Here is a 57,671-nt window from a genome sequence, read left to right on the forward strand (position 1 = left end):
GTCGACAACGCAGGCGATGTCGTCAGTGAAACCAATGCTGTTACCAGCACCGGTGGCAGCGATACCGTTTACAGCTACCTCGGGGCCTACACCCTTGGCAGCAACGTAGAGAACCTGCGCCTGCTGGCAACCGGAGCGGCCAACGGCACCGGTAACAACCTCAATAACGTCATCTATGCAGGCGCCGGCAATAACGTCATCAATGGTGGCGCCGGTATCGATACCGTGTCCTATGCCTTTGCCACTGCGGCAGTGACCGCCAATCTGGGGCTGACCACCGCGCAAGCCACCGCTGGTTCTGGCTCAGACACCCTGCTGAACTTCGAAAACCTCACAGGCAGTAACTATCACGACAAGCTGACCGGCAATGCGCTTGCAAACACCCTCAACGGTGGCCTGGGTAACGACATCCTCAACGGCGCTGCCGGTGCCGACCGCCTGAACGGTGGCGACGGATCCGACAGCTATTATGTCGACAACGCAGGCGATGTCGTCAGTGAAACCAATGCTGTTACCAGCACCGGTGGCAGCGATACCGTTTACAGCTACCTCGGGGCCTACACCCTTGGCAGCAACGTAGAGAACCTGCGCCTGCTGGCGACCGGAGCGGCCAACGGCACCGGTAACAGCCTCAATAACGTCATCTATGCAGGCGCCGGCAATAACGTCATCAATGGTGGCGCCGGTATCGATACCCTGTCCTATGCCTTTGCCACTGCGGCAGTGACCGCCAATCTGGGGCTGACCACCGCGCAAGCTACCGGTGGTTCTGGCTCAGACACTCTGCTGAACTTCGAAAACCTCACAGGCAGTAACTATCACGACAAGCTGACCGGCAATGCGCTTGCAAACACCCTCACCGGCGGTGCCGGCAACGACACGCTCAGCGGTGGAGCCGGTAATGACCTGCTGATCGGTGGTACGGGTCTGGACAAGCTTTATGGTGGCGCCGGGGCTGACAAATTCGACTTCAATGCCTTGACTGAAATGGGCCTGGGCGCTGCCCTTCGCGATGTCATTGGCGACTTCAAGACCAGCGAAGGCGACAAGATCGACCTGTCGACGCTGGACGCCAACCTGGCAACGGCAGCCAACGATGCGTTCAGCTTCATCGGCTCCAGCGCGTTCAGCAGCAATGCCACAGGGCAGCTACGGTTCGCCGGTGGCGTTCTCTACGGCAGCACTGACGCCGATACCGCCGCTGAGTACGAAATTCAGTTGCTGGGGGTGAGCACACTGAAAGTTACCGATCTGATTGCCTGATAGAGGGTGAGCGCATAACAAAAGGCTACCTTTGGTAGCCTTTTGTTTTTCTTTCGGTTGCAGGATCGAACGAAGTTTTTTATCGAGCTTGAATCTTTCTGCTCACGTCGATACTCACTTCCCTCCCCCGTAATAACCCGCTCATGATCAAGTACTTGCGGCCGATGAAGTAGTTGTGTGAACGGGGCTGCGCACAGTTCATTAGTTAGCAGCAAAGTGCTAGCATCAGCCGCCTTAAATGCTCTGCAAGCATTTACCAGCCTGACAATAGCGCAACTGGCATCTTCTCTAACGTGTCTCTATCTTGTGGATTTTATGCGCCTTTTTCTTGACCCCAAGCGAGATATCGATGCAGCGTTGCTGCGCTATCGCAGTCTTTTTGGTGTGCTCGCATTGTTCAGTGGGGTGATCAACCTTTTAATGTTGGTCCCCTCCATCTACATGATGCAGGTTTTCGATCGAGTCCTGACCAGCCGTAACGAAACCACGCTACTGATGCTGAGTTTAATACTGCTCGGCCTCTTTGCCCTCAGCAGTGCTCTGGAGTGGGTCCGTGGCCAGGTCATGATCAAGATGAGCGCAGGTCTTGACGCGCAGCTTGGAGAGCGTGTGTTCAACGCCGCGTTTGAGCGAAGCCTGAAGGAACACACTTCCAACCCGGCGCAAGTACTCAGTGACCTCAACAATATTCGCCAGTTCGTCACCGGCCCGGCGCTGATTGCGCTTTTCGATGCGCCGTGGCTACCAATATACGTCATCGCCACCTTTCTCTTTCACCCTTGGCTGGGGGTATTTACGGTAATAGGGGCGGTCATCCTTGGCGCGCTGGGTGTCTGCAACGAACTGGCCACCCGCAAGAGCATGAGTGAAGCCAATCGATTGTCCGTCTCCTCCTCCAGCTATGTGAACAGCACGCTGCAGAATGCTGAAGTCATTCAGGCAATGGGCATGCTTACTCCCCTGCGCCGCCGCTGGTTCAATGTGCAGCAGCGTGTCATCACTGAACAGGGTGAGGCCAGTGACCGCAGCTCGCGAATTGCGGCCATATCCCGTTTCATACGCATGACCTGGCAATCCCTGGCGCTGGGTTTGGGCGCGGTGCTGGTGATGGAAAACCAAATTTCCGCCGGGGTAATGATCGCTGTGTCGGTGCTGTTGGGTCGGGCTCTGGCACCCGCCGAAGCGCTGATAGGCTCTTGGAAACAAATGGGCAATACCAAGAGCAGCTACGAGCGCTTGAATCGCCTGTTTAGCGAGTTCCCCGATGCGTCGGCGCGCATGCCGCTGCCAGCGCCAACCGGTGCACTGAGCATCGACAAACTGGTGATTACCCCTCCGGGCATGCAGCGAGCTGCCGTAAACGGTGTAACGATAAGCTTGGCCAAAGGCGAGGTCCTGGCGATTATCGGCCCCAGCGCTTCGGGCAAGTCTTCGTTGGCCCGGGCCATTGTTGGCATCTGGCCCGCGAACCAAGGTTCTGTGCGTCTGGACAACGCCGACGTCAATCAATGGTCACGCGAAGCACTGGGCCCTTATCTGGGCTACCTGCCACAGGACATCGAGCTGTTCGACGGCACCATCGCCGAAAACATTGCACGCTTTGGTGAAGTTGACGCGGTAAAAGTCATCGAAGCGGCGCGGATGGCCGGCATTCACCAAATGATTCTGCATTTCCCCAAAGGTTACGACACGCTGCTGGGCGTTGGCGGGCTGGGCCTGTCGGGTGGTCAGAAACAGCGTATCGGCCTGGCACGCGCACTCTACGGTGCCCCGCCGCTGGTGGTGCTGGATGAACCCAACTCCAATCTGGACGAAGCCGGCGAAGCGGCTCTGGTGCAGGCCGTACATGTGTTGAAGGCAGCCGGCAGCACCGTGGTGCTGGTGACCCACCGGCCGAACATTCTCGGTGTCGTCGACAAACTGTTGTTCCTCAGGGATGGCCTACAGCATCTGTTCGGCCCTCGGGATCAGGTGCTCAAGGCTCTGCTGCCACCCCCCGTGCAGAAGTCCGCCGAACCCAGTAATCAACAAGCCTGAGGCGTCAATGCAAGCCATTCAGAACGACATGTTGCCCCCTACACCAGCACCCGATGCGGATGCCGTGGGCATTGCCCGCTTCGGCGTATGGCTGTTGATCTTGAGCCTGGGTGGCTTTTTCCTGTGGGCAGGCCTGGCCCCGCTGGATCGTGGGGTGGTGGGCAGCGGCACCGTGGTAGTTTCTGGCGAGCGCAAGACCGTCCAGTCGCGCACGGGCGGCATGATCGACCGCATCCTGGTGCGCGAAGGCGACCAAGTGCAGCAAGGTCAGGTGGTGGTGCAACTCAATATCGTCCAGACGCAATCGCAGCTGGATGTCGCATTAGGGCAATGGCTGAGCGCACGCGCCATTGAAGAGCGGCTAATGGCCGAGCGCCTGGGCCGCGATAGTATCCAGTGGTCGCCAGAGATGCAGGCCAAGGCAAGCGACCCGCGGGCTCGCGCAGCGATGGAGCTGCAAGGCTACTTATTCGCCACTCGCCGTGCCGAACTGGCCAGCCGGATGAAAATCAGTCAACACGAAGTCACCTCGCTCAACGAGCAACTGGCCGGTTACCAAGAGATCAAGCGCAGCCACGCGGCACAATTTCAATTCCAGCAGCAAGCGCTTAAAGGCCTGCGCGAACTGGCCCGGGAAGGCTATCTGCCACGCAACCGGCTGTTCGAAGCCGAGAGCAATGCCGCGCAACTCGGCGCCCAGCTGGCCTCTACAATTTCCGACATCGGTCGCACGCGCCAGTCGATCAACGAAAGCAAACTCAAGGCCTTGCGACAAGAGCAGGTTTTCCGCAGTGAAGCCGAGTCGCAACTGACTCAGGTTTCCGCACAAACCTCGAGCCTGACGGATCAGATCAAATCGTTTGAGTTCGAGGTGCAAAGCGCCTCCATTGTCGCGCCGGTCGCGGGACAGGTGATGGGCCTGAGCGTGCACACGGTCGGCGGCATCGCAGCCGCCGGGCAACGCCTGATGGACATCGTCCCGCTAGGTGCGAGCTGGATGGTCAAAGTGCAATTCCCGCCGATGATGGCCGACCGACTCAGGCCAGGGCTACCGGTTGATCTGCGCTTTGGATCGTTGCAGCGGGTTCATACTCCCGTCATTGTCGGTAAGGTCGCCACTGTGTCGGCTGACCAGTTGATCGACGAACATAGCAACTCACCGTACTTCTCGGTGGAAGTGTCCGTCAGCCCGGAAGACACCCTTCTTCTCCGCGACCTGGGCCTGGAGATCAAACCGGGTATGCAGGCCGAAGTACTGGTCAAAACCGGCGAGCGCACACTTGCCAACTACCTGATGCAACCGATTACCGAGCGCATGGCCGGTGCTTTCAAGGAAGAATGACAGTGCGCGCACATATAGCCCTGCTCTCTTTGTGCTGGTCGTGCCAGCTCCTGGCTGGCGATGATCAATTTTCGCTGGTCGCCCTTTACGACGCCTCCAGGCTGAATGACGCGACATATCAGGTTGCCGACCATGACTATGAGGCGTCACGCCAGGAGATAGCCATCGGTCGCAGCGGCTTGCTGCCACAGGTTGCCATCAACTCCCGATATGGCCACGGCGGACAGTTCGAAAAGCAGTCCCCGGCCAATGGCCAGGACGACCAGTTCGCGTCTGACAGCGTTGCCCTCTCGGTCAGCCAGCCGCTCTACAACAAAGGTCGCTGGGCCTCGTACGAACAGGCCAAGGCTCGAGCGAAATTGGGCGAAGAGCAGCACGAAGGCGCCGGACAAGGGTTATTCGATCGTGTGGTGGAAGCCTATTTCGACATCGCGCAAGTGGAAAACGAGCTGAAGCTAACGACCCAGCAAAAAGCATCCATCGAAGCCTTGGCCAAGCAGTCCAGTCGTTTGTTTGAAGCCGGTGAAGGCACAATCACGGACCTTGAAGAGGCTCAGGCCCGACTGGACTTGACTCGCGCCCAGGAAATCGAATTGCAGGCTCGGCGCCGGGCCGCGCTACGTAAACTCTCGGGCCGCTCTGGCATCACCGTGGGAAACATCCCCGAGATGCAGGAAAAACTGCCGGCAACAGTCTTATTGGCCCCCGAGGAAGATCTCGACTACTGGATGCTGAAGGCCGAGCAGGCCGGTTCAAAGCTGGGCGTCAGCCGCGCCTCGATCGACGTTGCCGAAGCCAACTGGAAACTGCAGCAATCCGGACACTATCCGACCGTGGCGCTGAGCGGCCGCTTGTCGCGTGTCGGCCAGAGCGACGTCAATGACCTTTCCCAACGCCAGTCCACTTACTACCTGGGCGTGGTGATCGACATTCCGTTGTATCAAGGCGGGGGAGTCAGTGCCTCCTCCGAAAAGGCGCGCGCAGCCCTGGAAAGCGCCCGTTCGAGTTACGACGCCCAACGCCAGCAAATGGCCGAAGATATCGAGGGCAATTACCTCGGTGTGGTGGCCGGTTTCGAGAAGAGCAAGGCGCTGGTAACCGCGGTGCGCTCAAGCCAGGTTGCCCTGACGTCAGCTGAAAAAGGCTACCAGGCGGGCGTACGCTCCACGGTGGAAATTCTCGACGCCCAGCAGCGTCTATACTCCGCCAAACGGGATCTGCTCGATACCAAACTGGCCATGCTGCAAAGCTATGTAAACCTGCAAACCCGAACCGGACAAATGACCCGCAGCCAGTTGGAAAAGATACAGGGGTTGTTATGAGCCCCTGGTATGTATGCGGTCCATGACCCACATTCAAAGCCGTCTTCTGATCCCCGATGCTGTGCTCCCGAATTCCCCTGGAGCCCGCCCGCCATGATGCGACCCGACGCCAAAGTCGAAAAGGTGTACCTCTACCCCAAGCCGGTGAACTTCCGAAAATCAATCGACGGCCTGGCCGCCCTGGTCGAGCTGGACATCAAAGTCGCGGTATTCGACCCCGTGCTTTTCATTTTCCTGAATCGCTACCGCAACCGCGTCAAAGTGTTGTACTGGGAACGCAACGGCTTCTGCTTATGGCTCAAGCGCCTCGAATCCGAGCGTTTCAAAACTTCGCCCGATGAGGTGGACGAGGCTATCGTCCTGACCGTGTAGGAACTGAACTGGTTGCTGGATGGATTTGATCTCTGGCGCAATCGCCCTCACAAGGTTTTGACTCCAAGAATCGTTGCCTGACGGGTATAATCCCCGGCATGAATTTGATGCCCGAAGACCTTCCCGATGATCCTGTTTTGCTCAAGCAAATGTTGCTTGAGGCACTCAATCGTCAGCAAGTAACAGCTGAGGCCTACCAGACTCATATCGTCGATTTGAAAGAACAGATCAAGCTGCTGCGCGACCGTTTGTTCGGACGCAAATCCGAGCAGACCGTCGAGTCCAACACGCCGCAACTGGCGTTGTTCAATGAGCCCGAAAGCGAGCCAATGCTCCCAGTCGGCGACGCTGACGAAGAGGTGGTTGCTTCTACGCCACGTCGCGGCAAACGCAAGCCACTGTCGGCTGATCTGCCGCGTATCGAAGTCATCCACGAACTGCCCGAACACGAACTGACCTGTGCCTGCGGTTGCCGCAAGCATGTCATTGGCGAAGAAACCAGCGAGCAGTTGGACATCGTGCCGATGCAGATTCGCGTGATCAAACACGTGCGCAAAGTTTACGGTTGCCGTGGTTGTGAAACGGCGTCGGTCACCGCTGACAAACCAGCTCAGTTGATCGAAAAGAGCATGGCCAGTCTGAGCGTTCTGGCGATGTTGCTGACCACCAAGTATGTCGATGGCTTGCCGCTGCATCGCTTCGAGACGGTACTGAGTCGACACGGTATCGATATCCCGCGTCAAACCCTGGCACGCTGGATTATCCAGTGCGGTGAACACTTGCAACCGTTGCTGAACCTGATGCGTGATCGGTTGCTGGAAAGCCCGGTCATCCACTGCGATCAAACCCGCGTGCAGGTACTGAAAGAACCGGATCGAGACCCGACCAGCCAATCCTGGATGTGGGTGCAGGCTAGCGGGCCGCCGGATCGCAAGGTCGTGCTCTTCGACTACACCTCCAACCGTGCGCAGGATGTGCCGCTGCGTCTGCTGGAAAGTTATCGTGGCTATGTCATGACCGACGATTATTCCGGATATAACGCTCTGGCGTTACAACCGGGCGTGGAGCGTCTGGCGTGCATGGCGCATGCGCGACGCAGGTTTGTCGAAGCGCAAAAAGTGCAGCCTAAGGGCAAGACGGGTCGGGCCGATATCGCGCTGACGGTGATCAACAAGCTGTACGGCATCGAGCGTGAACTCAAGGACGTCAGCGATGAGCAGCGATTTATCGTTCGTCAGGAAAAGAGTCTACCGGTCCTGACCCAGTTGAAAAGCTGGCTGGATAAAACACAGTCACAGGTGACGCCACAAAGCGTTCTGGGCAAGGCTGTTAATTATCTGGCCAGTAACTGGAGCCGGCTGGAGTGTTACGTGGAGGCTGGTTTTTTACCGATCGACAACAACGCCGCCGAAAGGGCGATCAAGCCGTTTGTGATCGGGCGCAAGGCCTGGCTGTTCAGCGATACGTCCAAAGGGGCGACTGCCAGTGCCCAGATATACAGCTTGGTCGAGACCGCCAAGGTCAACGGCCAAGAGCCCTATACGTGGCTGCGCCAGGTACTGGAGCGACTGCCGCATGCGCAGTCGGTCGCCGACTACGAAGCGTTGCTGCCGTGGAACTGCTCACCGGAAATGCCACGGTAAACGGGAAGTACATCTGGCGGTAGGTGTACTTCGTGGATCGCATACAGTCAAACCCAGAGGCGTGGAGGAATCATTACTAATTCGGACGAAGGCTGGGAATGTTAGATTCAAAACAGCCGGCCAATGTTGCAGTTCAGGCGATTTCTCCCATGGCGCGATTGGGATAGAATCGAATCACGATTAGACGTATGCTTGAGAGGTACGATGATCTAAGAATACGTTCATGCAGCTACAACTGCACACCAACTCCCCATGTAAAAATAACATATAAAGAAGAGCCATATATTGAAATTAATTTACATTTCACTACTTTTATTACTTACAAACATCTCAGTGCCTCATGCATTCTCTACAACTGCAGAAACTAAGATTGAAATATCTAGAATCGGCAGCGCGAGCGATGCATGGAAAAAAAACATATCGACTCTTACTGTCGAGCCTCTTTGGAATGCCCGCGATGCCTATGACGCATCAAATACTCTAATGATCCCTATGCACTTTGCATTTGTGGCAGGCGACAAGAAAGGCATAAAACAATTTGAAACATTAATGTCCCGTTTCGCATCTCAAGAGCTTCCAGGCGGACGACTTAATCAAGCTCAATGGATTTACTTTGTGTCACGTTACCTCGCGCTTCGGAGCGAGTTTGATTATCCATTGACTAGAAACAATATCTATCTCGCACAAAGAGTTTCAGCTTGGCTGCATAGCAGATGGATGTTCGAACCTGCCCTGCAATGGGGTCACCTTCCATTAATCGGTTCAAAATCCAGACTAAGACTCGCTCAAAGCAATTCTGAAGTGTGGCCTTTGAGTTACTACCCCGCGATCACAGATTATGAGCTTTTCTTATTTTCTATTGCAGGTGACATTTCATTTATCAACAAGAAAAACCCTGAAGCACTGAAAGAGCTTTCTAGTGAAATTAAGTCAAGCGTTCGCGAATTGATTGCGTCGGGCATCTCTGTGGTCCGGTCACGTGGAAAATTCAGTGAAACCGGAGGGTGGTTATTCCAACAGGGAATGTGGACGGACCATCCGGACTTTAGATTTGCTGGCCATTCGGAACTTCGTACCGACCTAGGAGAATGGCGTGTTAAAGATATAGCAGAGGACTCCTCGCATTCGCATCGCTGGCCATTGTTTTTTCGGAGCATGATTATGGGCACTGAACAGCAAGCGAATGATAGAGAATATTTGATACGAGCTTACCAAGGGTTTTCAAATCAACTTGTTGAGCACGTGATAACGATTCGTGGAACATCAGTACTTCTCAAGAACTACATGGATGGCAAGAACGGTCTATATAGGTATAGATATTCTACCGTGGGTAGCAATAGCGATCTCGGATATGGCCCATACGGCCTCAGTGGAACTCTTGGAATAAGTTGGTATCCGTTTGCCGCCAAAACAGATAGCATCTATGAACGGTATGCCAACTCTTATCCACTACCGGAAAACGTTCTTAACCTTTATGTAGGCCCCAATACAACTAGAGCACGAAACCCACTTATCGAATGGCCAGCTTTTTTTACGAATGGGTTTGCAGAGCTTATAGCCAAACATGGCCTATATCTGTCTAAAAACTACAATCTAAATGTTGAAAAAGCACATAATTCTCTCTTACATTGAGACCTCGAGAGATTTTCAGAACAGGGGAATATGGGCCAATAATTCCGATATATGGGGGTATGATGCCATCATGTCAACAATAATCCAGCCAGTTTTGCTGGCCGCTGGCCATAGGGATTGTCGCCCCCCCATTTTCTGCATGCCATCTAGGCGAACGCTTATCTTAGAAGCCTCTGACACCGATACTATGGGACGGAAGGTATCAAAATTTTCCAAGCGTTTCTTCAGAATACGCATTTTTGGAGCCCCCTCCTGGTTGAGGTGTGGAAGCTGGAAACCCGACCTCCGAGTGAAGATTTCGTGACCAAGACGTTGTCTCACCTGCTCAGCTTCAAGACATTCGCTTTCGCGCATGGCGCGCCCCTAGTGAGAGCTGATAAGCTGTCAGCGCTTCACTTATACTCTCAAGAATCCACACAACAGAACTGAAATGGAAAAATCAAATCTAGGGACATCTAAAGCCACTCTGTCTAAACTATCAATGTTATCGATGCTTGGGCTTTTTGCGGGAACTTTCTTCTACCATACCGCACTAGGGCTCGGAATTATACCACCAGTATTAGGTGGGTATGTGACTATTGCTAGCGCAGCACTAGGCCTTCCATTCCTATGCATGATATTTCTCTCAATATTATCCACACACAAAATAAAAACAAGCGACGCCGTATTTTTGACATTTATCTTAATATTTTCCACGGTAGTTTCTTACCACATCACCAAGGAAGAATATAAAGATACGGCAACCCAACACACTTATCAAATAGTAAACTTGCTAGCATGCTACCTTATCTTCAGAAACATAGACTTCACCCGAACTTACATGAAAAAAACTCTAATTATATGCATTCTCGCCATGAGCGCTATAATAATTAGCCTTTCTTCGGGCGGAAGATTTTATATTAAACTAATATCAAGCACCCCGGACATTGTAGCTAGCTATCAAACATTCGCTGTAGCCTACCTCTGTCCGGCGGTGGTACTCATATCTCAAGTCAAGCGACTTAAGTATAGAGCACTAGCGTTCTCGATCTGCCTCGTATGCTTGTACATAAACAGCTCAAGAAGCGAGTTCGTAATGTTGGGGATATTTTATGTAGCCTTCGAAATGTGCCGTTCAAGATACAGGCTTATCTCACCGCTTCTCAGCATATTGTTTGGTGTAATCGCTATTGCGGGACTCCTATATTTAGACCCCGACAGTTCCTCAAATAGGATTGCAAACCTCGTCAACCTTTCAGAGGACAACTCTTCCAGAGTCCGAAACGAATTAGCTCAAGACGGCATCTCAAAAATAATCGAAAACCCTATATTTGGTGACTATGGCAACTACGAAAAAGGTCACTATATTCACAACATCCTATCGGGCTGGCAAGAACTTGGACTTTTAGGATTTGCATTTTACTGCGCGATGCTGCTTATCCCTCTGGTACATATTTCGGCAAGAGTATTTATAGCTGGGGACAGATCAAGACAAGCCGCATTATGCTTCAGCATGCTATCGTCAACAATAATACTTTTAATATTTGGCAAATATTTTACCTATCAGTTGATAGCGGTAGCACTTGGGATATATGCAAGCGTTAACAAATCATACTTAACAGATCGTGCTGCACGCGCAGAGCTGACTAGATCATCCTCCTCGCAGAGGATATTCTTTGATGGTTAACACCAGTATTTAACTAGGCAGCTTCAGAGGCTGAATGCAACACCGTGCTATTTATTTAAGGGTAGACTCTCATGATGCTTGGCCATCATCGCCGTCATCATTTCGTATGCGATCCACGAAGTACACCTACCGCCAGATGTACTTCCCACTTATCGTGGCATTTCCGATGAGCAACTCCACGGCAACAGCGCTTCGTAGTCTTCTACCGACTTCGCTTGTGGCAGTCGCTCCAGTACGTGGCGAAGCCACGTATAGGGCTCCTGGCCGTTGGCTTTCGCGGTTTCGATCAAGCTATAGATCTGGGCACTGGCCGTGGCGCCTTTGGGCGTGTCGCTGAACAGCCAGGCTTTGCGCCCGATGACAAACGGCTTTATCGCTCTTTCGGCGGCATTGTTGTCGATGGGTAAAAAACCGGCTTCGACATAGCGCTCAAGACGACTCCAGTTGTTCGCCAAGTACTGCACCGCCTTGCCTAGCACGCTTTGCGGCGTGACCTGCGCTTGCGTCTTCTGTAACCGCTCCACAAACCCCACATTCAAAGTCACCAACTGATCCCCGATGCTGTGCTCCCGATTCCTTTCCGGAGCCAGCACCTCATGATGCGTCCCGACGCAAAAGTCGAAAAAATCTATCTCTACCCCAAGCCCGTCGACTTCCGAAAATCCATCGACGGCCTCGCCGCTCTGGTCGAACTGGACATCAAGGTCGCGGTGTTCGATCCGGTGCTTTTCGTCTTTCTCAACAAACCCCGCAATCGGGTGAAGATTTTGTATTGGGAACGCAACGGCTTTTGCCTTTGGCTCAAACGGCTGGAGTCCGAGCGTTTCAAAACGTCACCGGATTGTTCGGATGAAGCCATCGTGCTGACGGTTCAAGAGCTCAACTGGTTACTTGACGGTTTTGATTTGTGGCGCAACCGTCCGCATCAAGTTTTGACGCCTCGATTTGTCGCCTGATTCGGTATAATCCAGAGCATGATTTCCATGCCCAAAGACCTTCCTGACGACCCTGTTTTGCTCAAGCAACTGCTTGAGAAAATGCTGAGTGAGCGCGAGTCGGATAAGGGCAAGATCGTTCATCTCGAAGAAGAAAACGCGCTGTTGCGTCAGCGTCTTTTCGGGCGCAAGTCAGAGCAGACTGCCGATCCTGCGACCCCGCAAATGGCCTTGTTCAACGAAGCTGAAAGCGTCGCCGAGTTGGTCGACGAAGCGGTTGAAGAAGAGGTCGTAGCGCCGACCAGGCGACGGGGCAAACGTAAGCCTCTGCCCGCAGATCTTCCGCGTATCGAAGTCATTCACGAACTGCCCGAGCACGAGCTGACCTGCGCCTGCGGTTGCCGCAAGCACGCCATTGGCGAGGAAATCAGCGAGCAGCTGGAGATCGTGCCGATGCAAATCCGCGTGATCAAACATGTGCGCAAGGTCTACGGTTGCCGCGATTGCGAAACCGCACCGGTTACCGCAGACAAGCCTGCGCAACTGATCGAAAAGAGCATGGCCAGCCCCAGTGTGTTGGCGATGTTGCTGACGACCAAATACGTCGACGGTTTGCCGCTTCACCGCTTCGAAAAAGTCCTCGGTCGCCACGGCGTCGATATTCCACGCCAGACCTTGGCGCGCTGGGTTATCCAGTGCGGTGAACACCTGCAGCCCTTGCTAAATTTGATGCGCGACCGGCTACTGGAGAGCCGCGTCATCCACTGCGATGAAACGCGCGTGCAAGTGCTGAAAGAACCTGATCGAGAGCCCACCAGCCAATCCTGGATGTGGGTGCAAACCGGTGGGCCGCCGAATCAGCCCGTTATCTTGTTTGACTACTCGACCAGCCGGGCGCAGGAGGTTCCGTCGCGCTTGCTCGAAAGCTATCAGCGCTACCTGATGACCGATGATTACGCTGGTTACAACGCGCTAGGTGTACAACCTGGTATCGAACGTATGGGCTGTTGGGCACACGCTCGACGCAAGTTCGTCGAAGCGCAAAAAGTGCAGCCCAAAGGCAAGACTGGGCGCGCGGATATCGCGCTGAATCTGATCAACAAGCTGTACGGTATCGAGCGAGATTTAAAAGAAGTCGGCGATGAACATCGCTACGAAGGTCGGCAGCAAAACAGTCTGCCGGTGTTGGCGCAGTTGCACGCCTGGCTGGAGAAAACCCAGCCTCAAGTAACCGCGCAGAACGCGCTGGGTAAGGCGATCAGTTATCTGAGCAACAACTGGAACAAGTTGGTGCGCTACACCGAAGCCGGTTACTTGCCGATCGACAACAATACCGCCGAGCGTGCGATCAGGCCCTTCGTTATCGGGCGCAAGAATTGGCTGTTCAGCGACACGCCCAAAGGCGCGACGGCCAGCGCTCAACTTTACAGTTTGATCGAGACGGCTAAAGCCAACGGCCAAGAGCCCTATGCGTGGCTGCGCCATGCACTTGAGCGCCTGCCACAAGCCTCGAGGGTAGAAGACTTTGAGGCCTTGCTGCCTTGGAACTGCTCGCTCGCATCGCCTTGCTAAGCGCGCCGCCTATTTTTGAATACGTGGGGTTCATGGAGCGCTTACCGCATCATGAGGTGCTGGCTCCGGAAAGGAATCGGGAGCACAGCATCGGGGATCAGTTGGTGACTTTGAATGTGGGGTTTGTGGAGCGGTTACTTATCTGCAACAGTAAGGCGAAGCCACGCATGAGCAGCTACGCCTGGGATATTAATTTAAAATTGGCCAAGAAATATTTTTTTCTGCCAGCTTTTCACTTATCTCTCGCGCCTTTGGATTCATGTACAAAATCCAACGATCTCGATAATCTTTCGAGATCTCGTCCCCCGTAATACTATATATAGCGTTAAGCAGGAAAATATGCACAGCATGATAACCCGACGAGATGTGAGGTGTTTTATCCTTGAAGGTTACATATCCAAGGTCATAAGCACTTACCTTCCCAAGGTCATAGCTAGGAAGAAGTATACGCAAGCTCTGCATTCCCCGCTTGAAAAGATCACTTGCGGTGCTTTGATCAGCAGTTATAGCTTGATCAAGCTGAGACCAGTCATACACCCCCAATAGCGCGAACATGTATCCATTTAATGTGTAGTTTGCCGGGGTGGATACATATTCTTCGAAAAATATTTCATTTTTATACTTGGAAGAAAAATCATTGAGCGTCGTCATAACGCCGCCATCTTTAGTACTGACCTGCATAAAGGTCAAAGCTTTTCTACCCGCTTGTATGTACTTTTGGTCTTTAGTAACGTGATAAGCTCGGGCAAGAAAGCTCAAGGCTTGACCCTGTGCCATTCCAGAAACCCACCCAGGAGCGAGTATCTCGCCCGAAAGATAATACTTATAAGGGAATGGGTATTGGAAAGCACCACGCTGATCTTGCAAAGCCACCAAGTTGTCCGCATATGCTAATATAGACTTATATTGATTCTTGTCACCCTTGATGTACAGGCCATACGCCTTAAGCCCACACTGGGCACTTAAAACCGGATGGTAATACCGCTCCCCTTCAATAACCCGTTGCATCACGCCCTTACCGTCATCTGAATTTCGAGTGTTCGGCCTACAAGGTCCGCGACCATAGCCAAGATAATCACCATTATTATCGTACTGTTCCATATGACCTGCATAGCTTGGCTTCAGGCTATCCCAAGACCTTAGTGCTTTCAGTATCTTAGCTTGAGTATTATCTGGAAGACGATTCTGGGGCACACCCAGTATGTACGGGACAGCAAATACTACGAAAACTACTGTCGTAGTAATTGCAATCAACGCAATTGAAATCCATTTGAGTATCTTCATTACTAGCCTTGGTCTGCGAAAATGATGCATAGGAAGGTTAAGTTTCTAGAGAAGCGCCCCCCCGAAGCATCGATGAGAGCACCCGACAGTTTACATATATAATTTTAGATAATAAAGCTCAAAAACATCGCCTACTCACGCGACAAGTATAATTTTCATAGGAGACTCCTAGCCATAGTAGATTAAACATCTTGCCGACGCTGCAAATATACCCAATCAACAATCTCGCCTTCCGGAGAATACCCGCTAACCAACTCACGTAGAATTTGACGCACACGCGAAAAATCTTCTTGTTGGATGCTCTGCAACAAATCCGAGAGACGCTCCTTCAGCTCATCCCATGCCACATAGTCTTCATTAGCCGCCATGATCATCGGGTGCTGAGTCGGGAGTACATTATCGCCGATTAACAATTCTTCGTAGAGCTTCTCCCCCGGACGTAGACCGGTGAATTCAATCGCTATATCACCGTGTGGATTAGTCTCCGACCTGACACTGAGGCCTGACAAATGAATCATTTTTTCCGCAAGGGTTGCGATTCTCACTGGCTCGCCCATGTCCAGAACAAATACGTCCCCCCCCTGTCCCATAGAACCCGCCTGGATTACCAACTGTGCTGCTTCGGGGATAGTCATGAAATAGCGAGTAATCTTGGGATGTGTAACAGTCAGCGGCCCACCTGATTTGATTTGTTTATGAAACAGCGGAATTACGGATCCGGATGAGCCAAGTACGTTTCCGAAACGAACCATAGTAAATCGCGTTTTGGTTACTCGGGCGACATTTGCGGAGTCGCCAAAAAGCACTGGTGCGACTTCCTTACTGAGGGCTTGAAGAATCATCTCAGCTAAACGCTTTGTACTACCCATCACATTCGTAGGGCGGACAGCTTTATCCGTCGAAATTAGCACGAAATTGGCCACATTGGCCTGTAAAGCCGCCTGAGCCGTATTCAACGTACCAATAACATTGTTTAATACACCTTCGGCTATATTGTGCTCAACCATCGGTACGTGCTTATAAGCTGCGGCGTGGTATAGCGTATCCACCCGCCACATGGACATCGTATCGAAAAGGTGCTGCTGATTGCGAATCGATCCGAGGAAGGGGACGAGGTGAATTGATAAAGACTCCCGCCTGATCCGCCGCTCTAGCTCTCCGTGAACGTTATAGAGATTAAATTCACTATGCTCAAATAAAAGTAACGTTTTAGGCTCAAGCATCAGAATTTGACGGCATAATTCGGAGCCGATTGAACCTCCAGCACCGGTGACCATAACCACCTTTCCTGTGATGCAATGAGCAAGAAGCTCGCTTTGAGCAGGAACAGAGTCGCGGCCCAGCAAGTCTGCGACATCCACCTCCTGAATGTCATCTACCTTGACCCGTCCACTTGCTAGATCCATGAAGCCCGGAATGCTTCGAACGTGGAGGGGATACTTTTCTAGAAAGCCTAGGATTTCTCGTCGACGCGAACGAGAGGCAGATGGTATCGCCAACAAAATCTCTTCCGCGCCGGTCATGTCGATCATCTTCTGAATATCCTGACCGCGGAATACTTGAATACCAGAGATCACACGATCAGCAACTATCTCATCGTCATCGATAAAAGCAACTGGGCGCATGGCCTTACCAATCCGAAGCGCAGCAACCAGCTGGTTTCCCGCTGCACCAGCACCGTATATTGCCACTTTCGGCAATCCATTATCCCTATTAGTAAAGGGCATATGCTGGCGTGCTGCAAACCAGTCCCCAAGAAAATATTGACGCATGATCAATCGTAAGCCGCCAATGGAAACAAGACTCAACCACCAATAGTTGAATACAATAGAACGAGGCACGACCGCCGAATGATTGCTGTGCCAATAAACCATAACGGCTAGCAGTAGTGAAGAGAGCGATACCGCTTTACCAATTACGATCAAAGCGTCGTTGCCAAAGTAGCGCATTACGGCTCGGTACATACCAAACCGAATGAAAATAGGAATGGCAATAATGGGGGCGGCAACGAAAAGCCAAAAGTGTGTGTAAAAGGGCTCGAACACTTTCCCGATGCCTAAACGCACCAAGAACGCCAGCCAGAGCGCGATCCAGACGAGCACTACGTCAGTGACAACCTGCAGTGCACGCTTGTATCGCCTAGGAAGCGACAACATGCCACTACGTACCCTGTCTGTCATTCGCTTGCTCTCCCAAACCACGTTAGATCCTTCCTATTTTAATACTGTTATCGAACTGCTTCCGCCTGGGACGAACATTTAGACCTTCGGCGAATAACCAGCCTTTATCTTAGGCTTCATTCCTGAGCTGCGACTTTCATTACCTCACTGAGAACAGCGCAGGTTTTGTCGACTTCTGCCTGGGTAAGGGTTGGATGGACGAGGAACATAAGGCTTGTCTCACCCAGTTCTTTGGCAACCACCAAGCGGCGCTCCGGTCGAAATCCAGTTCCGTCAAAAGCTTTCTCCAAATAGACTTCAGAGCACGAACCAGAGAAACATGGAACACCGAGCGAAATGACTTTGGCAATGATGCGATCGCGGTCCCAGCCCGGTTTGAGTCGCGAGGGCTCAATGAAGACGTAGCACTTATAAGCCGCGTGCACATATTCGCTTGGAACGTCCGGTACACGTATTGCTGGTAATTGGACAGCACAATCCCAAAGCTGCTTTGCATAGGTCGCTCGACGCGCATGCCACTCAGGCATACGCCGCAACTGAATTCGACCAATAGCTCCTTGAACTTCTAGCATTCGCCAGTTGGTACCGAAGCTTTCGTGAAGCCAGCGAAAGCCCGATTCATGCTGGCGCTCATAAACGGCTTCCCAGCTTTTCCCATGATCCTTGAACGACCACATACTGGACCAAAGCGCTCGGTCATTCGTCGTGACCATGCCACCCTCCCCTGCGGTTGTCATGATCTTATCCTGACAAAATGACCATGCCCCAATGTGGCCGATCGACCCCACGGGTCGACCTTTATATAACGCACCATGTGCCTGAGCGCAGTCTTCGATCACTTTCAATCCGCGCTCTGCGGCCAATGCCATAATCGGGTCCATATCGCATGGCCAACCTGCCAAATGCACACAGATTATTGCTTTAGTGCGGCTGGACAACACCGTACGAATAGTGTCGACACTGATATTTTGAGAGTTCCTATCGACATCAGCGAAAATAGGAACAGCTCCCGCGTTCACGATGCTCGACACCGACGCAAGAAAAGTGCGCGATGTAACTACAACTTCATCTCCTTGACCGATACCCAGCGCCTTAAGAGCAAGGTCCAGCGCGACGGTTCCATTTGCCACAGCAACGGCATAGGCACATTTCGCCCACTCGGCAAACTCTTTCTCGAACTCTCGGCATTCGGTGCCAGTCCAGTAGTTGACCTTGTTGGATAGGATCACATCGCGGGCGCGGTCAGCTTCTTCTAGACTGAAGGACGGCCAGGGTGCAAATGGACTATTGAGCACGGTTGACTCCTAGAATGATTAAAAGGTTAGCCCTAGAATGGCAATAATCGTCAAGCTTACATAACGTTGTACAGCCTACAAATTTCCCGCCTTTGGCTTGGCGGGTATCCCGATCACAACCTGGTTATCGGCAATCGGACACACTACAACTGCGCCCGCTCCAACCTGAACTTTGGCTCCGATGCGTATCTCCTGCTTGACACAGGCGCCGATTCCCACCCAGCTCAGAGGACCTACGGCCACTCCTCCTGCCAGATGCGCACCTGGGCTAACATGCACGGCCTCTGACAACGTGCAATCATGATCGACGCTACACGAAGTATTTAGGATACAGCCGCTTCCGACCACCGCCCCCGCGTTCACTACAGCTCCAGCAAAAACCACAGTGCCGGGCGCGATAGAAGCATAACGACTGACACAAGCTGCGGGATGCACCAACGTCGGTATAATTGCACCCAGTGCCCCAAGGGATACCAGCTTAGCGTGACGAACGGCGTTATTCCCGATAGCTACTAAAATACCTTCGTACTCTCCAGTCCGCTCTTGCAAATGCGCGAATGTACCTACGACTGGCCAGTGATTATTGAACTGCACGCTTGGCCAGGCATCATCATAAAACTCAATGAGACCCCAACCATTCAACTCCGCTAGGTCGGCAACCACCTTCCCGTGCCCGCTAGCCCCTAGGATGGCTAAACGCTTCATTGCTTCGTGCCAGTAAATTTCGGCATTGTCGCGTCGTTACTCGCGCTTATTCCTTCCCGCTTAAATACCTTAAATATGGTCATTAGAATAATTTTTAAGTCTAGTAGGATAGAAACGTTTTCTGTATACCACACATCGAGATCAAATTTTTCCTCCCAACTGATCGTATTCCGCCCATTCACCTGAGCCCAGCCTGTTACCCCCGGTCTTACCCTATGACGTTTATTCTGATGTTCATTATAAAGCGGCAAATACTCCATTAACAGAGGCCTAGGACCAACCAGACTCATCTCACCCTTGAGGACATTCCACAGTTCAGGCAACTCATCAAGACTGCTCGCTCTCAAAAAACGCCCAAATGTAGTTAAGCGCTGCGCATCAGACAACATTTCGCCACCTGCCGCCTTAGCGTTCGTCATTGTTCGAAACTTAATCATTTCGAAAGGCTTGCTGTGCAACCCTGGCCTGACCTGACGAAATAAAATAGGTGAGCCCAGCTTTCGATAGACGAACCAAGAGAGAACCAACAGCGGTAGAGCTAGCAAGAGTAAAGCGAAAGCCGAAACCACAATATCAATTAAGCGCTTCATAAGAAAACTCCACGAAACTATCGTGCTTCGTTGACAACATCGTTTAACACGTCAGCAAAACGATTTGCCAACTTGGCATACTCGTGATTAGCTTCAACATATCTCCGCCCAGCTAAGCCCATTGCCTCTAGCTCGCAATTTTCAGCGGAGGCAAGCTTCACAATAGCGTCGGCCATCTCCTCAGGATAGACTGGTGAGACAGTTATTCCAGCCCCTGCATCGGCTATTGGATTATTTACAGCACCCGACGCGATGATCGTCGGCCGACCAGCAGCGAGATAATCGAATAACTTATTCATGCTTATGCCAAAACGATAGAGATTAGGCAGATCCAAAACAGAAATCAGGAAGGCGTCCGCCTCGCGTGCAAGCTCAGGAACCTGCGTTTTTGTTACTGACTCTTCAAAAAATACATTATCCAGTCCGAGGGCACGAGCATGTCGGATTAAATCACTCTTCAGAGGGCCATCACCAACCATTCTTAACAAGATCTTGCTATCTGTTACCTTTTCATTAGCTATTTTCATCGCTTCCAAGATATGTACAAGCCCGTTCGCCTGCCCATGCGCCCCCAAATACATGAGTGTGAAGCAACTCCTATTCAACCTTTCAGATATAGGATAGTAAGGAAAAGACGATAGATCAGCGCCATTTGGTATCCATTCGATACGCGACTTAGGAATGCCCAGTGGCACGATGTACTGCCACGCTGCTGGCAGAAGTACGACGATCCGCTGCGAGCGCCTGTAAATAAATAGCTCCAGCACGCGCAAGATTCGCGTGACTAGAGATCTTTCTTTGAGGCGCCCCATATCGATAAGAGTCTGCGGCCAAAGGTCGCGAACCTCAAACACGAAGGGGACCTTGTAACGCCAAGCCAGGACCAAACCAGCCAGCCCAGTAAAAAGGTGAACGCTCGACCCCACAATCACATCAGGTTTTGGCAGTTTTTTCAGGGCTCTCGAAAAAACAAGGCGTGCGGCGAATTCGAGCATATTGCGCATACGCCCCCCTCCGTTGCCCGAATACGGAGAAGTCTTCAACCACAGAAAAGGAACACTGTCATGGTATTCAAGCCTAGAGAACTCGTCATTGGCAAGTCGTTGCCTGCCAGACTGGTGATCTACACTAGCGGCGACTATTGAGGCATTCCATCCACTCGCTCTTAGATGCTTAGCCAAACTATAGTGACGAGTACCTCCCGCCGCGCCAGGCTCTTGCGCATAGTGATTAAGAATCCAAGCACTTTTCATTTTTGAAACGCCTTACTCTTCGGACCGTAAGATTAGTAAGAAGCGGAACTACCCACCTATTTTTGAGGCCATACGCACAATCGGAACATCAGCTTCGACAAAGATAATCTGCAATACGCTCTGCTGCTTGCCCGCCGCCATACAGACACTCAGCATCCTCAACGACTGTGCTAGATTGCTTACGAACACATTCGAGGATCACCTTGCGGTCCGCTCCGGCCAGAAGATTGACTCCACGATCAACTAGCTCTACCCATTCCGTCTGGTCTCGCATGGTCACGCAGGCCTTTCTAAAGAAAAACGCTTCTTTTTGAACGCCTCCGCTATCTGTCAGAACCAATGCACAGCTCTGCAGCAACCAGAGCATTTCCAAATACCCAACGGGATCGATTACATTGACGTTCAATTCCAATCCCAGCTTGGCGATAACACCTCTAGTACGTGGGTGCAACGGTAAAACCACCTTTGCGATAGTGGCGTGAATATCATTCAGTGCACCAACTATTTGACGCAAGCGCGAAGGATCGTCTGTATTCTCTGCACGATGCAAGGTGGCCAGCACAAAGGGTAGATCAGCTGATACAGCTGTAGGTTTAACAGCCCGTTGCGCAAAATATAACGCACTGTCCTGCATTACATCACCAACGTTCAGAATCTCTACCGGTTTTCTGTCGAAACCCTCGTTATGCAGATTTGCGACAGCAGTAACAGTCGGACAAAAAAGAATATCACTCATTTGATCCGTGAGTATTCTATTTACTTCCTCAGGCATACATATATTGAAACTACGCAATCCTGCCTCAACATGAGCCACTGGCACATGCAACTTCGCTGCCGCCAAGGCACCGGCGAGGGTTGAGTTGGTATCCCCGTACACTAGCACTCTATCAGGCTTCTCAGACATGATGACCTTCTCGATGTCCATGAGCATTCGCCCGGTCATTTCGCCATGAGTGCCGCCACTGATATTAAGTTGATGATCTGGCCGTGGGATTCCTAGCTGATCAAAAAAGACGTCCGACATATTCGCATCAAAATGCTGACCTGTATGCACTATAGTTTCGGTCAGCTCCTTCCGTTGCCCTATCGCCCGAGACACCACGCTGGCTTTGATAAACTGAGGTCGAGCACCTACAACGGTTAATATCTTCATTTTGAATTCCTTTTTTTCGCCAACCGATCGTAAAGCCCTAGCAGGGCTTTTTCCTCAATCGACCAATTGTATTTCTCGTGCACCGCGCGCTGCCCACTGCGCCCCATTTCCTCTGCGAGATCTGGATTTTCAATAAGATAGTCAACGGCTTCGGCTATTTGACGTGGCTGAAGCGGATCGACACAGACTCCGCATGAATTTCCTTCAATAATTTCACGCCAAAGAGGAAAGTTGGAGGCGATAACAGGAACCCCCGCACTCATATATTCAAACATTTTGTTAGGCTGGGCATCAACATGGTTCGGGGCAGGCAAGAAGGTCACTAGACCGGCCACTGAACGGGAAAGTGCGTCGCGCACTCCTTCCCTATCAATAAATCCGAGTTCGTCGACACGCTCCCATCCTGGATCTGCCTTAGCGATTACTTCTACTGAGCTCTCAGAAAAACGGCCACCCAGTTGCAAACGTGCGCCGCTTTTCACAAGAGCCATTGCCGAGACCACTTGAGATATGCCTCTGATAGAAGCGATGCCACCGATATAACTGACACTCTTAGTCTTTTCGCTCCAATCTATTTCTCCACCGGAGAGCTCACCTAGCAGCGGAAAGTTATTCACTGTAACACTGACCGAATTTATGAGCTGAAATTTTTCAGTAATGAATGGAGTTGCGGTAACGATCGCATCGAAACGCTTGCATACAAGCCTTTCAAACACCCTAAACACATTCGAAAGTACTGTTCTTGATACTTTATTTAGATACGGCTTACCCATGAGCTGCTTAGGCAAATCTTCGTGAGCATCAAAAATCACCTTTTTACCAAGACGCTTAAGCCTCAGTCCTACGGGTAACAACTCAGGGTCGTGCAGATGGTAGATTTCTGCGTCAATTTTAACAGCCCGCTCATACACACGTTGTGTAGTGGTGATCATCCGATTAAGCCGCCCGATAGGCCGCCCCACATCATGAATACTGACCAGTTCCTTTATCTCCTCGCCTTTGCCATCCGCTACAACTAGATGAACCGAATAACCGGCTATTGCTAGGCTTCGACACTCTTTGAGAAAGATACGTGTATCATAACGGGGGTGAGCCGATGTAAGATGAGCAATTTTCATAAGCGACCTGTCCCAAGTTTTTGTTCGTTATTTCGGTAAATTGGGCTTGGAGCTCCGCTCTCGACAAGCGCACTAATACATATTGATTTCATATCCACCAAACACACCAGCCACTTAAATAAGTTTAAATCACCCGCTTACCGCAATCTTCCCCACCACCATCACCAGCCGCACTTGATCGTCTAGCACCATATAAAATAAATACTAAATAAAGACTATAAAGCACTACATCATGCAAGGTAAAGGCGAGTATAAATTTGGAAATTTCAGAGTTTCGAAATATATATAACGTACCAGTGACTGTTATGAAATAAATCACTTGCCAAGCAGTACCGAGTTTGATGTTATGCTCCATTGCCAACACAGTACTCAACGGGCTCACAGAAAACCGTATCGCTATCGCAAAAATTAGTATGGCAGCATATTCGCCAGCCTGTCGCCACGCCTCACCGAATACCACGCCAAAAATCTGCCCCCCAAAGAACCATACGACTATTATTAATGGTATCATCAGCGCCAATAGCATCAGAAATACTTTAAATACATATCGCGCAAGGATCTCAGGACGATCTCGATGAATCGTTACAAAGCGCTGATATAACACTTGAGAAAACGAAGCCGCGATCAAACTCATCGGCAGATTCAGCGCCCGAAAGGTCAAACTGAAAACACCGACAATATGCGTTTCAAAAAATTTGCTCAGCATCAATACCGGCATTTGCGTTGCAGCATTGTTGAGCAATGCTCCGCCGCTTGAATATTTTGGAAATTTACTATAGCGCTTGGCATTTTGGAGAATTGACGCAGCCGTTACTTGAGAGATCGCACTTCGATCTTCTCGCCAAATTTTAGCAAGAAAAACGGCTGTAGCCGCTACTTGGCCAGCTAGGTAACCGAGAACAAGCCCTCCGCCCGCCAGCCAACTCAAGCTGAACTGCGCCGCCGTCATCCCTCCGCCTTGAACAATGCGGCTAACAGCGAGGCGCTTGTATTTTTTTGCTCTATTGTTCCAATAGTTGAGTGCCTGCCACAGCCCAGTGACAAACACCGTGAAAGGAATCAGGTAAAGCCACAGACCGATGGCGCTATTATTCAACCAACCTTGAATCGCGTCGTTGAAAACGTAAATGCCTGCTAGTAGAAGCAGGCTAATTCCAGCGGCAATCGAGACAGAAAGCACTACTAGGCTAGCGGCGTCTTCGTCGCGCTCCGGCAGCATGACCGCGATTTCGTAACGCGCATTGATCACCACCGAGATCATTGCAGCAATTGACATGTACAATGCCAAAACGCCGAAATCCTCAGGCGTGTACAAACGAGTCAACAAAGGCATAGCAGCGATAGGGATCGCTTGAGCAAGCGTGGTGCCTGTCATAAGTGTCACCACGTTGCGTAGGAACTCACTACGACCGCCCTTTAAGGCTCGATAAATTTTCAGCACGCTTTTAACGCCGCCACTATTTTCTTTTGCTCTTCAATAGTCAGGTAAGGGTGCATTGGTAGGCTGACCACTTGATCGGCAACCTCGTCCCCTACAGGAAGGTAGGCGTCTGGATCTGCCACAGCCGGTTGCTTGTTCAAGGGTATGGGATAATGCACTGCTGTCGGGATACCAGCTTCCTTGAGTTTGGCTTGCATTGCGTCACGGTTATCTAAGCGCACAGTAAACTGCGCATATACACTTATATTATAGGTCTCAACGTAGGGCTGTGTATTCACACCAGCCTCATGCAGCAGATTGCTGTAATTACGAGCAACGCTTTGACGTAGCGCAATTTCTTCTTCAAAGATTTCGAGCTTTGGCAACAAAATTGCTGCCTGCATCGTATCCAACCGGCTGTTCACTCCCACTCGGATATGGTGATAGCGACGGTCCTGGCCATGCCGAGCGATCTGGCGAATAACGGTCGCCAGCGTTTCGTCATTGGTGAAGATTGCGCCGCCATCGCCATAGCAGCCCAACGGCTTGCTCGGGAAGAAGCTAGTGCAGGCAACGGTGGTCAGGTTGCATGAGCGCTTACCTTTGTACGAAGCACCGAAGCTTTGCGCGGCGTCTTCAATGACCGGAATGCCATGTTCAGCGGCAATCTTATTGATCGCATCGTAATCAGCACACTGGCCATACAGCGATACCGGGATGATTGCCTTGGTACGCGGAGTAATTGCCGCCTCAAGCAATTGCGGGTCAAGATTGTAAGTACGAGGGTCAATGTCGACATACACCGGCTTTGCCCCCAAGAGCGCTACGGTTTCGGCGGTAGCAATATACGTGAATCCAGGTGTGATCACTTCATCACCAGGGCCGATGCCGAAGGCCATCTGCACGATCTGCAAGGCATCGGTACCATTGGCGCAACTGATGCAGTACTTGGCACCCACGAACGCGGCCAGGCGCTCTTCGAGCTCTTGAACCTCAGGGCCCAGAATGTACTGGCCATGACTCAGGACGCGCTGAATACCTGCGTCGATCTTGTCCTTGATTCGAGCCTGCTGACTCTTCAGGTCGATGAATTCAATCATGATTACGCGTCCACCTTGTTCAGGGTATTGCCATTGAGTACATAGCGCGCACCGGTATGTGAGCATACAGCTTCACCCTGTGCATCCAGTTCCAGCTGCTCGCCGAATTCGCTCATCCAGCCAATCTGCCGGGCCGGTACGCCGACCATCAAGGCATAGGCAGGAACATCCTTGTTGATCACCGCGCCGGCACCCACGAATGCGTATTCGCCGATGGTGACGCCGCAGACGATGGTGCAGTTGGCACCCAAGGTCGCGCCTTTCTTGACCAGCGTGTCACGGTACTGATCCTTGCGCTCGATCAGGGAGCGTGGATTGTAGACGTTGGTAAAGACCATGCTCGGACCGCAGAAGACACCCTCTTCGAGCACGACATTGTCGTATACCGATACGTTGTTCTGTACCTTGCAGCGGTCACCAATCACAACCTTGTTGCCAACGAACACATTTTGCCCAAGCGATACACCGGCACCGATTCGGGCGCCACCACACACGTGCACGAAATGCCAGATCCGGCAATCGTTACCGATTTGCGCGCCTTCGTCGACGATGGCACTGGAGTGCTGGTAATGACTCATGGTTGTAGACTCATTCTGAACTAAGGGTTATCGAACACGTGCTGCAATTGTGTCGCAGCGATACAGCCATACAAATGAGCAGCAAGCTCATTCAAGTGATGGCCGTCACGAAAGATCAGCCCACCTAGCAAATAAGGTGACTGCACGAGCCTACTTCCTGAGAAGCCCAGGTAGCGTACGTCTTGCAAATCTCTGCCAAGGTGCTCGACCTGCTTGCTGGCAGCAGTCCATTCTTTGTTGAAGGGCAACAACATGCAAGCCCTGAATATCCAGCCTGATGGTGTTCTGCGAACGCGCGCTCTGCGCATCATCCAGCAGTTTAGAGTTATCTCTAGACACGCATAGCTCGCGACCTTGCTGTTGATTCACATCGTTAAGCAGGGGGTGGCGCTTAAAGGCCACCCTCTTGAACCACTGACTCAGCGCTTCAGCGCAGCGACGAATGGGTGAGCCTCGTTATCAGCGGCGCTGACAATGGCTGCACTGCGGATGGTATTGACCGTTTCAACACAGTGGCGCGCATCTTCGATGCCGTAACCACGGCCCGCGAGGATTTCTTCGTAGCTGGTGGTGTGCAGGTCAGTGAAGCCTTCGGAGAACTCCATTTCTTCACCATTGACCGTGATGGAACGGTAGGTTGGCTTTTTGCCCTTGACCGATTCCGGCAGGTCATTGGCATCGACCGAAAGGAACCAACGCACTCGGGCTTTCTCGTACTCAAGGTAGCCAGCAGCCTTGTGCTCATTGGTGAAGTGCACAACGTTGCGCTGCAGCTTGCCGAAGATGAAGTGCAGCATGTCGTAGAAATGCACACCAATGTTGGTAGCTACGCCAAACGACTTGCGTGGGTCGCCTTTCCAGCTTTTCAGGTACCAGTTGCCGCGCGAGGTGATGTAGGTCAGGTCGACCTCATACTTGTGCGGGTTGTTCTCGCGAGCGACCTTGTCTTTCAGGTCAATGATCGCCTGGTGGTGACGCAGTTGCAGGATGTTGTAGAGACGCTTGCCGGTTTCCTGTTCGATCAGGGCCAACTGATCAAGCATTTCCGGAGTAGGTACCAATGGCTTCTCGCAGATGACGTCGCAGCCCAGGCGGAGGCCAGCGGCGATATGCGGGTAGTGCAGGTAGTTCGGCGAACAGATAGCGACATAATCCAGCGCAGTTGCCGGGTCGCGCTTGAGGTTGCAGGCGTGGTCGTAGAAGAACTCGAACTCGGTGAAGAACTCACTCTGCGGCGAAATGCTGTCGATGATGCCGACCGAGTCATTGATATCGTAAGCCGAAACCAGGCGGTTGCCGGTGTCTTTGATAGCGCGCATGTGACGAGGGGCGATGTAGCCAGCTGCGCCAATAAGTGCAAAGTTTTTCATGAGGGGTCCTTATAAAACGAGTTAATCCGCCTGGCCACATGGGCACAGGCGGATCGCAACTACGGATGACGCAATCAGGCTTTGATGATGTGAGCGGCCGGGGTCCGGTATTTGCCGCGACTGTCCACAACCAGCTTGGCCTTGGCTTCGATCAGCGCGTAATCGAATTTGTCGTGGTCGGTGGCCAGTACCACGGCGTCGAAACTGGCCAGGTTCTCAGCGGTCAGCGGTTCGCTACTCAGCTCAAAGTGATGCTCGCGCATTTTCGGGAACTCAGGCACGTGAGGGTCGCTGTAGGCAACGACACCGCCCTTGGCTTCGATCAGTTCCATGATTTCCACGGATGGCGATTCGCGCATGTCATCGACGTTCTTTTTGTACGCGATGCCGAGCACCAGGATCCGGCTGCCTTTGAGCGCCTTGCCGGCTTCGTTGAGACCATCCATCAGCTTGCCAAGCACGTACTCCGGCATCGCCTGGTTGACTTCACCCGACAGCTCGATGAAGCGCGTATGCAAGCCGTACTCGCGCGCCTTCCAGGTCAGATAGAAAGGGTCGATAGGAATGCAGTGCCCGCCCAGACCCGGACCTGGGTAGTAAGGCGTGAAGCCGAACGGCTTGGTAGCTGCGGCGTCAACTACTTCAAAGATATCGATGCCCATACGGTCGGCAACGATCTTCATTTCGTTGACCAGGCCGATGTTCACAGCGCGGTGAATGTTCTCCAGCAGCTTGGTCATTTCAGCCGCCTTGGTGGAGCTCACCTGAACGACTTGGTCGATAGCTTGCTCGTACAGCGCAACGCCGACCTCCAGGCACTGCGGCGTGTGGCCGCCGATGACTTTTGGAATGGTGCGGGTTTCGAAGTTCGGGTTGCCCGGGTCTTCACGCTCAGGCGAGTACACCAGATAGATGTTCTCGCCGACAACCAGACCACCTTCCTGCACACGTGGCAGCAACTCTTCTTCAGTGGTACCTGGGTAGGTGGTACTTTCCAGCGACACCACCTGACCGGCGCGAAGGTAAGGTTTCAACGCATCGGTGGTGTTGATCACGAAACTCATGTCTGGTTCGCGATACTTGTTCAACGGGGTCGGCACGCAGAGAATCAGCGCATCGCACTCGGACACACGGGTAAAGTCAGTCGTTGCTTCGAAGCCACTCTGACGCGCCTTGGCGATGTTGGCGGCAGGAATATGCTCGATATAGCTCTGACCGGCATTGAGCTTATCGACCTTGGCGTCATCGATATCGATGCCCAGGACATTAAAGCCAATAGCGTTGTAACGCAGCATCAGCGGCAGGCCGACGTAACCTAGACCCACAATACCAATCAAGGCCTGTCTGCTTTTGAACTTCTCTACCACTGTCTGTTTAATGTCTGTCATTTCTCGCAACTCACCTTGAATTATCCTACCCACCCGCGTCACTTTCCTACAGAGGGGGCTTTGCTCCCTACGATTCGTTCGTCGCCGGCCAAATTAATGCAGCATGCCGCACGCTACGCTTGCGTGTAAAAGGTCTCAAAACGACAGAGGTCCGCGTGGGACAGTCCCTGTGAAAGAGGCTGCAATCATAGGGACTTGCATACCAATGTTCCATCTAAGTTTGCATGGACGGCAGCCATAATCGCCGAGCGGATTCCACCCTGCAAAGGGCTTGGCCTGGATAGCATCAGCGTGACATCAACCAACCGACCAAGCTGTCAACTGTTTACCCCGCTTCGAACCATGCCAGGCACCACCACACGCTCGGCTGAGCCCTCAATTTCGAGAGTCCTCATCTGCCGGAGTCTTGATTTGAACATACCGCGCGTGAGCGCGATGATGGCACCCAGGAGTAGACCACCAGCCAATGCAAAGGCAACAATCAGGACTTTGCGTGGTTTGATAGGCCGGTTTGGCGCCACCGCTTGCTGGTCGATGCTCACCAAGCGCAACTGTTTCATGTCAGTATCAATACCCTGCAAGCGCATCCGTTCCACGCGCAGCGACTCGATGCCCTCGAGAAAAACGGCTTCATTTTTTCGAGCCTTGAGGCTTTCAACCTGACGGTTGGACGCCAACAACATCAGTTCTTTTCGGATCTGAGCCACCCGAGGCTCTGTGAAATCGTCAGAGCTGCGTTTACGCAAGGTATTGCGCTCGGCTTCGAGCACATCAGCCCCCAGGAAGTACAATGGAATTTGCTGACTATTCACCTCGGTGCGAATCACATTAGCGTTTCCGAGGGATTCGTCGGCCATCGCCGACGGTGTCGATGGTCTTTTAAGCCCCAGGCTTCTAGCGATGGTGATCGCTTCATCAAGTTGCGCCAAACGAGCTTCGCGACGCATTTTCAGCTGAACGCGTAGCGCCTTGAGCTCATCCTGCAGTTGAGCCCGCTTGATATCATCCTCTTCAACCAGCCTCGCAATTCGGCTCTGCTTTTTAGCCTCGTATTCAGAAACTGCCGACTTCAGGTTAGCGTCAATTTCCGCCAAACGGTTACCAATAATCACCTGAAGATCTTCTGTAAGCTGCAGGCGCTCTCGCTCTACAGCGTAGGTCACAAAGTCGTTAAGAATTGCGGCGCCATCCAGCCCTTTTTCATAGCGCATCTTCACACCAATATAGGCGCTCAGCAGCTCGGTTTTCTTGGGGTCAGGCTGCACCACCTTCAGCGCATCGTGATTGAAGTTACTAAAAGCCTGTTCTGGCGTTCCACCGATAGAACTGTAGGCTTCTATCAACTCGGGCCGAGACCGAAAAAAATTCCAACGTGTATCGTAGGAATCCAATGCAGCGCCCACCCGCTTAAGCGCTTTCTCTGGAGGCAAGTTGTAGATCTTCGATCGGTTTAATAAATCTAGATCGTTCAACGCCACGGGGCGCAGAACTGTATTCACCTCATACACTGGAGTGACCAGGTATGCATAGACAGCCCCAAGCACTGCGCACAGAATACCGACGCTGCCGATCAGCGCCTTGCGACGCCAAAGCGACTGGAGAATATTGAAGAGATCGATCTCATCCTGAGCATGATGTACTGAAGAAACTCGAGAAACGCTAGTCACTGCGAACGCCTGTCTAGTAAAGGGGCAAAACTCACCCAAGACAGGCATCCCTGGAACATAGCTCGGCAGTCAGCAGAGCCATCCATCAGTACAACCCATGTCATCGGTGACGGGGCCGCCATTCTCGCACCATCCGTCACCTCACAACAACCTCAGGTACTATCTCTTTGCCATTAACCAATTCGCCTTATAGTTAGGTCGCCTTCCGCCTGACCCAAACATCTCTGCCCATTGCGACCGCCAACCCCAAGCCGACACCGATCACTACACTCAACAACACAATCAAAACCTTCCTAGGTTTTACCGGCTTGTCAGGCTGGTCAACCACGCCATCCTGCTGATAAACAGCGATGGCTGCAGGCTCAATCTTGAGGTTACGGTAGAAAGCCAATTTTTCCTGCTTGCTGCGCAGCCCAGCGATGAAAGGGTCGTCAGAGGCGCGTGACTCGAGGTTCGCGATTACCGCCTCTAGCGCCTTGCTGCCGCGCATATAGGTCAGAGTTCCATCCATACCGGCCGAAACCTCACCTGAAATAATCGGCGGCTTTTCAAGACCAATGGAACGAGCAACTCTGAGCGCTTCACTGAGCTGGATTATTTCGTCCTGTCGAGTCTTGCGAGCTGCAGCTCGAGCGCCGTCTATCTGCTGCTGAAGATTATCCGCCTTGACCAATGCTTCGCTTTGATTTCCCTTTAGCACTTCAAGCTTGGCTTGCGATGCTGCCATTTCCGCGTACGTAGCCACCCATACTGCTGCTTGTTGCGGATCTTCGACACTGGCCGTGATGACAAACCGAGATGGCGAATCTTTTGCAGCAACACCGATTTTCAGGAGGCGATTGAACTGACTGTACAGCGCATCGCGAGACTCGCCACGCCCCCCGTCACTGAGCGTCGGCAGATAGACCGAACGAAAAAACTTGTTACGCACAGTTTCAGATTGAAGTGATCGCAGATAAACCTCATACACGTCCTTGATAGTGAGCATGCTGAGCCCAGTATCGCCCCCCCGACCATAATTCAATTGGGCGATGTCATTCTGTGACGGCGGCTGAACGTAAAGTTTTGCCTCATAGATTGGCGAGGCCAATTTTGCGTACGCAACCCCTAAGATGATGATCGGTAGCGCGATGACGGCTACCCAGACCTTTTGCCTCCACACCCCTTGAACAAGCTCAAACAGGTCAACCTCATCACTACCACTCAGGCGCTCAGATTCATTGCGCATTTATTCTAATTTTCCTTGGGTCCGTCTAACTGCATTCGTACTTAAGGTGCACGGTCGTCGTGCTTGGCCCACCTCTTCAGCCCAGAGCCAGGCGGTTTTGTCGCTTCTCTCCCTGAAGAGTAGCGGCATTTGGCCAACATGCTTACGAGACATACCCCTTACTTCATCGGCACTCTGAGCCTCAATCTTTAATTTGCAGTAGAGCACCTGAAAGCGCAATAAGTTCCATCACAATCGACCGGCAACCTGCTCGCCGCCAAACGGTCAACCACCCCCTGGAATCGTCACCTTCACCTCCAATCCCTCTTGGGCATAACGCCGCTGCAGCGCCACAGCCAAGCCCCTCTTCGCCGCCTCCTCACCATGCACCAATACCACCTCACCAGGCGGCTGCCCCATACCCAGCGCAAACCCCACCAACCCCACCTGATCCGCATGCCCGGAATAGCCTTCCAAGGTGATGACCTTCGCGCGCACTTCATACATCTGCGCATCCAGGTCGATCTTGACGAAACCTCCCGCCCCCTGCGTCGCCTGGATCACAGCCCCGGGAGTGCCTTTTACCTGATGCCCGACAAACACCACCTCATGCCGCGGGTCGCCCAGCATGGCTTTGAGATAGTTGACGATACGACCACCCGAGCACATGCCGTTACCGGCAATGACAATAGCCGGGCGACCCGTGCTCTTGAGGTAATTGACCACCTGCTGGTGCCTGGCGTGGGTGTCGATGCTGATGAGCTGGCGAAACCCCAACGGCGCTCGCCCCTGACTCAGACGCTGCCTGGCTTCGTCATTCCAATACTCGCGCAGGTCGCGGTAGGCCTGGGTGATGCGATGGGCCAATGGCGAGTCGAGAATGATCGGCAGCTGCGACCAGTCTATAGCCTGGAGCGGATCGACTTCGGGGCTACCCTCCTCTTCCTTTAATAGCGCCTTGCGATAGAGGATGTCTTCTATCTCGTAGAGCAACTCCTGGGTGCGACCCAAGCTGAACGCCGGGATCATGATAGTGCCTTGATCGGCAAGGGCCCGATCAATAGCCGCTTCAAGCCGCTGTTGACGCTGGCTGCGATCAGCATGCAGGCGGTCGCCGTAGGTGCTTTCCAGCACCAGGATGTCGGCGCGTTCGGGTGGCTGCACGCTGCGCAGCAACGGATTGCAAGGCGCCCCCAGATCACCGGAGAAGACGATGCGGGTGTCGCTACCGCTCCCGATATCCTCGACGTCGCACTCGACATAAGCCGAGCCCAGCAGGTGGCCGGCGCGCTGCAGGCGGATTCGGCATTTGACGGTTTCGCGCTCGACGAGCGAATGCCACTGCCCGAAGGCCAAGGGCACGATGAGCTGCTGGATATGTTCGATGTAGCGGGCTACCTGGGCCGGCTCGCTGCTGATGCCGAGCCTGTAGGCATCTTCCAACACCAATGGTAGCAAGCGTGCGGAAGGCTCGCTGCAGAGGATCGGGCCGCGAAAGCCTGCGGCCAGCAGTGCCGGGATGCGGCCGACGTGATCGAGATGAACATGGGTGACGATCAGCGCCGCTATGCCCTGGACGTCAAACGCTACATGCTGCCCATCGACCTGCGATGGTGCATCCACCCCCTGCTCCAGGCCGCAATCGACCAACAGGCTGCTGTAGTCGTCAAGATGAAGCTGGTGGCAGGAGCCGGTGACACCGCGGGTGGCACCATGATGCGAGAGAAAGGGATAGCGCGTCATGAGAGGTATGCTCCAGGCTGACGAAGAGTGGCGCTATCTTCCACCCCTCTCCTAAGAACCTCATTAGGCGAAATCGCGGCAACCTGTAAGAGAACTCCCCCTGAGCAGGAAGTCCGCTCAAGGCGCAGTCCGCACACGGCGCTTGCTGCGCAGTACGCCATAGGTCGCCAGCAATGGACCGATCGCCAGGCCCAGCAGCAAGGCAGCCAGTACTGGCACCGCCACTGGCATCGCTGGCGCCGACCAGCCGAACATGACCAAGGCAACGGCTTGCTGGTTTTCCAGCACGAAAAACAGCACCAGCGTCGCCAATGCCAGAATGAACAGCAACGCTAAGGCGCGCTTGAGATTACGCATGACTCGCTCCCTGGCGATGATTAGCCGGCATGTTCATGCTGCTCATCTTCATTGACGCGGTCGCGCAGCTCTTTACCCGGCTTGAAATGCGGCACGAACTTGCCATCGAGACTGACCGACTGGCCGGTCTTGGGGTTGCGCCCCACCCGCGGTGCACGGTAGTGCAAGGAAAAGCTGCCAAAGCCACGAATCTCGATGCGATCCCCAGTCGCCAGGCACTGAGACATCTGTTCAAGCATGGTCTTGATGGCCAGCTCGACATCCTTGGATGAGAGCAGCCCTTGATGGGTGACAATACGTTCGATCAGCTCCGACTTCGTCATATTTTTCCCTTCTTTATCAAGCAGCTAGATCATTGCTTCATTGTTTTTAGCATGACCTGAGGATTTTGAACAGGGCGGTTATTGACTTAATCGTGGATTCTTGTATCACCCCCTTCTTGGGAAAATCATGGCACTTTGCCTGTAGCTTTGCCAAAGCCTGCCAGCACAAGGGTTACAGCGCTAAACGCAACCCGGGACAGGCTAAATCGCAGGCACAAAAAAGGGCGACCGAAGTCGCCCTTTTTTTGATCCAAGCAGAACTTAGTTCTGTTTGGCCATTGCCTGACGCAGCAGCGCGGCCATGGTGGTATCAGCAGCTTCCGGAGCAGTTTCTTTCAGGCTCTGGATGGCTTCTTTCTCTTCAGCGTCGTCTTTCGACTTGATGGAGAGGCTGATCACGCGGCTCTTGCGGTCAACGCTGATGATCTTGGCTTCGATCTCTTCGCCTTCCTTCAGGACGTTACGCGCGTCTTCAACGCGGTCACGGCTGATTTCGGAAGCTTTCAGAGTGGCTTCGATGTCGTCGGCCAGGGTGATGATAGCGCCCTTGGCGTCAACTTCTTTAACGATACCTTTGACGATAGCGCCTTTGTCGTTGACAGCAACGTAGTTGGAGAACGGATCGTCTTCCAGCTGCTTGATACCCAGGGAGATACGCTCACGCTCTGGATCAACCGACAGGATCACGGTGTCCAGCTCGTCGCCCTTCTTGAAGCGACGTACGGCTTCTTCGCCCACTTCGTTCCAGGAGATGTCGGACAGGTGAACCAGACCGTCGATGCCGCCGTCCAGACCAATGAAGATACCGAAATCGGTGATCGACTTGATGGTGCCGGAGATCTTGTCGCCCTTGTTGAACTGGCCAGAGAAGTCTTCCCATGGGTTGGACTTGCACTGCTTGATGCCCAGGGAGATACGACGACGCTCTTCGTCGATGTCCAGAACCATGACTTCCACTTCGTCGCCGACTTGTACGACTTTCGAAGGGTGGATGTTCTTGTTGGTCCAGTCCATTTCGGAAACGTGTACCAGGCCTTCAACGCCTTCTTCCAGCTCAGCGAAGCAGCCGTAGTCGGTCAGGTTGGTAACACGCGCCATGACGCGGGTGCTTTCTGGGTAACGGGCTTTGATAGCAACCCATGGATCTTCACCCAGTTGCTTCAGGCCCAGGGATACACGGTTACGCTCGCGATCGTACTTCAGAACCTTGACATCGATCTCGTCGCCAACGTTGACGATTTCCGATGGGTGCTTGATACGCTTCCAGGCCATGTCGGTGATGTGCAGCAAGCCATCAACGCCGCCCAGGTCAACGAATGCGCCGTAGTCGGTGAGGTTCTTGACGATACCTTTGACCTGCTGGCCTTCCTGCAGCGATTCCAGCAGAGCTTCGCGCTCGGCGCTGTTTTCGGCTTCCAGGACGCTGCGACGGGAAACGACAACGTTGTTGCGCTTCTGGTCCAGCTTGATGACCTTGAATTCCAGCTCTTTGCCTTCCAGGTGGGTGGTGTCGCGCACTGGGCGGACATCAACCAGGGAGCCCGGCAGGAACGCACGGATACCGTTAACGTCGACAGTGAAGCCGCCTTTAACCTTACCGTTGATAACGCCCTTGACCACTTCTTCGGCGGCGAAAGCTGCTTCCAGAACAATCCAGCACTCGGCGCGCTTGGCTTTTTCACGGGACAGTTTGGTTTCGCCAAAGCCGTCTTCGACCGCGTCCAGCGCAACGTGAACTTCGTCACCGACCTTGATGGTCAGCTCGCCAGCTTCGTTGTAGAACTGCTCGAGCGGGATGACGCCCTCGGACTTCAGGCCAGCGTGTACGGTAACCCAGTCGCCGTCGATGTCGACAACGATACCGGTGATGATCGCACCCGGCTGAAGATTGAGGGTTTTCAGGCTTTCTTCAAAGAGTTCTGCAAAGCTTTCGCTCATTTTAATTCCTGTAAATAAGGGCGAAACATACGCCCATCAGCCACATTCCAGACAATGTGGGTTTCGTTCATATAAAGGAAAGCGGGCAGGACGTTGACTGGTGCCCCTGCCTGCTTCCCTGGTCATCAGGCGAGATCGCGCAGGGCGAGCTCGCTCTTGATGCGTTCCAACACCTGCTCGATGGACAACTCCGTGGAATCCAGCTGAATCGCATCGGCCGCCGGCTTGAGCGGGGCCACTGCGCGCTGGGTGTCGCGCTCATCACGCGCACGAATCTCATCTAGCAGACTCGACAGACTAACATCTTCGCCTTTCGCCTTCAACTGCAAGTAACGGCGACGCGCCCGTTCCTCGGCGCTGGCGGTCAGAAAAACCTTCAAGGGCGCTTCGGGGAACACCACTGTACCCATGTCGCGACCGTCGGCAATCAGCCCCGGCGCTTCCTGAAACGCCCGCTGACGCTGCAGCAACGCATCACGCACCGCAGGCAGCGAAGCGACCATGGAAGCCCCGGCACCTACCGTCTCGGTACGAATGACATTACTGACATCCTCACCTTCAAGAATAGTCTGCTGCAGCTTGCCCGCCTCGGCGGCGATGAACTGCACATCCAGGTGCGCAGCCAGCTTGACCAGCAGCTCTTCGTTGGTCAGGTCGACGCCATGGTTGCTGGCGGCAAAGGCCAGCAGGCGATACAACGCGCCCGAATCCAGCAGCTTCCAGCCCAGCTCACGGGCCAGGATGCCAGCAACGGTGCCTTTACCCGAACCGCTTGGGCCGTCGATGGTGATGACCGGCGCATTCATGTTCACGACTTGCCCTCTTCGGCAACACGAATCCCGACTTCGGCGCACAGGGCGAGGAAGTTCGGGAAAGAAGTGGCGACGTTGGCGCAATCGTGGATACGGATCGGTGCCGAGGCGCGCAGCGAAGCGACGCTGAATGCCATGGCAATACGATGGTCACCATGCCCGTGCACTTCACCGCCGCCGATCGGGCCGCCGTCGATGATGATGCCGTCCGGGGTCGGCTCGCATTTCACACCCAGGGTCAGCAGGCCATCAGCCATGACCTGGATGCGGTCGGATTCCTTGACCCGCAGCTCTTCGGCGCCACGCAGTACGGTACGGCCTTCGGCACAGGCCGCGGCGACGAACAGCACCGGGAACTCGTCGATCGCCAATGGCACCAGGTGCTCAGGGATCTCGATACCCTTGAGTTTGGTGCCACGCACACGCAGGTCCGCTACCGGCTCACCACCGACTTCACGCTGGTTTTCCAGGGTGATGTCGCCGCCCATCAGCTTGAGGATATCGATCACACCAGTGCGGGTCGGGTTGATCCCGACATGCTCGAGCACCAGCTCCGAACCCTCGGCAATCGAGGCGGCCACCAGGAAGAACGCCGCCGAGGAGATGTCGGCTGGCACTTCGATGTGAGTCGCGGTCAGTTTGCCACCCGACTCCAGGGAGGCGGTCGGGCCGTCAACGTTAACGCTGTAGCCGAAACCACGCAGCATACGCTCGGTATGGTCACGGGTTGGCGCCGGCTCGGTGACCGTGGTCTTGCCTTCGGCATACAGGCCGGCCAGCAGCAGGCAGGATTTCACCTGGGCACTGGCCATTGGCAGGGTGTAGGTCAGCGCCTTGAGCTTGTGGCCACCACGAATGGTCATCGGTGGACGGCCTTCAGCGGCGGTCTCGATCACTGCACCCATTTCCCGCAGCGGGTTGGCGACACGGTTCATCGGCCGCTTGGACAGCGAGGCATCGCCGGTCAATACGGTGTCGAACGGCTGCGCAGCGAGCAGGCCGGACAACAGACGCATGGAGGTTCCGGAGTTGCCCAGGTAGATCGGGCCCGGTGGCGGCTGCAGGCCATTGAGGCCAACACCATGAATGGTCACCCGACCATGGTGCGGGCCTTCGATGACCACACCCATGTCGCGGAAGGCCTGCAGGGTCGCCAGCGCGTCTTCACCCTCAAGGAAGCCTTCGACTTCAGTGGTGCCTTCGGCCAGGGAACCCAGCATGATCGAGCGATGGGAAATCGATTTGTCGCCTGGTACGCGAATTCGGCCAGACAGTTGGCCACCAGGATTTGCCAGGAAAATCAGGTCGTTGGAGTTCATAGCGTCCACATAGGCCCGGCGGGCCAGGATTTTACTGAAATGCTCGCGGGCAACCCGGGCGCGCGTGAAGACGCCCAGCAATTGATGCCCATCCCCTGCATCGACCGCGTCGCGCAAGGCGTCGAGGTCGCTGCGAAATGTATCGAGTGTGCGCAGAACAGCTTCGCGGTTGGCGAGAAATATGTCGTGCCACATGACCGGGTCGCTTCCGGCGATTCTCGTGAAATCGCGGAAACCTCCGGCAGCGTAACGGAAGATATCCAGGTTTTCATTGCGTTTGGCCAGGGAATCGACCAGGCCAAAGGCCAGCAGGTGCGGCAGGTGACTGGTCGCCGCCAGGACTTCGTCATGGCGCTCGACCTGCATGTGCTCGACATCGGCCTCCAGCGCACGCCAGAGCCGATCGACCAACGCCAGCGCCTCTGGGTCGGTTTCGGCCAATGGCGTGAGGATGACTTTATGACGGCGGAACAGGGCGGCATTAGAGGCTTCCACCCCACTCTGCTCGGAACCGGCAATCGGGTGCCCGGGCACGAAGTACGCCAACTGTTCGGCAAACGCCTCACGCGCAGCGCGCACGACATTGCCCTTGGCGCTGCCGACATCGGTGAGCACCGCACGCCCGAGGTCAAGTTGCGCCAGGCGTGCCAGGAGCTTTTCCATGGCCAGAATCGGCACAGCCAGTTGAATGACATCAGCGCCAACGCAGGCAGCGGCCAGGTCCTCTTCGCAGCGGTCGACCACCCCCAGCTCCACCGCCAGCTTGCGCGACTGTGGATCCAGGTCGACACCGACCACTTCGCGGCACAGGCCGCTTTCACGCAGCCCCTTGGCGAACGAACCGCCAATCAGCCCGAGACCGACCACCACTAGCCGGCCGATCAGCGGCTCAACCTTGTTTACCACGACTTCAACCACGGAGCAGGACCCTGTTCAAATCTGCATGCACGCCACTCATTATCTCAGAGTACCGCTTTGGGATAGGAACCCAATACCTTGAGGGCCACGGCTTCCTGGCTGATCTTCTCGAGCACGGCCTTGATCAGCGGATCGCGGTGGTGACCGATGAAGTCGATGAAGAACACGTAGGTCCATTTGCCACTGCGCGACGGACGGGTCTCGATACGCGTCAGGTCGATACCGTTCTCGTGGAACGGCACCAGCAGCTCGTGCAAGGCACCCGGCTTGTTGCTCATGGAAACGATGATCGAGGTCTTGTCGTCGCCGGTCGGTGGCACTTCCTGGTTACCGATCATCAGGAAGCGCGTGGAGTTGTCCGGACGGTCTTCGATCTTCTCGGCCAGACGCGTCAGGCCATACAGCCCTGCGGCCATGTCGCCGGCGATGGCCGCCGAGTTCCACTCACCCTTGACCCGCTTGGCCGCCTCGGCGTTGCTCGACACCGCCACGCGCTCGACGTTCGGGTAGTGGGCATCCAGCCACTTGCGGCACTGGGCCAGAGATTGCGCATGGGAGTAAATGCGGCTGATGCTGTCGGTCTTGGTGTTTTCACCGACCAGCAGGTGGTGGTGAATGCGCAACTCGACTTCGCCACAGATGACCATGTCGTGTTCGAGGAAGCTGTCGAGGGTGTGGTTGACCGCACCTTCGGTGGAGTTTTCCACCGGCACCACGCCGAAGTTGACGGCACCGGCCGCCACCTCGCGGAACACTTCATCGATGGCCGCCATCGGCTTGCTGATCACGGCGTGACCAAAGTGCTTCATCGCCGCCGCCTGGGTAAAGGTACCCTCAGGGCCCAGGTAGGCCACCTTGAGCGGCTGCTCAAGGGCCAGGCAGGAGGACATGATTTCGCGGAACAGGCGGGCCATTTCTTCGTTGCCCAGTGGCCCCTGGTTGCGCTGCATCACGCGCTTGAGCACCTGCGCCTCACGCTCAGGGCGGTAGAAGATCGGCTCTTCACCGGCAGGCAAGGCCGCCATCTTCACCCGCGCCACTTCCTGCGCGCAGCGGGCACGGTCACTGATCAGCTCGAGGATTTTCTCGTCGAGGCTGTCAATGCGCACCCGCAGCGCCTTGAGTTCCTGCTCCGACATCAGCCGTGCTCCTTCTCGAATTCCGCCATGTAGGCCACCAGCGCTTCGACGGCGTCCAGGCCCAGGGCGTTGTAGATCGAGGCACGCATGCCGCCCACCGAACGGTGACCCTTGAGGTTGAGCAGGCCACGGGCGTCGGCACCGGCGAGGAAGGCCTTGTCCAGGCGCTCATCGGCCAGACGGAACGGCACGTTCATCCACGAACGGGCATTGATGCTGATCGGGTTGCTGTAGAAGTCGCTGCTGTCGATGAAGCCGTACAGGCGCTCTTTCTTGGCCCGGTTGCGTTGTTCCATGGCGGCAACACCGCCCTGCTCCTTGAGCCACTCGAAGACCAGGCCCGAGAGGTACCAGGAATAGGTAGCCGGGGTGTTGTACATCGAGCCATTGTCGGCCGCGACCTTGTAGTCGAGCATGGTCGGGCAGCTGCTGCGGGCACGACCGATCAGGTCTTCACGCACGATCACCACCACCAGGCCGCTCGGGCCGATGTTTTTCTGGGCGCCGGCATAGATCAGGCCGAAGTCGCAGACATCGACCGGACGCGAAAGAATGTCCGAAGACATGTCGACCACCAGCGGCACCTCACCGGTCTGCGGCACCCAGTCGAACTGCAGACCACCGATGGTCTCGTTCGAGGCGTAGTGCAGATAAGCGGCGCCTGGCGTCAGGTTCCACTCGTTCTGACCAGGAATGCTCAGGTAATCGGAGGACTTGGCGCTGGCAGCAACGTTGATGTTGCCGAAGCGACGGGCTTCTTCAATGGCTTTCTTCGACCAGATACCGGTTTCGATATAGTCGGCAGTGCCATGCTCAGGCAGCAGATTCAGCGGAATTTCGGCGAACTGCTGGCTCGCACCACCCTGCAGGAAGAGCACCTTGTAGTTGGCGGGAATGGACATCAGGTCGCGCAGATCCTGCTCGGCCTTCTCGGCAATGGCCACGTAGTCGTCGCTACGGTGACTCATCTCCATCACGGACAGACCCTTGCCATTCCAGTCCAGCATTTCGGCCTGGGCGCGCTGCAGGACAGCGTCGGGAAGCGCAGCAGGGCCTGCGCAGAAGTTAAAGGCTCGTTTGCTCACATCCACTCTCGCTCTGCTCATGATGTCCGTGGAGCCGGCCGTTGTGGCGCAGAGACTGCACCGCAACGACCACCCCACCAGGGTTACGCTACTGCGTTGATTATTCCTGCGGCGCCTCTTCGTCGCCAGCGGCCTCGGCCTCTGGTGATTCAACGGCGTCAGCATCGACCTCGTAGTCCTCGTCGCCTTCCTCTTCGGACGGCTCCTGGACACGCTCAAGACCCACCAGGGTCTCGTCGCTGGCCAGTTTGATCAGGGTCACGCCCTGGGTGTTACGACCCAGGCTGGAGACCTCGCCGACGCGGGTACGGACCAGGGTGCCCTGGTCGGAAATCAGCATGATTTCCTCGCCGTCCTGCACCTGCACGGCACCAACCAGGCGACCGTTACGCTCGTTGCTGACCATGGCGATAACGCCCTGACCGCCACGCTTGTACTCAGGGAACTCGCCGATTTCGGTGCGCTTGCCATAACCACGCTCGGAGGCGGTGAGAATCTGGCTGCCCTCCTCCGGAATGATCATCGAGATCAGCTTCTGCCCTTCGGCCAGACGCATGCCGCGCACACCGCGAGCGGTACGGCCCATGGCGCGCACGTCGGACTCTTTGAAACGGGTGACCTTGCCGGCGTCGGAGAACAGCATGACCTCACGCTCGCCATCGGTGATGGCCGCGGAAATCAGCACGTCGCCTTCGTCCAGCTCCAGGGCGATCAGACCGACGCTACGCTGACGGCTGAAGGACTCCAGCGGGGTCTTCTTCACGGTACCGTTGGCGGTGGCCATGAAGATGAAGTGACCTTCGGTGTACTCCTCGACCGGCAACATGGTCGAGATGTACTCGCCTTCGTCCAGCGGCAGCAGGTTGACCAGCGGTCGACCGCGCGCGGCACGCGAGGCTTCGGGAATTTCGTAGGTCTTGAGCCAGTACACCTTGCCCTTGCTGGAGAACAGCAGCAGCGTGGTGTGGCTGTTGGCGACCAGCAGGTGCGAGATGTAGTCCTCGTCCTTGACGCCGGTGGCCGACTTGCCTTTACCGCCGCGACGCTGGGCCTGATAGGCGGCCAGCGGCTGGGTCTTGGCGTAGCCGCCGTGGGAGATGGTCACAACCCGGTCTTCTTCCGGAATCATGTCACCCAGGGTCAGGTCCAGACGCGCGTCGAGGATTTCGGTGCGGCGCACGTCGCCGTATTCGGCACGGATCAGTTCCAGCTCTTCGCGGATCACTTCCATCAGGCGCTCGGCGCTGTTGAGGATGCGGATCAGCTCGCCGATCTGCTTGAGAATCTCCTGGTACTCGGCCAGCAGTTTCTCGTGTTCCAGGCCGGTCAGGCGGTGCAGGCGCAGGTCGAGAATGGCCTGGGCCTGCTCTGGCGACAGGAAGTACTTGCCATCACGCAGACCGTACTGCTCGTCGAGGTTTTCCGGGCGGCAGGAGTCGGCACCGGCACGCTCGACCATGACCTGCACGGCGCTGGATTCCCACGGTGTGCTGATCAGCGCTTCCTTGGCTTCCGACGGGGTCGGCGACGCCTTGATCAGGGCGATGACCGGGTCGATGTTGGACAGGGCAACCGCCTGGCCTTCAAGGATGTGACCACGCTCACGGGCCTTGCGCAGCTCGAACACGGTACGGCGGGTAACCACTTCGCGACGGTGACGAACGAACGCCTCGAGCAGGTCCTTGAGGTTCAGGACCCGCGGGCGACCGTCGATCAGGGCGACGATGTTGATGCCGAAAACCGCCTGCAGCTGGGTCTGGGCGTAGAGGTTGTTGAGGATGACCTCAGGTACCTCGCCACGACGCAGCTCGATGACGATACGCATACCGTCCTTGTCGGACTCGTCGCGCAGTTCGGTGATGCCTTCGAGTTTCTTTTCCTTGACCAGCTCGGCGATCTTCTCGATCAAGCGCGCCTTGTTCAGCTGGTAAGGCAGTTCGGTAACGACGATCTGCTGACGGCCACCGACCTTGTCGATGTCTTCGACGGTGGAACGCGCACGCATATAGATGCGGCCACGGCCGGTGCGGTAGGCCTCGATGATGCCCTGACGGCCGTTGATGATCGCGGCGGTCGGGAAATCCGGACCTGGGATGAACTGCATCAGCTCATCGACGGTGATGTCGGCGTTATCGATCAGTGCCAGGCAACCGTCGATGACTTCACCGAGGTTGTGCGGCGGAATGTTGGTCGCCATGCCCACGGCGATACCGCTGGAACCGTTGACCAGCAGGTTGGGGATCTTGGTCGGCATGACCGCCGGGATCAGCTCGGTGCCGTCGTAGTTGGGCACCCAGTCGACGGTTTCCTTGTGCAGGTCCGCCAGCAGTTCATGGGCCAGCTTGGTCATGCGCACTTCGGTGTATCGCATGGCTGCGGCGTTGTCGCCGTCCACCGAACCGAAGTTGCCCTGGCCGTCGACCAGCAGGTAACGCAGCGAGAACGGCTGGGCCATACGGACGATGGTGTCGTAGACCGCGGTATCACCGTGGGGGTGGTACTTACCGATCACGTCACCGACCACACGGGCGGATTTCTTGTACGGTTTGTTCCAGTCGTTACCCAGTTCGCTCATCGCATACAGAACGCGGCGATGCACGGGCTTCAAGCCATCACGCGCATCGGGCAGTGCACGCCCGACAATGACGCTCATCGCGTAGTCGAGGTAGGACTGTCTCAGTTCGTCTTCGATATTGACCGGGAGGATTTCTTTGGCCAGTTCGCCCATGAGAAGCCTGATTCCTTTTTCTGGTGAAACCTCGTCACATCCATATGGGACGAACGAAGCTCGCCGCTGCAAAGTGACTCCTTGCAACGACTTACGACAAATCAACGAGTTAAGCCATGGATCTGCGCAGTAAAGACAGCCCTACAGGGCTACCTTGGAAACCGTCGGATGTTACCACAATCGCCCAGACGGTGGGAGTGGGCTGCAGCACTACTACCCTACTGCTCGTCAGTAACGCCCGCCAGCCGCTCCAGCAGGCCGCAAGCGCACCGAAACACTCAATGCAAACGCTTGCGACACATCAGTTGCGCCATCTTCACCGTATCCGGCCGTTCGACGATGCCTTTCTCGGTCACGATCACATCGATAAGGTCGGCCGGCGTCACGTCAAATGCCGGATTGACCGCCTCGACCCCGGCACCCAAAGGCTTGCCGTCGACCTCTAGCAGCTCGCTGACGCTACGCTCTTCGAGCGGGATGTCTTCGCCGCTTTCCAGATTCATATCGATGCTCGAACTCGACGCCACCACCATAAAGCGCACACCGTGGTGCATGGCATTGACGGCCAGTTGGTAGGTACCGATCTTGTTGATCACGTCGCCATTGGCAGTGACGCGATCCGCACCGACGATGACCCAGGTGATGCCTTTGGTCTTCATCAGGTGGGCAGCAGCAGCGTCGGCGTTGACCGTGACCGGGATGCCTGCCTCGGCCAGTTCCCAGGCGGTCAGGCGCGAACCCTGCAGCCATGGCCGGGTTTCGTCGACGTAGACCCGTTCGACCATGCCCTCCAGATAGGCGGCGCGGATCACCCCCAGGGCCGTGCCGAAACCGCCGGTGGCCAGGGCGCCGGTGTTGCAGTGGGTCAGCAAGGCCTGTTGGTTGCCCTGGTGTTTGCGAATCAGCTCGACGCCCAACTGAGCCATGGTCAGGTTGGCCTCGCGATCACTGTCATGGATGGCCACCGCTTCGGCGACCATGATCGCCGCGACATCATCGCCCGCCCTGATCCGCAACAAGCGTTCGCGCATGCGATTGAGCGCCCAGAACAGGTTGGCGCCGGTCGGGCGGGAGTTGAACAGCAGCTCGAAGTCCTCTTCCAGGGCCATTTCCCAGTCGTCGCCTGCGGCCAGGCGCTGACGTACAGCCATGGCCAGGCCATAGGCGGCGCTGATGCCAATGGCTGGCGCACCGCGCACCACCATCGAGCGAATGGCCTGGGCCACTTCAGCGACATCGGTGCAGGCCTGCCAGGTCTGCTCGAACGGCAGAACACGCTGGTCGAGCAGGTACAGGATGCCATCACGCCAATCGATGGCTTTCACCTTCTCCGCTGCCAGCAGTTGATCGCGCATGCCTCACCCCGTCATTCAGCCATCAAAAGCGTACGATTATAGCGAGCCCCTGGCGTAGACGCTCGGGTATACTTCGCCCTCAGCCCAAGTGTCTCAGGGAAATCCCGCCATGCCCAAACCCGCTACGCCGCTCGACCTGCTGCTCCTGCCTGATTGGCTGGTGCCTGTCGAACCTGCCGGGGTGGTATTGAAGGATCATGGCCTGGGCATTCGCGACGGGCAGATTGTGTTCATCGGCCCCAGGGCCGAAGCCGAGCGCCTGGTCGCCAGCGAAACCCGCGAGCTGCCAGGTTGCCTGCTCAGCCCCGGGCTGATCAACGCCCACGGCCACGCGGCCATGACCCTGCTGCGCGGCCTGGCCGACGACCTGCCGCTGATGACCTGGCTGGAAGAGCACATCTGGCCCGCCGAAGGTCGCTGGGTCGATGAGGATTTCGTACGCGATGGCACCGACCTGGCCATTGCCGAGCAGATCAAAGGCGGCATCACCTGTTTTGCCGATATGTACTTCTTCCCCAAGATCGCCAGCGAACGGGTGCACAACAGCGGCATCCGCGCGCAAATCGCCGTGCCGCTGCTGGATTTCCCGATCCCCGGCGCGCGCAGTACCGAAGAAGCCTTGCACCTGGCCATCGAACTGTTCGGCGATCTGCGTCACCACCCGCGCATCACCGTGGCCATGGGCCCGCATGCGCCCTACACGGTGAGTGACGAGAACCTGGAGAAGATCCGGGTCATCGCCGAAGAACTCGACGCACCGATTCACATGCACCTGCATGAAACCGCCTTCGAGGTGGAGCAATCGCTGGCAACCCGCGGCGAGCGCCCACTGGCCCGGATTGCCCGCCTGGGCCTGCTCGGGCCGCGCCTGCAGGCGGTGCACATGACCCAGGTCAGCGACGAAGACCTGGCGCTGCTGGTAGAAAGCAACACCAGCGTGGTGCATTGCCCGGAGTCCAACCTCAAGCTGGCCAGTGGCTTTTGCCCGGTCGAACGCTTGTGGCAGGCCGGGGTCAATGTGGCGGTGGGTACCGATGGCGCGGCCAGTAACAACGACCTCGACCTGCTCGGCGAAACCCGCACCGCCGCCCTGCTGGCCAAGGCTGTGGCAGGCTCGGCCGCCGCGCTGGATGCCCACCGGGCACTGCGCATGGCCACCCTCAACGGTGCCCGGGCACTGGGCCTGGATGCGCTGACCGGTTCGCTGGAAAGCGGCAAGGCCGCTGACCTGGTGGCCTTCGACCTTTCCGGCCTGGCCCAGCAACCGATTTACGACCCGGTTTCACAACTGATCTATGCCAGCGGCCGTGACTGCGTCAAGCACGTCTGGGTCGCCGGCAAACAACTGCTCGACGAGCGCCGCCTGACCCGCATGGACGAACAGGCGCTGCATGCCACCGCCTGCGCCTGGGGCCAGCGGATCGCCGAGCGCCGCGAATAACCGGCTGGCAGCTGCGGCTGCCGGCCCGTGACACCTTTAATCAAAGTTTCAGAGGACCGTTCCATGAGCAACGTCGACCACGCCGAAATCGCCAAGTTCGAAGCCCTGGCCCACCGCTGGTGGGACCGCGAAAGCGAGTTCAAGCCGCTGCACGACATCAACCCGCTGCGGGTCAACTGGATCGACGAACGGGTCAAGCTGGCCGGCAAGAAGGTTCTCGACGTCGGCTGCGGTGGCGGCATCCTCAGCGAAGCCATGGCCCAGCGCGGCGCCACGGTGATGGGTATCGACATGGGCGAAGCGCCGCTGGCCGTGGCTCAGTTGCACCAGCTCGAATCCGGCGTCGAGGTCGAATACCGGCAGATCACCGCCGAAGCCCTGGCCGAAGAGATGCCCGAGCAGTTCGACGTGGTCACCTGCCTGGAAATGCTCGAGCACGTGCCTGATCCCTCGTCGGTGATCCGCGCCTGCTACCGCATGGTCAAGCCGGGCGGCCAGGTGTTCTTCTCGACCATCAACCGCAACCCCAAGGCTTACCTGTTCGCGATCATCGGCGCCGAATACATCATGAAGCTGCTGCCGCGCGGCACCCACGACTTCAAGAAGTTCATCCGCCCTTCCGAGCTGGGCGCCTGGAGCCGTGAGGCCGGCCTGAACGTCAAGGACATCATCGGCCTGACCTACAACCCGCTGACCAAGCACTACAAGCTGGCCAACGACGTCGACGTCAACTACATGATCCAGACCCTGCGCGAGGAATGAACATGCGCCTGAGAGCAGTACTTTTCGACATGGACGGCACCCTGCTCGACACGGCGCCGGACTTCATTGCCATCTGCCAGGCGATGCTCGCCGAGCGCGGCCTGCCCGCCATCGACGACCAGCGCATCCGTGACGTGGTGTCCGGCGGTGCCAAGGCGATGGTTTCGACCACCTTCGATCTCGATCCTCAAGCCGCCGAATTCGAAGCCTTGCGCCTGGAGTTCCTTGAGCGCTATCAGCAGGGCTGCGCGGTGCACAGCAAGCTCTACGACGGCATGGCCGAGCTGCTGGCCGATATCGAGAAAGGCAACTTGCTGTGGGGGGTGGTGACCAACAAGCCAGTGCGCTTCGCCGAACCGATCATGCAGCAGCTGGGCCTGGCCGAGCGCTCGGCACTGCTGATCTGCCCGGATCATGTGAAGAACAGCAAGCCGGACCCTGAGCCGCTGATCCTCGCCTGCAAGACCTTGAACCTGGATCCGGCCAGCGTGCTGTTCGTCGGTGACGACCTGCGTGATATCGAGTCTGGCCGTGATGCCGGTACTCGCACTGCAGCGGTGCGCTATGGCTATATTCATCCGGATGACAACCCCAACAACTGGGGCGCGGATGTGGTGGTCGATCATCCGCTGGAGCTGCGCAAGGTGCTCGATAGCGCGCTTTGCGGTTGCTGATTTCGACAAGGATCGCGGGGCAAGCCCGCTCCCATAGGGATCACGGTGGGAGCGGGCTTGCCCCGCGATGAGTCAACACACTCAAGAGGTAACCCCATGTTCGATTACTCCGCCCGCCCCGACCTGCTCAAAGGCCGGATCATCATGGTCACCGGCGCTGGTCGCGGAATCGGCGCAGCAGCCGCCAAAGCCTACGCCGCCCATGGCGCGACCGTGCTGCTGCTGGGCAAGACCGAAGCCAACCTGAGCCAGGTCTACGACGAGATCGAAGCGGCCGGCCATCCCAAGCCTGCAGTCATCCCGTTCAACCTGGAAACGGCGCTGCCGCATCAGTACGACGAACTGGCAGCCATGATCGAAAGCGAGTTCGGGCACATCGACGGCCTGCTGCACAATGCTTCGATCATCGGCCCGCGCACGCCACTGGAGCAGTTGTCTGGCGACAACTTCATGCGCGTGATGCAAATCAACGTCAATGCCATGTTCATGCTCACCAGCACCCTGCTGCCGCTGCTCAAGCTGTCCAAGGATGCGTCGGTGATCTTCACCTCCAGCAGCGTCGGGCGCAAAGGCCGAGCCTACTGGGGTGCTTACGGGGTGTCGAAGTTCGCCACCGAAGGCCTGATGCAAACCCTCGCCGACGAACTCGAAGGCGTGGCGCCGGTACGCTCCAACAGCATCAACCCGGGCGCCACCCGCACCAGCATGCGCGCCCAGGCCTATCCGGGCGAAAACCCGGAAAACAACCCGCTGCCCGAGCAGATCATGCCGGTGTACCTGTACCTGATGGGCCCGGACAGCACTGGCGTCAACGGCCAGGCGTTCAACGCCCAGTAAGCTCAGCCCTCGACCAGTTCCGCCTGGGCACGGGCGGGCTGGCGCTGTTCCAGCTGCATGCAGCGCTCAAGAAACAGGTGCATGTAGTCGTAGCTCTTGCAGACCGCTCGACGCAGCTCAGCCTGCAACGCCCGGGACGGGTTGTTACCGGCCAGGGTACAGACGATTTCCAGCGCCTCCCACGGGTGGGCATCGTCGTACTGGGCATGCATCTTCAGCCACTTCATGGCGCGCTTGCGGCCTTCCTCCGGGAAGCCCTGGGCATACACACCGGTCGAACACACCACGGCTGACCATTCACCGGTCGCCCCTTCGATTGCATAGTTGGTTGCGGCGATGGCCACCACCAGCGAATCGGCAGCGCAGGTATGCCAGCACCAGTCGCTCAGGGCGTTGAGTTCGGTCGGCACGTCCTGAGCCTGCAGGTCTTCGAGGCTGACGCCATGGGCCTGGCTCCAATACAGCCAGTAGTCGGCATGGTTGAGCTCGACGCGGATATTGCGCATCAACCAGCGCCGCGCCATGTCTTCGCCGGGGTGGCGTGCGTAGCGGGTCTTGGTCAGGTTCTTGGCCATGTACAAGGAGAACTGCTCGACCACCGGCCAGCCGCCAATCAGGTACTGGCGCATGGTACGAGCACTGAGCCGGCCATCGCGCATGCGTTGATAGAGTTCGTGTTCGACTACCCGGCGCTTGCTCTCATGGCAATCCTTGATCAGCTGCTGGGCCCAGAGCGGGTAACTGGTGGGGTCCATCAGTGGACCGGTACGGACAAACGCGTCAATCACTGTCAGCTCCTTGTTCCTTGTGATTATCGTGCGGATCTTCAGCGAAAGGTCCCAGGCGCTTTGAACAACAGGGGCCTCGCCGCAATCCGTTGGCGTTGCAGGCTGTCGCTGGTGAACGGCTGCGGTCGTTCGATCAGGTACCCCTGGGCGTAATCGACGCCGATTTCCTGCAGGGCCTGTTCGATCAACGGCGTTTCGACGAATTCGGCAATGGTGCGCTTGCCCATGACATGACCGATGTGGTTGATCACTTCAACCATAGCCCGGTTAACCGGGTCGTCGAGCATGTCTTTGACGAAACTTCCGTCGATTTTCAGGAAGTCTACAGGTAAATGCTTCAAATACGCGAACGACGACATCCCGGCACAGAAGTCATCCAGCGAGAACCGGCAACCCAGCCCTTTGAGTTCATTGATGAAGCGTATGGCACTGCCGAGATTGGCAATGGCACTGGTTTCGGTGATTTCGAAACAGATCATCTGCGGTGGAATGGCAAACTCAGCAAACAAGCGCCGCAGGTACTCAAGGAACTTGTCGTCACCGATGCTGCTGCCAGACAGGTTGATCGCGCACATGGCCAACGCGCCGTCGCGCTGATCGTCCAGGCACTGGCGAATGACCGTGAAGACACTGCGCACCACCCAACGGTCCAGCGCGGTCATCAAACCATAGCGCTCGGCGGCAGGAATGAAACTGTCCGGGAAAATGATCCGCCCGCTTTCATCTTGCAGGCGCAAGAGGATCTCGATGTGACCAGCACCGTCATCGGGGCCGAGGGCGGCGATCTCCTGGGCGTAAAGACAGAAGCGGTTTTCTTCCAGGGCCACATGCAGGCGCTGAATCCAGGCCATTTCGCCAAAGCGCATGGACAAATCACTGTCGTCGGCATGGTACACCTGCACGCGATTGCGGCCTTTCTCCTTGGCCATGTAGCAGGCCATGTCGGCGGCACGCAACGAGGCTTCAAGGGTGGTCGGCGCCTGGCTGATGTGCACCAGCCCCAGGCTCACGGTGGTCATGAACGGCCGCCCTTTCCAGACGAAATGCAGGCTCTGAACAGCCTGACGCAAGCTTTCGGCAATGCGTTCGGCTTGTTCTTGCGGGCAATTCTCCAGCAGGATGCCGAACTCATCGCCACCCAGCCGCGCCAGGGTGTCACCTTCACGCAACCCGGCCTGGAGCACGGCACAGATATGGCGCAACAGCTCGTCGCCTGCGGCATGCCCACAGGTGTCGTTGACCAGTTTGAATTGATCGAGATCGAGGAACATCAAAGCATGCCGCGCCGGTTTGCGCGCCAGGCTATTGAGCGCTTGCTCCAGGCGATATTCGAACTCGCGGCGATTGGCCAGGCCAGTGAGCGCATCATGGGTCGCCTGCCAGGACAGGTTGGCGATGTACTGACGCTCCTGGGTCATGTCATGCAGCACCAGGACGATGCCGCTGGTCTGCCCTTCAGCCAGGATCGGCGCACCTACCAGGGTCACCGAGACGGTACTGCCATCCAGGCGCTGAATCAGTTTGGTGTGTTCGCTGCCACCCTTGAGACCACCGCTGAGAATGCGCTCGACCAGGGTCAGGCTGTCTTTCTCGGCATTCTCATCGAGCAGGCTGAACAGTGCCGCCAGGGGCAAGCCATGGGCTTGGGCGACGTGCCAGTGGGTGAGCTGCTCGGCTGCCGGGTTCATGTAAGTGATGCAGCCTTCGACGTCGGTGGTGATGACGCCGTCGCCAATCGACTCCAGGGTGATCTGCGCCCGTTCTTTTTCCACCTCCAGGGCGCTGGCAAAGGCCTGGCGCTGGGCCAGCAACTTGCTTGAACGCATCCAGGCCAAGGCTATCAGAAACAACGCAGTGGCCAGGTTGGTCACCAGCAGCACCCGCAACAACATGCGCGAGCCTTCACCCAGCGCGTCGCTGAATGCCCGGGCGGCAGGTGTCACACCGTCATTGATAGTGGCAATGCGCGCTTTCCACTCGGCGACGTCTTGAGCGCTCGCCGTGCCTGAGCGAAAACCTGCGTGCATCTGCCGGGCAAGCGCGTCCAGCTGACGGAGAAAACCATCGCCCACCGCCCACAGCTCAATGGCCTTTTCCAGGTAACTGACCTGGCGAAAGTTCAGGTACAGCCAGATAACACTGGCAATGTCGTCAGGATGGTTACCGCCCTGCAAAATGCCTCGACGCGCAGCCTCAAGGTCCGGGACCGGCAAGTCCAGGGCAGCCCGCAAGTCATGGCCACCCTGCGGTATGGCAAACGACTTCAGGTACTTCTGAAAAACCGCCTGGTCACGACTGTCGGCGTACAGGTTAAGGTAGTAGATCGCGTCCTTTTGCCCCTTGGACCACAGGCTCTCCCCCGCTACATAACCACGCACCGCCGACAACGCATACAGGCTGATCCCCCCCAACAATGCCTGAAACAACACCACGGCAACAAATGGCCAGATAATGCCCAGCAGGTTCGGGGCTTCGAGAATCCGTTTTCGCTTCATGAGGTCCCTTGCACACAGAGCCGAATGAATCTCTATCTTATAAACGCACAGCCTAGGCTATTTGCTCTCGATACTGGAGCGCTTTTCTCAATTACTCACTACTTTGCATTCAACTCTGCTGCAAATGACCATACAGCTTTGCGTACAAACCGCCATCGGCAATCAGTTGCTGATGATCGCCATCTTCGGCCACATGCCCACCATCGAACACCAGCACACGGTCGGCCTGCTTCACTGCGGACAGACGGTGGGCAATGATCAAGGTGGTCCGCGCACTGAGGAAACGCGCAAGGGCCTGATGCAGGTTGTATTCAGTGGCCGCGTCCAGCGCCGAGGTGGCTTCGTCGAGAATCACCACCTTGGGTTCGGCCAGCACCATCCGCGCAATCGCCAGGCGCTGGCGCTGGCCTCCGGACAAGCGCACGCCCGAGCGACCGACCACGGTATCCAGACCTCGCGGCAATGCGCCGATCGTGGAGTCGAGCTGGGCAATGCCCAGCGCCTGCCAGCAGGCTTCGTCACTGCAGTCGCGGCCCATGGTCAGGTTGGCACGCACGGTGTCGTTGAACAGTGACGGATGCTGCAGCACTACCGCGACATGCTCGCGCAGGGTTTCCAGGCCGATTTCCTGCAAGGTCGAGCCACCGAAACGGATGGTGCCGGCCTGAGCGCTGTAGAGCCCGAGCAGCAATTGCACCAGGGTGCTCTTGCCACCACCACTGGCGCCGACGATCGCGACTTTTTCGCCCGGCGCGATGGACAGGTTCAATTGGTCGAGCACCGGCTCCTCGGCATAGGCAAAGCGCAGTCCCTGCACTTCAATGCCCAGCGTGTCACGCCCTTTGAACGGGTCGACGCCACCGGGGTACTGCGGCTCGTCGGCACGCGCCAGCAATTCGTTGAGCCGGCTCAGCGCACCACCCGCCGCATAAAAGGCGTACTGCAGGTTCAACAGCTGCTCGACCGGGCCGATCATGAACCACAAGTAGCTGAACACCGCCAGCATCTGGCCGATCGACAGGTCGGAGAACAACACGGTGAGCATCGCCGCAGCGCGGAAGATATCGATGCCGAACTGGAACAACAGACCACTGGCACGACCACTGGCATCGCTCTTCCACTGCGAAGCCACCGCATAGTTGCGCACTTCCTGGGCACGCAAACCGAGGCGCCCGAGGAAATACCCCTGGCGATTGCTGGCACGAATTTCCTGGATCGCATCGAGGGTTTCGGTCAGCGCCTGGGTAAAGCGCGAAGTGCTGTCGTTTTCCAGCTTTTTCAGGTGTTTGACCCGCTTGCCCAACTGCACCGTGGCAAAAATCACCAAGGGGTTGAACAGCAGGATCAGCAACGCCAGCTTCCAGTGCATCCACATCAGGATTGCTGCCGTGCCGGTCAGGGTCAGCATGGCGACCAGAAAACGGCTCAAGGTCTCGCCGACGAACTTGTCCAGGGTGTCCAGGTCGGTGACCAGGTGCGTGGTCACCGTGCCGCTGCCCAGGCTTTCGTATTCCTTCAGGGAGATGCGCTTGAGCCGCTCGATCAGGCGGATGCGCAGACGATAGACGATGTCCTTGGCAAGGCCGGCGAACAGCTTGGCCTGCACCACGTTGAAGGCCAGTGCGGCGCAGCGCAAGCACAAGGTCAGCACCAGCATCAGGCCAATGTAACCGGCCGCCACCTGCCAGTTGCCCGGCAGCAGCTGATTCATCCACTTGAGCGCGGCATCGCCGTGCCCGAGCAACACTTCGTCAACCAGCAGCGGCAGCAACAAGGGGATAGGCACGCTACACAGCGCCGCCAGCAGCGCAACGCCGTTGGCAACCCACAGGGCTTTTTTATGGTGCAGGGCCAGGCGGCGGATCTCCGCCCAGCTCAGGCGATCGGCAACAACTGGGGCAGGCCCCGGCACAGGGTCGGGTGACCCTGGCAGGTCAAGCACAGGCGGCCTGCCGCAGCCAGCGTCCGAGCAGCGGGCTTAGCGCATCGAGTGACTGGTAGCCATTGGTCAGCAACGCCAGCTGGCCGTTACGTTCGGCCAGCAAGGTCGGAAACCCGGCAATCCCCAGATCCTGCACCCAAGTGAAATCGGAGGCCGTGACCGCGCGCACCTCGGCACTGGCAAAGCACTCGGCAAATGCCGCCCGCTCAAAGCCGACCTGCTCGGCCAACTCCACCAGTTTGGGGGCGCGGGTGACGTCTTCGCCGCCCAGATAGAACGCTTGCTGGATCGCTGCGAGCAACGCCCAGGTGCGTTGCGGGTCAAGACCACGGGCCGCTACCAGGGCGCGGCAGGCAGGTTCGGTGTCATAGACAAAACCGTCCGGCATCGCCCCTTCGAGGGTGAAGGGTTGGCCAGTGGCGGCATTGACCGCCTGCCAGTGCTCAAGGATGTAACCGCGGGTCGAGGCATCCAGCGCACTGCTGCCAGTGCGCAAGCCACCGGGCACCAGGTGGGTGTCGATCCCGGCGTCGCGCGCCTGGGCGATCAGCGCCTGGGCCACAGGGGCAAAGCCCCAGCACCAGGAGCACATCGGGTCCATCACATAAAGCAGGCGTGCGGACATCTATCAGGCCTCGGCAGCTTTGCGGTAGTTGTGGCCGATCGGGTGCGGCATGTTGCGGGCCTTGGCCAGCTCGATCTGCTTCTGCCGGTCGATGGCGCTGCGTCGGGTTTTCTCGCTCAGGCTGTCCCAGCAATGTGGGCAGCTGATACCCGGCGAATAGTGCTCCGACGCACGGTCTTCGACGCTGATCGGGGTACGGCAGGCATGGCACTGGTCGTAGTCGCCTTCGGTCAGGTCGTGGCGCACGGTGACCCGGTTGTCGAACACGAAGCAGTCGCCCTGCCAGCGGCTTTGGTCCTGCGGTACCTCTTCGAGGTATTTCAGGATCCCGCCTTTAAGATGATAGACCTCTTCGAAACCTTCACCGAGCATGTAGCTGGAGGCTTTTTCGCAACGGATGCCACCGGTGCAGAACATCGCGACTTTCTTGTGCCGCGCCGGGTCGAAGTTGGCTTTGATGTACTCGGGGAACTCACGGAAGGTCGTGGTTTTCGGGTCGATCGCGCCTTCGAAGGTGCCAATCGCCACTTCGTAGTCGTTGCGGGTGTCGATCAGCAGCACCTCGGGATCGCTGATCAGCGCGTTCCAGTCCTGCGGCTCGACGTAGGTCCCGACCTTGTGGTTTGGGTCCACGCCCGCCACGCCGAGGGTGACGATCTCTTTCTTGAGCTTGACCTTGGTGCGATAGAACGGCTGTTCGTCGCAGTAGGATTCCTTGTGGTCGATATCCACCAGGCGCGCATCGCTGCGCAGCCAGGCCAGCAGGCCGTCGATACCTTCACGGGTACCGGATACGGTGCCGTTGATGCCCTCTTCGGCCAGCAACAAGGTGCCCTTGATGCCGTTGGCCATCATGCTTTCGAGTAGCGGCTCGCGCAGCTCGAGGTAATCTTTCAGGGTGACGAATTTGTACAGCGCCGCCACGACGATAGCTTGGCTCATGCAATCAATCTCCAGGTGGTCACCCTCGTAAAGGGCGGACCGGATGACAATAAAAAACGCGCCGACGAGCGGCGCGTTGCACATTCTAACAAAAACCTGACGATGAAATCAGTGTTTGCTGCCACCTGCGCAGGTCGGCGAGGCTGGCGCTGCGCCGACCTTCTGCCACTCTTCAGGGGTATAGGTGTGCAGGGCCAGGGCATGGAACTGCCCCATCAGTTCACCGAGGGTGGCGTAGACCTTCTGGTGACGCTTGACGCTGTTCAGCCCCTCGAACTGCTCGCTGACCAGCACGGCCTTGTAGTGGGTTTCTTGCCCACGGCTGTGCATATGGCTTTCGTCGAGCACCGAAAGGTGCTGCGGCGCCAGCGCGGCCAGGCTCTGTTCAATCTTTTGCTGCATGGACATGGACGGCTCCGCGTATTACTGCTTCGCTGGCGCGGCGGCCTTGCCAGCGTTCGGGTCGAGTTCCTTGGTCATGTCAGCCAGCAGCTTGTTGACCACCGGCACCGCGCTTTCCAGCTTGCGCTGGGTCAGCTGGGCCGACTGCTGGGTCACCTGCGGCATCTTTTCCAGGACTTTCTTGCCCAGTGGCGACTGATAGAAAGCTACCAGGTCCTTGAGCTCGCTTTCGGTAAACGTGGTGGTGTAGAGCTTGACCATATCCGGCTTGAGCTTGTTCCAGCCGATGGCTTGATCCAGGGCGGCGTTGGCCTTGGCCTGGTAGCTGTCGAGCACGGATTTTTTCGAGGCCGGGGCCTTGGTCTGTTCGAAACGCTGGGCAAACATCTGTTGCACCTGCATGTAGACCGGGGTGCCGAGCTTGTCAGCGTGCGCCATCATGAGGAATTTTTCGGCACTGGCGTTGTGGCTGGCGGTATCGGCAAGCACCTGGCCGCTGGCGCAAACCAGCGCAACAGCGGTGCAAAGGGCGCGAAGACGGGTCATCGTAATTCCTTCATTAGACAGAGGAGGCAGTACCCCAGAGTAGAGCATTTTGCGCCGACTCGGGCACGGCACTCAAGTGGCTCGACGAGCGATAGAGCCGCTGCGGCGAAAAGGGACCTAAACTGCGAACTCAGACCACAAGGGAGTGTTCACAGCATGAGCCGTATCGAAACTGACAGCCTGGGGCAGGTCGAAGTTCCTGACCAGGCCTACTGGGGTGCCCAGACGCAACGCTCACTGATCAACTTTGCCATCGGCAAGGAGCGTATGCCACTGGCTGTCCTGCACGCCCTGGCGATGATCAAAAAAGCCGCTGCACGGGTCAACAGCCGCAACGGAGACCTGCCGGCGGACATCGCCCGGCTGATCGAACAGGCCGCCGACGAGGTGCTCGATGGCCAGCTTGAC

47 protein-coding genes and 3 pseudogenes (1 of these 50 cut by a window edge) are annotated in these 57,671 nt (G+C 56.1%); 15 read left to right on the forward strand and 35 right to left on the reverse strand.

The window, feature by feature from the left end:
* Nucleotides 1-40 precede the first annotated feature (40 nt).
* Nucleotides 41-133 (reverse strand): annotated as a pseudogene (locus C6382_RS24780) (hypothetical protein); the annotation flags it as partial.
* Between C6382_RS24780 and C6382_RS24500 the strand changes: the two are divergent.
* The 7 genes and pseudogenes from C6382_RS24500 to C6382_RS23935 all read left to right on the forward strand — a co-directional run.
* Nucleotides 130-1,263, forward strand: a pseudogene (locus C6382_RS24500) (type I secretion C-terminal target domain-containing protein); the annotation flags it as partial. The pseudogenes C6382_RS24780 and C6382_RS24500 overlap by 4 nt on opposite strands.
* A 315-nt stretch (nucleotides 1,264-1,578) precedes the next feature.
* Nucleotides 1,579-3,300: a type I secretion system permease/ATPase gene (locus tag C6382_RS21200; RefSeq protein ID WP_107026281.1), complete on the forward strand. Its 1,722-nt coding sequence runs from the start codon at nucleotides 1,579-1,581 to the stop codon at nucleotides 3,298-3,300.
* Between the two features lie 7 nt (nucleotides 3,301-3,307).
* Nucleotides 3,308-4,642, forward strand: a complete 1,335-nt coding sequence (locus tag C6382_RS21205; protein WP_107026282.1) for an HlyD family type I secretion periplasmic adaptor subunit — start codon at nucleotides 3,308-3,310, stop codon at nucleotides 4,640-4,642.
* Nucleotides 4,639-5,964, forward strand: a complete 1,326-nt coding sequence (locus C6382_RS21210; protein ID WP_107026283.1) for a TolC family outer membrane protein — start codon at nucleotides 4,639-4,641, stop codon at nucleotides 5,962-5,964. Before C6382_RS21205 ends, C6382_RS21210 begins: the two co-directional genes overlap by 4 nt.
* A gap of 93 nt (nucleotides 5,965-6,057) precedes the next feature.
* Nucleotides 6,058-6,336: an IS66 family insertion sequence element accessory protein TnpB gene (gene tnpB / locus C6382_RS21215; RefSeq protein WP_256589166.1), complete on the forward strand. Its 279-nt coding sequence runs from the start codon at nucleotides 6,058-6,060 to the stop codon at nucleotides 6,334-6,336.
* 98 nt (nucleotides 6,337-6,434) lie between these two features.
* On the forward strand, nucleotides 6,435-7,979 hold the full coding sequence (locus tag C6382_RS21220) for an IS66 family transposase (protein WP_107026284.1): 1,545 nt from the start codon (nucleotides 6,435-6,437) through the stop codon (nucleotides 7,977-7,979).
* A gap of 285 nt (nucleotides 7,980-8,264) precedes the next feature.
* Nucleotides 8,265-9,611, forward strand: coding sequence for a hypothetical protein (locus tag C6382_RS23935; protein WP_146146924.1), 1,347 nt, complete (start codon nucleotides 8,265-8,267; stop codon nucleotides 9,609-9,611).
* A 15-nt stretch (nucleotides 9,612-9,626) separates the two neighbouring features.
* On the opposite strand, the gene C6382_RS21225 is transcribed toward C6382_RS23935, so the two are convergent.
* On the reverse strand, nucleotides 9,627-9,965 hold the full coding sequence (locus tag C6382_RS21225; RefSeq protein ID WP_107026285.1) for a hypothetical protein: 339 nt from the start codon (nucleotides 9,963-9,965) through the stop codon (nucleotides 9,627-9,629).
* 76 nt (nucleotides 9,966-10,041) lie between these two features.
* On the opposite strand from C6382_RS21225, the gene C6382_RS23940 reads away from it, so the two are divergent.
* Complete coding sequence (locus tag C6382_RS23940) at nucleotides 10,042-11,277, forward strand: O-antigen ligase (RefSeq protein ID WP_146146925.1); 1,236 nt, start codon at nucleotides 10,042-10,044, stop codon at nucleotides 11,275-11,277.
* Nucleotides 11,278-11,426: 149 nt separating this feature from the next.
* Here C6382_RS23940 and C6382_RS21230 read toward each other — a convergent pair.
* A pseudogene (locus tag C6382_RS21230) lies at nucleotides 11,427-11,792 on the reverse strand (transposase); the annotation flags it as partial.
* Nucleotides 11,793-11,873: 81 nt separating this feature from the next.
* On the opposite strand from C6382_RS21230, the gene tnpB (C6382_RS21235) reads away from it, so the two are divergent.
* Entirely contained in the window at nucleotides 11,874-12,233 is a 360-nt protein-coding gene (gene tnpB / locus C6382_RS21235) for an IS66 family insertion sequence element accessory protein TnpB (RefSeq protein WP_256589167.1), read from the forward strand.
* Nucleotides 12,234-12,251: 18 nt separating this feature from the next.
* Nucleotides 12,252-13,784, forward strand: coding sequence for an IS66 family transposase (locus C6382_RS21240; RefSeq protein WP_107026286.1), 1,533 nt, complete (start codon nucleotides 12,252-12,254; stop codon nucleotides 13,782-13,784).
* A 189-nt stretch (nucleotides 13,785-13,973) separates the two neighbouring features.
* Here C6382_RS21240 and C6382_RS21245 read toward each other — a convergent pair whose 3' ends face one another.
* From C6382_RS21245 to mtnA, 25 genes are all read right to left on the reverse strand, one after another.
* A complete protein-coding gene (locus C6382_RS21245; protein WP_158262116.1) occupies nucleotides 13,974-15,068 on the reverse strand; it encodes a D-glucuronyl C5-epimerase family protein in 1,095 nt (364 codons plus the stop codon).
* Nucleotides 15,069-15,250: 182 nt separating this feature from the next.
* On the reverse strand, nucleotides 15,251-17,248 hold the full coding sequence (locus C6382_RS21250) for a nucleoside-diphosphate sugar epimerase/dehydratase (protein ID WP_107026288.1): 1,998 nt from the start codon (nucleotides 17,246-17,248) through the stop codon (nucleotides 15,251-15,253).
* A 116-nt stretch (nucleotides 17,249-17,364) separates the two neighbouring features.
* The gene (locus tag C6382_RS21255) at nucleotides 17,365-18,543 is read right to left on the reverse strand and encodes a DegT/DnrJ/EryC1/StrS aminotransferase family protein (protein WP_107026289.1); all 1,179 of its coding nucleotides are present in this window, start codon (nucleotides 18,541-18,543) and stop codon (nucleotides 17,365-17,367) included.
* Between the two features lie 75 nt (nucleotides 18,544-18,618).
* On the reverse strand, nucleotides 18,619-19,248 hold the full coding sequence (locus tag C6382_RS21260) for an acetyltransferase (protein ID WP_107026290.1): 630 nt from the start codon (nucleotides 19,246-19,248) through the stop codon (nucleotides 18,619-18,621).
* The gene (locus C6382_RS21265; protein ID WP_107026291.1) at nucleotides 19,245-19,838 is read right to left on the reverse strand and encodes a sugar transferase; all 594 of its coding nucleotides are present in this window, start codon (nucleotides 19,836-19,838) and stop codon (nucleotides 19,245-19,247) included. Before C6382_RS21265 ends, C6382_RS21260 begins: the two co-directional genes overlap by 4 nt.
* Nucleotides 19,839-19,855: 17 nt before the next feature.
* Entirely contained in the window at nucleotides 19,856-21,091 is a 1,236-nt protein-coding gene (locus C6382_RS21270) for a glycosyltransferase family 4 protein (protein WP_107026292.1), read from the reverse strand.
* Nucleotides 21,092-21,179: 88 nt separating this feature from the next.
* Entirely contained in the window at nucleotides 21,180-22,244 is a 1,065-nt protein-coding gene (wecB, locus tag C6382_RS21275) for a non-hydrolyzing UDP-N-acetylglucosamine 2-epimerase (protein ID WP_107026293.1), read from the reverse strand.
* Nucleotides 22,241-23,362 (reverse strand): glycosyltransferase family 4 protein, encoded by a 1,122-nt coding sequence (locus C6382_RS21280; protein WP_107026294.1) that lies wholly within the window; start codon nucleotides 23,360-23,362, stop codon nucleotides 22,241-22,243. The genes wecB and C6382_RS21280 overlap by 4 nt, the downstream gene beginning before the upstream one ends.
* A 124-nt stretch (nucleotides 23,363-23,486) precedes the next feature.
* Nucleotides 23,487-24,803 carry a lipopolysaccharide biosynthesis protein gene (locus C6382_RS21285; RefSeq protein WP_107026295.1) on the reverse strand — a complete coding sequence of 439 codons (1,317 nt, stop codon included), beginning with the start codon at nucleotides 24,801-24,803 and terminating at the stop codon, nucleotides 23,487-23,489.
* A complete protein-coding gene (locus C6382_RS21290; RefSeq protein ID WP_107026296.1) occupies nucleotides 24,797-25,882 on the reverse strand; it encodes a DegT/DnrJ/EryC1/StrS aminotransferase family protein in 1,086 nt (361 codons plus the stop codon). The genes C6382_RS21285 and C6382_RS21290 overlap by 7 nt, the downstream gene beginning before the upstream one ends.
* 2 nt (nucleotides 25,883-25,884) lie before the next feature.
* Nucleotides 25,885-26,460 (reverse strand): UDP-2-acetamido-3-amino-2,3-dideoxy-D-glucuronate N-acetyltransferase, encoded by a 576-nt coding sequence (wbpD, locus tag C6382_RS21295; RefSeq protein ID WP_107026297.1) that lies wholly within the window; start codon nucleotides 26,458-26,460, stop codon nucleotides 25,885-25,887.
* A 419-nt stretch (nucleotides 26,461-26,879) separates the two neighbouring features.
* Nucleotides 26,880-27,830 carry a UDP-N-acetyl-2-amino-2-deoxy-D-glucuronate oxidase gene (gene wbpB, locus C6382_RS21305; RefSeq protein ID WP_107026299.1) on the reverse strand — a complete coding sequence of 317 codons (951 nt, stop codon included), beginning with the start codon at nucleotides 27,828-27,830 and terminating at the stop codon, nucleotides 26,880-26,882.
* Between the two features lie 74 nt (nucleotides 27,831-27,904).
* Complete coding sequence (gene wbpA, locus C6382_RS21310) at nucleotides 27,905-29,218, reverse strand: UDP-N-acetyl-D-glucosamine 6-dehydrogenase (RefSeq protein ID WP_107026300.1); 1,314 nt, start codon at nucleotides 29,216-29,218, stop codon at nucleotides 27,905-27,907.
* Between the two features lie 317 nt (nucleotides 29,219-29,535).
* On the reverse strand, nucleotides 29,536-30,885 hold the full coding sequence (locus C6382_RS21315; protein ID WP_256589168.1) for a Wzz/FepE/Etk N-terminal domain-containing protein: 1,350 nt from the start codon (nucleotides 30,883-30,885) through the stop codon (nucleotides 29,536-29,538).
* A gap of 193 nt (nucleotides 30,886-31,078) precedes the next feature.
* The gene (locus C6382_RS21320; protein WP_107026302.1) at nucleotides 31,079-32,113 is read right to left on the reverse strand and encodes an LPS O-antigen chain length determinant protein WzzB; all 1,035 of its coding nucleotides are present in this window, start codon (nucleotides 32,111-32,113) and stop codon (nucleotides 31,079-31,081) included.
* Between the two features lie 264 nt (nucleotides 32,114-32,377).
* Nucleotides 32,378-33,835 (reverse strand): MBL fold metallo-hydrolase RNA specificity domain-containing protein, encoded by a 1,458-nt coding sequence (locus C6382_RS21325; RefSeq protein WP_107026303.1) that lies wholly within the window; start codon nucleotides 33,833-33,835, stop codon nucleotides 32,378-32,380.
* Between the two features lie 117 nt (nucleotides 33,836-33,952).
* The gene (locus C6382_RS21330; RefSeq protein WP_107026304.1) at nucleotides 33,953-34,192 is read right to left on the reverse strand and encodes a lipopolysaccharide assembly protein LapA domain-containing protein; all 240 of its coding nucleotides are present in this window, start codon (nucleotides 34,190-34,192) and stop codon (nucleotides 33,953-33,955) included.
* 20 nt (nucleotides 34,193-34,212) lie between these two features.
* Entirely contained in the window at nucleotides 34,213-34,515 is a 303-nt protein-coding gene (gene ihfB / locus C6382_RS21335) for an integration host factor subunit beta (protein ID WP_107026305.1), read from the reverse strand.
* 261 nt (nucleotides 34,516-34,776) lie between these two features.
* A complete protein-coding gene (gene rpsA / locus C6382_RS21340) occupies nucleotides 34,777-36,453 on the reverse strand; it encodes a 30S ribosomal protein S1 (protein ID WP_038608311.1) in 1,677 nt (558 codons plus the stop codon).
* A 125-nt stretch (nucleotides 36,454-36,578) separates the two neighbouring features.
* Nucleotides 36,579-37,259, reverse strand: coding sequence for a (d)CMP kinase (gene cmk / locus C6382_RS21345; protein ID WP_371919645.1), 681 nt, complete (start codon nucleotides 37,257-37,259; stop codon nucleotides 36,579-36,581).
* Nucleotides 37,260-37,261: 2 nt separating this feature from the next.
* Complete coding sequence (locus C6382_RS21350; RefSeq protein ID WP_256589170.1) at nucleotides 37,262-39,469, reverse strand: bifunctional prephenate dehydrogenase/3-phosphoshikimate 1-carboxyvinyltransferase; 2,208 nt, start codon at nucleotides 39,467-39,469, stop codon at nucleotides 37,262-37,264.
* A gap of 77 nt (nucleotides 39,470-39,546) precedes the next feature.
* Nucleotides 39,547-40,641: a prephenate dehydratase gene (gene pheA / locus C6382_RS21355; protein ID WP_107026308.1), complete on the reverse strand. Its 1,095-nt coding sequence runs from the start codon at nucleotides 40,639-40,641 to the stop codon at nucleotides 39,547-39,549.
* The gene (serC, locus tag C6382_RS21360) at nucleotides 40,641-41,726 is read right to left on the reverse strand and encodes a 3-phosphoserine/phosphohydroxythreonine transaminase (RefSeq protein ID WP_107026326.1); all 1,086 of its coding nucleotides are present in this window, start codon (nucleotides 41,724-41,726) and stop codon (nucleotides 40,641-40,643) included. The genes pheA and serC overlap by 1 nt, the downstream gene beginning before the upstream one ends.
* A gap of 100 nt (nucleotides 41,727-41,826) precedes the next feature.
* Nucleotides 41,827-44,454 (reverse strand): DNA gyrase subunit A, encoded by a 2,628-nt coding sequence (gene gyrA, locus C6382_RS21365; RefSeq protein ID WP_107026309.1) that lies wholly within the window; start codon nucleotides 44,452-44,454, stop codon nucleotides 41,827-41,829.
* Nucleotides 44,455-44,732: 278 nt separating this feature from the next.
* On the reverse strand, nucleotides 44,733-45,809 hold the full coding sequence (mtnA, locus tag C6382_RS21370) for an S-methyl-5-thioribose-1-phosphate isomerase (RefSeq protein ID WP_107026310.1): 1,077 nt from the start codon (nucleotides 45,807-45,809) through the stop codon (nucleotides 44,733-44,735).
* A gap of 109 nt (nucleotides 45,810-45,918) precedes the next feature.
* Between mtnA and C6382_RS21375 the strand changes: the two genes are divergently transcribed.
* The 4 genes from C6382_RS21375 to C6382_RS21390 all read left to right on the forward strand — a co-directional run bounded on the left by C6382_RS21375 (nucleotide 45,919) and on the right by C6382_RS21390 (nucleotide 49,523).
* Nucleotides 45,919-47,250: a TRZ/ATZ family hydrolase gene (locus C6382_RS21375; RefSeq protein ID WP_107026311.1), complete on the forward strand. Its 1,332-nt coding sequence runs from the start codon at nucleotides 45,919-45,921 to the stop codon at nucleotides 47,248-47,250.
* Nucleotides 47,251-47,313: 63 nt separating this feature from the next.
* On the forward strand, nucleotides 47,314-48,012 hold the full coding sequence (gene ubiG / locus C6382_RS21380; protein WP_107026312.1) for a bifunctional 2-polyprenyl-6-hydroxyphenol methylase/3-demethylubiquinol 3-O-methyltransferase UbiG: 699 nt from the start codon (nucleotides 47,314-47,316) through the stop codon (nucleotides 48,010-48,012).
* A gap of 2 nt (nucleotides 48,013-48,014) precedes the next feature.
* The gene (gene mupP, locus C6382_RS21385; protein WP_107026313.1) at nucleotides 48,015-48,686 is read left to right on the forward strand and encodes an N-acetylmuramic acid 6-phosphate phosphatase MupP; all 672 of its coding nucleotides are present in this window, start codon (nucleotides 48,015-48,017) and stop codon (nucleotides 48,684-48,686) included.
* Nucleotides 48,687-48,782: 96 nt separating this feature from the next.
* Nucleotides 48,783-49,523, forward strand: a complete 741-nt coding sequence (locus C6382_RS21390) for a YciK family oxidoreductase (protein WP_107026314.1) — start codon at nucleotides 48,783-48,785, stop codon at nucleotides 49,521-49,523.
* Between the two features lie 2 nt (nucleotides 49,524-49,525).
* Here the strand turns inward: C6382_RS21390 and C6382_RS21395 are convergent, their stop codons facing one another.
* From C6382_RS21395 to C6382_RS21425, 7 genes are all read right to left on the reverse strand, one after another.
* Entirely contained in the window at nucleotides 49,526-50,278 is a 753-nt protein-coding gene (locus C6382_RS21395; protein ID WP_371919646.1) for a TenA family transcriptional regulator, read from the reverse strand.
* 71 nt (nucleotides 50,279-50,349) lie between these two features.
* Nucleotides 50,350-52,806, reverse strand: coding sequence for an EAL domain-containing protein (locus C6382_RS21400; RefSeq protein ID WP_107026316.1), 2,457 nt, complete (start codon nucleotides 52,804-52,806; stop codon nucleotides 50,350-50,352).
* A gap of 109 nt (nucleotides 52,807-52,915) precedes the next feature.
* A complete protein-coding gene (locus C6382_RS21405; protein WP_107026317.1) occupies nucleotides 52,916-54,748 on the reverse strand; it encodes an ABC transporter ATP-binding protein in 1,833 nt (610 codons plus the stop codon).
* Nucleotides 54,741-55,373, reverse strand: a complete 633-nt coding sequence (locus tag C6382_RS21410; RefSeq protein ID WP_107026318.1) for a DsbA family protein — start codon at nucleotides 55,371-55,373, stop codon at nucleotides 54,741-54,743. The genes C6382_RS21405 and C6382_RS21410 overlap by 8 nt, the downstream gene beginning before the upstream one ends.
* 3 nt (nucleotides 55,374-55,376) lie before the next feature.
* Nucleotides 55,377-56,315: a rhodanese-related sulfurtransferase gene (locus C6382_RS21415; protein ID WP_178082814.1), complete on the reverse strand. Its 939-nt coding sequence runs from the start codon at nucleotides 56,313-56,315 to the stop codon at nucleotides 55,377-55,379.
* Nucleotides 56,316-56,423: 108 nt separating this feature from the next.
* On the reverse strand, nucleotides 56,424-56,723 hold the full coding sequence (locus C6382_RS21420) for a BolA family transcriptional regulator (RefSeq protein ID WP_038608283.1): 300 nt from the start codon (nucleotides 56,721-56,723) through the stop codon (nucleotides 56,424-56,426).
* Nucleotides 56,724-56,738: 15 nt separating this feature from the next.
* On the reverse strand, nucleotides 56,739-57,263 hold the full coding sequence (locus C6382_RS21425) for a DUF2059 domain-containing protein (protein ID WP_107026319.1): 525 nt from the start codon (nucleotides 57,261-57,263) through the stop codon (nucleotides 56,739-56,741).
* A 156-nt stretch (nucleotides 57,264-57,419) separates the two neighbouring features.
* On the opposite strand from C6382_RS21425, the gene C6382_RS21430 reads away from it, so the two are divergent.
* Nucleotides 57,420-57,671: the beginning of a class II fumarate hydratase gene (locus tag C6382_RS21430; protein ID WP_107026320.1), read on the forward strand. The gene runs 1,143 nt beyond the window's last position; only the first 252 of its 1,395 coding nucleotides appear in the window; the start codon lies at nucleotides 57,420-57,422; its stop codon lies off the right edge, out of view.

This window comes from Pseudomonas sp. BBP2017 (assembly GCF_003024385.1).
GTDB lineage: Bacteria > Pseudomonadota > Gammaproteobacteria > Pseudomonadales > Pseudomonadaceae > Aquipseudomonas.

What these genes read in the sequence shown, in the direction of transcription:
- C6382_RS21325 (WP_107026303.1), bottom strand. Translation starts at nt 33,835, where the DNA reads ATGACGCGCTATCCCTTTCTCTCGCATCATGGTGCCACCCGCGGTGTC.
- pheA (WP_107026308.1), bottom strand. Translation starts at nt 40,641, where the DNA reads ATGTCGGAGCAGGAACTCAAGGCGCTGCGGGTGCGCATTGACAGCCTC.
- C6382_RS21240 (WP_107026286.1), top strand. Translation starts at nt 12,252, where the DNA reads ATGATTTCCATGCCCAAAGACCTTCCTGACGACCCTGTTTTGCTCAAG.
- mupP (WP_107026313.1), top strand. Translation starts at nt 48,015, where the DNA reads ATGCGCCTGAGAGCAGTACTTTTCGACATGGACGGCACCCTGCTCGAC.
- wbpA (WP_107026300.1), bottom strand. Translation starts at nt 29,218, where the DNA reads ATGACAGACATTAAACAGACAGTGGTAGAGAAGTTCAAAAGCAGACAG.
- C6382_RS21265 (WP_107026291.1), bottom strand. Translation starts at nt 19,838, where the DNA reads ATGAAGCGCTTAATTGATATTGTGGTTTCGGCTTTCGCTTTACTCTTG.
- C6382_RS21270 (WP_107026292.1), bottom strand. Translation starts at nt 21,091, where the DNA reads ATGAAAAGTGCTTGGATTCTTAATCACTATGCGCAAGAGCCTGGCGCG.
- C6382_RS21260 (WP_107026290.1), bottom strand. Translation starts at nt 19,248, where the DNA reads ATGAAGCGTTTAGCCATCCTAGGGGCTAGCGGGCACGGGAAGGTGGTT.
- wbpD (WP_107026297.1), bottom strand. Translation starts at nt 26,460, where the DNA reads ATGAGTCATTACCAGCACTCCAGTGCCATCGTCGACGAAGGCGCGCAA.
- tnpB (WP_256589166.1), top strand. Translation starts at nt 6,058, where the DNA reads ATGATGCGACCCGACGCCAAAGTCGAAAAGGTGTACCTCTACCCCAAG.
- C6382_RS21225 (WP_107026285.1), bottom strand. Translation starts at nt 9,965, where the DNA reads ATGCGCGAAAGCGAATGTCTTGAAGCTGAGCAGGTGAGACAACGTCTT.
- C6382_RS21375 (WP_107026311.1), top strand. Translation starts at nt 45,919, where the DNA reads ATGCCCAAACCCGCTACGCCGCTCGACCTGCTGCTCCTGCCTGATTGG.
- C6382_RS21280 (WP_107026294.1), bottom strand. Translation starts at nt 23,362, where the DNA reads ATGAAAATTGCTCATCTTACATCGGCTCACCCCCGTTATGATACACGT.
- C6382_RS21220 (WP_107026284.1), top strand. Translation starts at nt 6,435, where the DNA reads ATGAATTTGATGCCCGAAGACCTTCCCGATGATCCTGTTTTGCTCAAG.
- C6382_RS23940 (WP_146146925.1), top strand. Translation starts at nt 10,042, where the DNA reads ATGGAAAAATCAAATCTAGGGACATCTAAAGCCACTCTGTCTAAACTA.
- C6382_RS21290 (WP_107026296.1), bottom strand. Translation starts at nt 25,882, where the DNA reads ATGATTGAATTCATCGACCTGAAGAGTCAGCAGGCTCGAATCAAGGAC.
- C6382_RS21250 (WP_107026288.1), bottom strand. Translation starts at nt 17,248, where the DNA reads ATGACAGACAGGGTACGTAGTGGCATGTTGTCGCTTCCTAGGCGATAC.
- wecB (WP_107026293.1), bottom strand. Translation starts at nt 22,244, where the DNA reads ATGAAGATATTAACCGTTGTAGGTGCTCGACCTCAGTTTATCAAAGCC.
- wbpB (WP_107026299.1), bottom strand. Translation starts at nt 27,830, where the DNA reads ATGAAAAACTTTGCACTTATTGGCGCAGCTGGCTACATCGCCCCTCGT.
- C6382_RS21410 (WP_107026318.1), bottom strand. Translation starts at nt 55,373, where the DNA reads ATGTCCGCACGCCTGCTTTATGTGATGGACCCGATGTGCTCCTGGTGC.
- C6382_RS21320 (WP_107026302.1), bottom strand. Translation starts at nt 32,113, where the DNA reads ATGCGCAATGAATCTGAGCGCCTGAGTGGTAGTGATGAGGTTGACCTG.
- rpsA (WP_038608311.1), bottom strand. Translation starts at nt 36,453, where the DNA reads ATGAGCGAAAGCTTTGCAGAACTCTTTGAAGAAAGCCTGAAAACCCTC.
- ihfB (WP_107026305.1), bottom strand. Translation starts at nt 34,515, where the DNA reads ATGACGAAGTCGGAGCTGATCGAACGTATTGTCACCCATCAAGGGCTG.
- C6382_RS21390 (WP_107026314.1), top strand. Translation starts at nt 48,783, where the DNA reads ATGTTCGATTACTCCGCCCGCCCCGACCTGCTCAAAGGCCGGATCATC.
- C6382_RS21400 (WP_107026316.1), bottom strand. Translation starts at nt 52,806, where the DNA reads ATGAAGCGAAAACGGATTCTCGAAGCCCCGAACCTGCTGGGCATTATC.
- ubiG (WP_107026312.1), top strand. Translation starts at nt 47,314, where the DNA reads ATGAGCAACGTCGACCACGCCGAAATCGCCAAGTTCGAAGCCCTGGCC.
- C6382_RS21395 (WP_371919646.1), bottom strand. Translation starts at nt 50,278, where the DNA reads ATGGACCCCACCAGTTACCCGCTCTGGGCCCAGCAGCTGATCAAGGAT.
- C6382_RS21210 (WP_107026283.1), top strand. Translation starts at nt 4,639, where the DNA reads ATGACAGTGCGCGCACATATAGCCCTGCTCTCTTTGTGCTGGTCGTGC.
- C6382_RS21200 (WP_107026281.1), top strand. Translation starts at nt 1,579, where the DNA reads ATGCGCCTTTTTCTTGACCCCAAGCGAGATATCGATGCAGCGTTGCTG.
- C6382_RS21330 (WP_107026304.1), bottom strand. Translation starts at nt 34,192, where the DNA reads ATGCGTAATCTCAAGCGCGCCTTAGCGTTGCTGTTCATTCTGGCATTG.
- C6382_RS21205 (WP_107026282.1), top strand. Translation starts at nt 3,308, where the DNA reads ATGCAAGCCATTCAGAACGACATGTTGCCCCCTACACCAGCACCCGAT.
- mtnA (WP_107026310.1), bottom strand. Translation starts at nt 45,809, where the DNA reads ATGCGCGATCAACTGCTGGCAGCGGAGAAGGTGAAAGCCATCGATTGG.
- C6382_RS21425 (WP_107026319.1), bottom strand. Translation starts at nt 57,263, where the DNA reads ATGACCCGTCTTCGCGCCCTTTGCACCGCTGTTGCGCTGGTTTGCGCC.
- cmk (WP_371919645.1), bottom strand. Translation starts at nt 37,259, where the DNA reads ATGAATGCGCCGGTCATCACCATCGACGGCCCAAGCGGTTCGGGTAAA.
- C6382_RS21415 (WP_178082814.1), bottom strand. Translation starts at nt 56,315, where the DNA reads ATGAGCCAAGCTATCGTCGTGGCGGCGCTGTACAAATTCGTCACCCTG.
- tnpB (WP_256589167.1), top strand. Translation starts at nt 11,874, where the DNA reads ATGATGCGTCCCGACGCAAAAGTCGAAAAAATCTATCTCTACCCCAAG.
- gyrA (WP_107026309.1), bottom strand. Translation starts at nt 44,454, where the DNA reads ATGGGCGAACTGGCCAAAGAAATCCTCCCGGTCAATATCGAAGACGAA.
- C6382_RS21245 (WP_158262116.1), bottom strand. Translation starts at nt 15,068, where the DNA reads ATGAAGATACTCAAATGGATTTCAATTGCGTTGATTGCAATTACTACG.
- C6382_RS21420 (WP_038608283.1), bottom strand. Translation starts at nt 56,723, where the DNA reads ATGTCCATGCAGCAAAAGATTGAACAGAGCCTGGCCGCGCTGGCGCCG.